This window comes from Shewanella sp. 0m-8 (genome assembly GCF_052977265.1).
Genome location: NZ_JBRIMB010000042.1, coordinates 1 through 40,962 on the forward strand (window position 1 = coordinate 1; position 40,962 = coordinate 40,962).

Below are 40,962 nucleotides of genomic sequence, written 5' to 3' on the forward strand. Positions count from 1 at the left end.
TATTATTGAGTTTGAAGACAGACTTGTGAAACATATTAACTAAAACTGCAGTTACACAGAATCTGTTACACCCTCGTCAATGGGTAAATATACAGTAATGCTTACCACATAAGATCGTCTGGAATAACATAATCTGCATACGGATCATCTTCTTCTACAATCTCTGTATTATCTTCTTGAGACCATAAGTAGCCAATCCAAGTAGGTACAAGAAGGTTCACTCGTTCAGCCAGCTTATGCGGTACTAAGTAACTCACCTCTTCGTGTCTGACAATACCTAAATGGCCGTTAAGCAATTCACTTTGCATTTTCTCATTTACATAAAGTGAGAAGATTTTATTTTCAAAAGTGAAGTTAAACTTAATTTCAGCATCTTTTGGCGGCTTAATAACACAATTTCTAAATTCTGTTACTAATCCACGTACTAAACCTTTCTCAGACGCTTCTGCAAAACGTTGCTCGTTCAGTTGCTTATCTTTATCAATCTGAGCTTGTTTTTTAGCTGCTATTTCTTGTTTCAGTGTATCAGAGCCATCGTCGACTTTAGCCTTTCTATCGCGACGCTTCTGAGTTTTAGTATCTCTAACTTTTTGCTTACTGACTAAGCCAGCTTTTAACAACTGCTCTTGAAATGGATTTGCCATAACTATAAATCTCTAATTTAACGATTACTCTTAATCGACTTATTCTTTTACATAATTGCGTTTAGCTAATTGCCCTATCTCGGCAATAGCCGCGCCCGCACCACCTAGAGACCATCCACCATCAACAGGTAAAACGGTACCCGTAATGTAGGACGCCATGTCAGATGCTAGAAATAGTGCCGCATTGGCAATATCATCACAACTGCCGTTACGTCTTAAAGGCACGCCTTTAGCAACATGAGCTTGTAACTCGGCGGTAGGGGCTAACCTATCAAAGCCTTCCGTTCCTGCAATCGGCCCAGGAACAATTGAGTTGATCCTAATGCCCTTGCAGCCCCACTCTATCGCCAATGTCTTGGTCAGCATATCGACCCCAGCTTTAGCCGCGCAAACATGCACCTGCATTGGCATGGGTACATAAGCTTGTGGTGCAGAGATCTGAATGATGGCGCCGCCCTGCTCTTTAATCAGTGCAAAGCCTTGCTTAAGCACCTGAAAGCTACCTAAAAGGTCTATGTCCATGACTGACTTAAAACCATTCTCTGACAGGTTCTCTGCCGATGATGGGAAGTTACCCGCAGCGCCACTGACTAAGACATCAATATGAACAAATGTATCAGCAATTACAGCAAAGCCCAGTTTCAATGCTTCGAGATCTCTTACGTCAAAACAAACACCGAAATGCTTTCCTTCTGGATTAGCGAGTTTTAATTGCTCAACAGCGGCATCGACTTTAGTTGCGCTGCGACTCGCCACTGCCACATTTGCACCGGCTTGAGAGAAGCGAATAGCGATACCTAAGTTTATGCCACTGGTACCGCCAACAACGACAACATTCTTTCCTTGATAGCTAAACATGGTCACTTCTCCTCATTAAGTTTATTTCAAACCAGTAAATAACAATTTGAAACTAACCTACAAGGCGAAAGCTAATTATGCAATCGTTTGATAGATTGCTTGCAATGCCTTAAGCGGATCTGCTGCTTTTGTAATTGGACGGCCAATCACTAAATAATCAGAACCTGCAGCAAGCGCTTCAGCGGGTGTCATCACTCGATGTTGATCGCCTTTGTCAGAACCCGCAGGGCGAATACCCGGTGTGATGAGTTTGAAGTCATCACCGAACGTAGCCTTTAATATGCTAGATTCCTGTGCTGAACAAACTACACCATCAAGACCAGCTTGTTTAGTCAACGCCGCTAAGCGTAAAACATGTTCTGAAGCCGGTACATTGATGCCAAGTAGCTTCAGCTCTTCATCGCTCATTGATGTTAATACCGTCACAGCGATTAACAAAGGCGCGTTATCACCGTAGGGTTCTAGTGCACGCTTAGCAGCTTGCATCATTGCGAGTCCACCTGATGCATGGATGTTCGTCATCCAAACGCCAAGCTCTGCAGCTGCAGTTACCGCTTTAGCGACTGTGTTTGGTATGTCGTGAAACTTAAGATCCAGGAACAAATCAAAGCCACGATTATGAATGTCAGTAACTAATTGTGGGCCAAACAGCGTAAACATCTCTTTGCCGACTTTCAGTCTGCACATGTCCGGGTCTAATTGATCGATAAGCTGCAAAGCATCATTTTTATTATCGTAGTCTAGGGCAACTAAAATAGGCTTGTCAGTCATTGTTTCTCCAATCGCTTTGCGGTGTAAGTTGTATTATTTTTTGTTGGTCAATCAGCAGCACTAACGGTTATTCACCGTCTAGGCCTCTAATCCTTTTTATACTCCCCCAATGCTTACATGAGGGGCAATGCCAATATAGCCTATGGGATGGGAAGCCACATTCTCTGCAGCGATATCCAGGTCTATATTTAATCTGTTGCTCTACTAACTGCTCAAGCATGGTCAAACTCTGTTTGGCTTGTCCTTCTTCAGCTTGCTGTAGATGCATTTTCATAAGGTGCTGAAAGCTTTTCATCGTCGGATGCCTAATCAGGCCTTCCATGATTAATTTTTCTGCGTCTTTGGGATGACCTTGCTCAATCATGTGCTGAGCAAGGGTTATGGTTATACTGGCACCAGCACCATTCTCTATTGCTTCTCTTAGAAGCTCTTGATAACCGCTGCTATCATTGGTCACTAAGTAGGCTTGTTTTGCGATTGCTAATGCATCAGGCAAAAAATCGATATCAGTGGTGAGCAATTTCTCTATGCTTTGCTTGCATGCCTTAAACTCTTCTTGCTTTAAGTATTGCTCCGCAAGTGCTAACAAGGCTCGTGCACATCGACTATCTTGCTTAATCGCTAGCTGAAGGTTCTTAAGTTTTAATGCGACATCTTCAGTCTCGTCGGCGAGTTCACAGTAAAAATGCGCAGTATCGTGTTTAAGGTCGTGCTGACGTTTACGCTTCAACTTCTTGATAATATCTATCGCTTTTTGCCAATCTTTGGTCACTTGATAGATAGCAATCAGTTGAGTTTCAGCTTCTTCACTATGATCGTCCTGATTAACGAGATTGATAAAGATCTCTTCTGCTCTGTCATAAAAACCTGCAGCGAGATAATCCTTACCCAGTTCCATCATGGCTAGATCTCGTTGCTCAGTGGTGAGGCTTGGTCTTGCGATAAGGTTTTGATGAATGCGGATCGAGCGATCTACTTCGCCTCGCTTTCTAAATAGCGAACCTAAGGAGAGATGGGTATCAATAGTGTCATCGTCTACATCAAGCATGCTGATAAACAAATCAACCGCTTTATCTGATTCGTTCGACAAAAGAAAGTTAAGCCCTGTGAAGTAGTCACGACTTAGCTGCTTTCTTTGATTTGTCTGTTTTTGCCTGACACTTCTGCGTCCCATATACCAACCATACCCGGCAGCTATAGGAAGAAGCAGAAAGAGGATCTCTAACATATTAAGCGTCTACTTCTTTGTCTGCGCTTGGATTAACAACCATGGTCTTAACTTTAGATTCAGTTGCTTGATTTAATTCTTGTTTCTCTTGAGCGTTGTGCAACTTTTTATTCGCACGACGTAGGGCTAATTTAAGACCCGCGATATGGTACATGGCAAATATCCAGCTCACTAGAAAGCCAGCTAAAAACACAAATGCAAGAACCACAGGTAATCTAAATTCACCTTGAGCAACAAAGTAACTAATTGTCACGACTTGTTCGTTACGAGCACCAAAAATAAGCGCTAAGAAAAAAAATGCAGCGACTAAAAAGGCAATGATAAATGACTTCACGTTAAGCTCCATGAACGCGTTGGTAAGCTTTGATTATCTAAGAAAATGAGTAAACTAGCTAGTTATACCTAAGTTTTAGGTATAAAAAAGCCTCCTAATGGAGGCTTTTAATACGATGTAAATTACGCGTTGATTGCATCAACACGTTCGCGCAGTTCTTTGCCTGGCTTAAAGTGCGGTACATACTTGCCTTCCAATTCGACTGAAGTACCAGTCTTTGGGTTACGGCCAGTGCGTGGTGCACGATAATGAAGTGAGAAACTACCAAATCCACGGATCTCTATACGATCTCCAGTTTCCAATGTATCAGCCATTTGCTCCAACATTTCTTTGATAGCGGCTTCCACTTCTTTCGCAGACAGCTGCGACTGCCTAGTGGCAAGTTTTTCGATTAGCTCGGACTTAGTCATCCTATATCCTCTATTATCAAGCCAAATACAGTCACCTTTTAGGGGTGCAAGCACCCCTGAACGTCAAGGCGATTATTTACGAGCTGCTTTGAACGCTTCAGCCATAGCGCTGCTCATTACAGCGTCATCTTGGCTGTTCAAGCTAGCCATTGCTTCTTTCTCTTCAGCTTCATCTTTCGCACGTATAGATAGGCTGATAGTGCGGTTCTTACGATCCACACCCATGAACTTAGACTCGACTTTGTCACCTACAGAGTAAACTGTTGATGCATCTTCGATACGCTCACGAGAGATATCTGAAACGCGAAGGTAACCTTCAACAGTCTCAGCTAGTTCAATTGTAACACCTTTTGCGTCAACTGCAGTAACAACACCATTTACTACAACACCTTTCTTCTTATCAGCAAGGTATGCGTTGAATGGATCGTCTTCAGTTTGCTTAACGCCTAAACTGATGCGCTCGCGCTCTGGGTCTACAGAAAGAACTACAGCGTGGATTTCATCGCCTTTCTTGTATTCAGAAACTGCATCTTCGCCAGTACCGTTCCAAGAAATGTCAGAAAGGTGAACTAGACCGTCGATGCCGCCGTCAAGACCGATGAAGATACCGAAGTCAGTGATTGACTTGATCTTACCAGAAACCTTGTCGCCTTTGTTGAAACGCTCAGCGAAATCATCCCATGGGTTAACTTTACATTGCTTAAGACCTAGAGAAATACGACGACGCTCTTCATCGATGTCAAGAACTAGAACTTCAACTTCATCACCTAGGTTAACAACCTTAGATGGGTGGATGTTCTTGTTAGTCCAATCCATTTCAGAAACGTGAACAAGACCTTCAACGCCTTCTTCAATTTCAACGAAACAACCGTAGTCAGTTAGGTTAGTTACGCGACCAGTCAAACGTGTGTTTTCTGGGTAGCGCTTGCTGATTTCTAACCATGGATCTTCGCCAAGTTGCTTAAGACCTAGTGATACGCGTGTACGCTCACGGTCATACTTAAGAACTTTAACGTTGATTTCGTCACCAACATTAACGATTTCAGATGGGTGCTTAACACGCTTCCAAGCCATATCAGTGATATGTAGAAGACCGTCAACACCACCAAGATCAACGAATGCACCGTAGTCAGTAAGGTTCTTAACGATACCCTTAACTGCTTGACCTTCTTGAAGGTTCTCAAGAAGAGCATCACGCTCTGCACTGCTTTCTGATTCGATAACTGCACGACGAGAAACAACAACGTTGTTACGCTTCTGGTCAAGCTTGATAACTTTGAATTCTAATTCTTTGTTTTCTAGGTGAGCTGTATCGCGAACTGGGCGAACGTCAACTAGAGAACCTGGTAGGAATGCACGGATACCGTTTAATTCAACAGTGAAACCGCCTTTAACCTTACCATTGATGATACCGATTACAGTTTCAGCATCTTCGTACGCTTTTTCTAGAACGATCCAAGCTTCGTGACGCTTAGCTTTCTCACGAGAAAGTTGAGTCTCACCGAAACCATCTTCTACAGAGTCAAGCGCTACGTCAACTTCGTCGCCAACTGCGATTTCTAGAGCGCCTTGAGCGTTCTTGAACTGTTCAGCTGGGATTGGGCTTTCAGACTTAAGACCTGCGTCAACAAGTACCATACCGTTTTCGATGGCTACAACTACACCACGTACGATAGAACCTGGACGGAACTCTAGAGTTTCAAGGGATTGTTCAAATAGATCAGCAAAAGATTCAGTCATGTTTAAGTTACTTTCTTTAATAAACCACGGACCATCCTGGACGTGGAGTCAGTATAATAATTCATCTCATCCATGTGACGAATAGTTAAGTACCCGCTTACGCTGGTACTTGGAGCTTTTGATGAATATGCGTTAGTGCTAAGTCCAACACATCTTCAATATTAATGTTAGTCGTATCGATAATCAGTGCGTCTTCGGCAGGTACCAAAGGAGCGACACTACGATTCATATCGCGGTCGTCACGCTCTTTTATCTCAGACAAAAGTTGATCGATATTAACATCGAAGCCCTTGTCCTGCAACTGATTATAGCGCCTTTGCGCCCTTTCTTCCGCCGTTGCTGTCAAATACAATTTAGCTGGCGTAGCTGGAAATACGATCGTTCCCATATCACGGCCGTCAGCAATCAAGCCTGGTGCTTCTGCAAATGCACGCTGACGACGCAATAGCGCTTCCCTAACTCGTGGGAATGCCGCAACTTTTGATGCCGCGTTAGAGCATTCTTGGCTGCGGATGGTTATTGATACATCCTCACCCTCTAAAACGACTTTAATCCCTTTAGCTTCATTACCCGTCACAAACTGCACATCTAAATGTGCGGCAAGTAAGGTTAACGACTCTTCATTATCTAGTTCTACGTTGTGATGAATAGCGGCTAAGGCTAATACACGGTAAATCGCACCACTATCGAGTAACTTGTAGCCTAATCGCTCAGCAAGTAACTGACTAATAGTACCTTTTCCCGCACCGCTTGGGCCGTCAACAGTGACAACAGGCGCCCTTTCTGACATAAAATCCTCCACAAGAAATTCCATCTTCCTTGATATAACCGAAAAATGAGCGCGCGCATTATAAACCATGTAAGTTTAGAAAGCGGCAAAAAATTCAAATATTCGGGAACTTGGTTCAGCAAATCTTCAGGTTAGCCAAGGTTAACCTGAAGCGTATTACTGCTTGTTGGGGTAACGCTTATCTAGCAAGCGCGTTAAATTGTTTGAAATAATCTGGGAATGTCTTAGAGGTACATTCAGGCTCATTAATGGTGATCCCGCAATCCGCAAACGCCATCATAGAGAAACACATCGCCATTCGGTGATCATTATAGGTATCAATTGCTGCAGTATTTAGCTTAGCGGGTGGCGTTACGCTGATATAGTCATGTCCTTCATCGACTATAGCACCGACCTTTCGCAGTTCAGTTGCCATTGCCGCTAAACGGTCGGTTTCTTTAATCCGCCAATTATAAATATTACGAATACGGGTTGTACCGGTCGCAAACAGTGCCGCCGTCGCAATTGTCATTGCTGCGTCTGGTATATGGTTCATATCAAGATCAACTGCTGTTAGCTTAGCTTGACGAGCAATAATATAATCATCGCCCCACTCTATCTCAGCCCCCATTTTTTCGAGTACGTCTGCAAACTTAACATCACCTTGAATGCTGAGCTTGCCTACACCTGTGACCTTAACTTTTCCACCTTGAATCGCACCGGCGGCAAGAAAATAAGAAGCCGATGACGCGTCACCTTCAACCAGTACTTTGCCTGGAGAGACATAACGTTGACCAGTCTTGATCTCAAATGAAGCGTAGTCGTTATTTGTAACCTTAACGCCAAACTGCTCCATTAAGGCTAAGGTAATATCGATATAAGGTTTTGAGACTAGCTCACCTTTAATTTGAATATTTACATCGTCTTGAGCTAGCGGTGCAACCATCAGCAGTGCGGTTAAAAACTGGCTGGACAGATCGCCAGCTATCTCAACATTGCCACCATTTAACCCCGTTGAGGTAATATGCAGTGGCGGAAAACCCTCATTTTTAAGGTAACTCACTTCGGCACCGAGTTGGCGCAGCGCATCGACCAGATCGCCAATAGGACGCTCTTCCATACGCGGCTCACCTGTTAACGTAAACTCACCTTGGCCTAATGTTAGTGCAGCACATAATGGGCGCATTGCTGTACCTGCGTTTCCTAAAAACAAGCTTTGCGGCTCACTCGCGTTTAAAGTACCGGCTAAGCCATCTAATTCACACACGGTATTGTTATTCGATAAACGATAGTTGACGCCGAGTTGCTTAAGTGAGGCCAACATATAACGAATATCGTCTGAGTCGAGTAAATTGGTGAGTGTCGTGGTTCCACTAGCGAGAGTCGCCAATAATAAAGCACGATTTGAAATGCTCTTTGAACCAGGAATATTAACCGTACCTGATACTTTTTTTATCGGCTCTAAACGTAATTGATTCATTGCGTACTTCTTATTATTACTGCAGGAGTCAAACTCGCCTGCGGGTTAACAGTAGATGTTCATGCAAGACAGCATTACTCCTAATTTGATAGGATTTAAGGTCATCACGACAAAATGACAGCCGTCTACGCGTTTGTTTGAACTTCGTAGATATAAAGTTACTCATTGCTGCGCAGGATTCAACACTTTTTTATAAAAATCATCCTTTACAAGACAAATTATACTCAAGTAGTAATAATTCACAGTTTCACTCGGCTTACAACAGCCAATTATTACCTATTAACTTTAAGTGGAATCATAATATTCCAACAACTTTCAGGATCAAAATATACCGCAATACTGTTCATCGCTAGGTTATATACGTTACTCTAAGTTAATAAAGATAATGATCAATAAAACAGCCAACAACAGAGAAGGTAAATGGAGCCATGTTCAACAAATTGACCGCTATGCCTGCCGATCCAATCCTTGGGTTACTGACTAAATATCGTGAAGATGACCATTGCCAAAAAGTAGACTTAGGTGTTGGAGTCTATAAAGATGAGTCGGGTCACACCCCAATTTTGTCTTGTGTTAAAAAAGCAGAAAAGTTTAGATTAGAGACAGAGTCAACTAAAGTTTACATCGGCCCTACAGGTTCAGGTGATTTCAACAGGTTAATTACTGAGCTCGCTTTTGGTTTAGATAACCCGGTTATTTTAGCCAACCGAGTTCGTACAGTGTCGACCCCTGGCGGTACTGGGGCACTTCGAGTTGCTGCTGATTTTATCAAGCGATGCAATCCAAATGCCATACTCTGGGTTAGCGATCCTACTTGGGCAAATCATACTGGCCTGTTTGAAGCGGCGGGGATCACAGTTAAAACCTATCCCTATTATAACTACGATACAAAGTCACTCAAGTTTGACGAGATGAAAGCCGCCTTGGCCAAGGTGAGCGAAGAAGATGTTGTGCTACTGCATGCATGCTGTCATAACCCAAGTGGTATGGACTTAAGTCCATCACAGTGGGATGAGATTATTTCACTCACCAGTCGACAAGGTTTCACTCCTCTTATCGATATGGCTTACCAGGGTTTTGGTGATGGTGTTGATGAAGATGCCTATGGCGTGCGTAAAATGGCTGCAGCGGTTAACAATATGATCCTGTGTAGTTCTTGCTCTAAGAATTTTGGCTTATACCGTGAACGAATTGGATCCTGCTCAATTATCGGCAGTGATGCAATACGCGCAGATATCGCATTTTCAGTGCTTTTGTACGTAGTACGTTGTATCTACTCAATGCCGCCAGCTCATGGCGCTGCTATTGTCGAAACCATTTTAGGTTCAGACACACTAAAACAAGAATGGTTAAACGAATTAACCGTAATGCGTGAGCGTATTAACGGTAACCGTGTAATGCTGGTTAATAAGCTTAAAGAGAAAGGCGTTCAACGTAACTTTGACTTTATCGCCAAGCAAAAAGGCATGTTCTCTTTTCTTGGGATAACCCCAACAGAGGTTGCTGAACTGCAAGAGCATTATAGCGTCTACATGGTAGACTCAAGCCGGATTAGTATTGCAGGCATTGGAACTGGGAATATTGATTACCTCGCAGAATCAATTGCGAAAGTGATTTCTTAGTATAGAGGTAAACGATTCGTTCAAGCTTGATTAAATTTAACGTGAACCTCATTAGAACAATAACTAAAAAGCCGATAATATCGCTATTATCGGCTTTTTTGATTTAGTTTTAAACGATGTCTAGCTATGTTTCGCAGCAAACGCTTTCATAAAGTTAACTAACGCATCTACACCGGCCAATGGCATAGCATTGTATAAACTAGCCCGCATACCACCAACGCTTCGATGACCTTTTAAGGCTACGAGGCCTGCAGCTTTTGCATCCTCTAGAAACTTCGAATCTAAATCAGCATTTGTCAGTTTAAAAGTGACATTCATGCGGCTTCGATTTTGTTTTGCAACGTCACAGACATAAAAACCTAATTCATCAATACACTGATATAGGCGCGCAGCCTTTTCAATATTGATCTGTTCCATCTGGGAAACACCACCAACACTTTTCAACCAGCTAAAGACTTCTGCGGCCAAATACCAAGCAAACGTCGGTGGCGTGTTGTACATGGAGTCATGTTTAACCGCTAAGCGATAATCCATAATTGACGATTGCGGCAAGCTCGATAAAGAAAGCATATCATCACGCACAATAACGATACTTAAGCCCGATGGACCAATGTTCTTTTGCGCGCCAGCATAAATTAGCCCGAACTGACTCACGTCGATTGTACGTGACAAAATATTAGATGACATATCAGCAATAACAGGCCAAGGACTGTTAATGCTTTCAAAAATTTCGATACCATCAACGGTCTCATTTGGACAGTAGTGTACATATCGGTAATCTTTATCAATTTGAGTCAGGTCAGGAAGCGAGATCTGTTTCTTTCCCTCTACAACACTGACAATGTCGATAACATCAACATTGTCTTCACCGGCTATTTTTTTTGCTTCTTCAACCGCCGCCTGAGACCAGCTACCATCGACTAAATAGAGTGCTTTTCCATTGTTGCCTAAAAAATTATTCACAACAGCCGAAAATTGGCCGCGACCACCACCATGCATAAACAACACGTGATAATTGGCCGGTATATCCATTAACTGACGTAAATCAGTGTCAGCTTGTTCAGTTAACGCGATAAATTCTTTACTTCGATGACTCACCTCCATAACGGAAACACCTTGGTCATTCCAGTTCAATAGCTCTTTCTGAGCCTTTTGCATTACAGGTGCGGGTAACATGGCAGGGCCTGCACAGAAGTTAAAAATCGCGCTCACAGTATTGTCCTTCTATTATTATCAGTAGAAATAGTGGAGTATTAGCATTCTTTTTAGCATTATATCCCAACGCTTTAGAAGCTAACATAAAAATAAAATCACTCTTAACGTTGATGTAAGCAAGTCACTATTTATAAATTTAATAACTGCTTTTGTTAGCATTATCGTTAAAATAATACCTAGGCTAGATGTGAGTAGCGAATTGTGAGTATTGATGACACCACTCACTTAGATACACCACTTACTCACACAACGAGTAGCCTAATATTTTGTACTTAACAATAACAGATAGCAATCAGCATAAACATGCATTGTTATTTGGTTAAGTTGCAACGAATATACTAAACAGACCGTTTTAACGGCATATTGGATCTGTCCATGTTTTTTAAATCGATGTTGGTTATCGGCACATTATCAATCGGTGCGACTTTTACTCTGCAGCATGCCTATGCCGCCCCCTCTCAATATACGACGCTTGCTGATAGCTTCAAACAACGTTTCCATCGAGAGTTAAAAGTCAATAAAGTGCCCGGCGGCGCTTTTGTCATCGTTGATGCTGACAAAGTGATCAAATTAAGCAGTTATGGCAAGCGCAGCAAAGGCAGCAACAAAAATGTTAATGCTAATACCGTGTTTAGACTCGCTTCTGTTTCTAAAACCTTTGCAGGCACGTTAGCGAGCATATTGGTTGAAGAAAATAAGTTAGACTGGCAACAACCTATAGTGAACTATTTACCCGAATTCACTTTAGCTAAACAGCAGATGGCTAAGCAAATTAATCTCGGCCACGTGATCGGCCACAGCACAGGCTTAATGCCCAATAGTTATGACAACCTAGTCGATAGTAACGTCAAGGTGGCTAAAATCATCAGCAAGTTTGATGAGCTAACCCCTATCTGTAAACCCGGCGTATGTTATGGCTACCAAAATGTCGCGTTCTCCTTTATCCAAACCGCAATTGAGCAGCAATCTGCATCCAGTTACTCAGACTTACTGCAACAACGCATTTTCTCGCCGTTAGCGATGGACACCGCATCGGTTGGCTTTAACGCTTTTCAACAAACCAGCAATCGCGCAGAGCCTCATATCAAAACAAAATATGGCTTTAAACAAGTAAAGGTAAAATCAAATTATTATCAACTGGCTCCCGCCGCAGGTGTTAATGCCAGTATTACTGATCTATCAAAATGGCTTATAGCAAATTTAGGCCAAAATCCTGAGGTGCTCAGTGAAACGGTATTGCTAGATGTAACCACCCCTGGGGTCAAGACCACCAAAGAGTTGCATCGTCGTGATTGGCGAGCGTATCTTAATAGCGCCCATTACGGCAAAGGCTGGCGCGTATATGAGTTTGACGGTCGACCACTTATTTATCATGCGGGCTGGGTTGCTGGTTATGTCGCTGAAGTTTCCTACTCTCCAGAGTTAAATATCGGTATGGCTATGTTATTAAATGGCGAGTCACGAGTTATTGCGAAATTAAGCTCTGAGTTTTGGCGTGATGCTTTTAAGCAAGCCGATAAAGCAGGTAATTGACGCCTCATTTAATACTATAAATAGAGCAATATAGAATACTCAAGGGATGTATATTGCAGAGCTTTGATTCTAAAAAGTCCCCCTGTATTTATGTTGATGCCGAAAACAAAAAAGGATGCCAATGGCATCCTTTTTTATTGAGATTAATAATCAAATTGATTGATATTAGTCTTCAGTTGTTGGCGTTTCATCGCTCTGCGCTGCTGCATCTGATACATCAGTAGTGCTTACATCAGCTTGACCTTCAGTTTCTGCAGTCGCTTCAGTGATGATTGGGTTTCCCTCTTCATCTAGCTCAACTTCAGGAACTTGAATTTCATCGATACGCTGTAGGCCCACGACTTTTTCATCTTCCGCTGTACGGATGATAGTAACGCCCTGGGTGTTACGGCCAATGGTCGATACACCTTCAGCAGGTGTTCTTACCAAGGTACCTTTGTTACTGATCAACATGATTTCATCATTGCCGCCAACTTGTACTGCACCCACTACGGCGCCGTTACGTTCGCTAACTTTAATTGAAACCACACCTTTAGTACCGCGGCTCTTCGCTGGGTACTCAGATAGATCAGTACGCTTACCGTAACCGTTTTCAGTTACCGTTAAGATTGCACCATCGCCTTTAGGTACGATTAGCGATACAACCGTTTGGCCATCTTCCAGCTTAATACCACGCACACCCGTTGCAGTACGTCCCATAGCACGTAGCGCAACAACCTCTTCGCCTGTTTCTGGATCAATCTTAACTTCACCAGTTTCAGAGCTACGAGCCTTCTCGTTAAAACGGACAACTTTACCTTCGTTAGAGAACAGCATGATATCGTCATTACCATCGGTAATATCAACACCAATCAGCTGATCGCCATCTTTTAGGTTAACCGCAATAATACCGTTTGCACGAGGATTGCTGTAAGCCGTTAGTGCAGTTTTCTTAACCGTACCGTGTGATGTTGCCATGATAATGTACTTATCTTCAGCATATTCACGTACAGGTAGAATTGCAGTAATACGCTCACCTTCAGCCAATGGCAATAGGTTAACGATTGGGCGACCACGAGCTGTACGGCTTGCCAATGGTAATTGATAGACTTTAAGCCAGTACATCTTACCAAAATCAGAGAAGCACAAGATGGTATCATGGGTGTTAGCAACCAATAGTTTCTCAACGAAATCTTCGTCTTTCACTTTAGTTGCAGCTTTACCTTTACCACCACGACGCTGGGCTTGGTAATCAGACAGTACTTGATATTTGGCATAACCTAAGTGAGAAAGCGTCACAACAACGTCTTCTTCATTGATTAGATCTTCAAGACTCATATCAACTTCGTTAGCGTTAATAACAGTACGTCGCTCATCACCAAAGTTTGTTAATACTTCTTCAAGCTCTTCTTTAATCACTTCCATCAAACGTTGTGGACTACCAAGAATAAATAGTAGTGCAGCAATAATTTCTAGAAGCTCTTCATATTCAGCAATGATCTTGTCATGTTCTAGACCGGTTAAACGGTGTAAACGTAGTTCAAGGATCGCTTGAGCTTGCTGCTCAGTCAGGTAGTACTGGTCGTCACGGATCCCGAACTCTGGTTCAAGCCATTCTGGACGAGCTGCGTCATCGCCTGCTTTTTCAAGCATGCCTTTAACATGTCCAAGCTCCCAGCCTTGTGCAACAAGTTTAACTTTTGCTTCAGCAGGCGTTGGAGAGGCTTTAATCAACGCAATAATTGGATCGATGTTAGCTAATGCAACTGCTAACGCTTCAAGGATGTGAGCGCGTTCGCGTGCTTTACGCAGTTCAAATACCGTACGACGCGTTACCACTTCACGACGGTGAAGAATAAAGCACTCTAGCATCTCTTTAAGGTTAAATAGTTTAGGCTGACCATTGGTCAGTGCAACCATGTTAATACCAAAAGAGCACTGCATTTGGGTCTGTGCATAAAGGTTATTTAGTACAACCTCACCCACTTCGCCACGCTTGATTTCGATAACAATACGCATACCGTCTTTATCAGACTCGTCGCGTAAGCCACTGATACCTTCAATTTTCTTATCTTTAACAAGCTCGGCAATTTTTTCAATTAAACGCGCTTTGTTAACTTGATAAGGAATTTCGTGAACAATAATACGCTCACGACTATTCTCTTCTTCAATATCTGCACGTGCACGCATCACTGCGCGGCCACGGCCTGTCTTATATGCATCGATAATGCCCTTGCGGCCATTAATGATTGCAGCCGTTGGGAAGTCAGGACCCGGAATGTAGTCCATCAGCTGTTCAATAGATAAGGCAGGATCTTCGATTAGCGCTAAGCAACCAGCAATCACTTCGCTTATGTTATGCGGAGGAATGTTCGTTGCCATACCAACAGCAATACCTGACGAACCGTTCACCAGCAGTGTTGGGATCCGTGTAGGTAAAACAGCAGGAATAAACTCGGTGCCATCGTAGTTTGGCACAAAGTCAACGGTCTCTTTCTCTAGATCGGCTAAAAGCTGATGTGCCACCTTGTCCATACGGATTTCGGTATAACGCATTGCTGCCGCCGCATCGCCGTCAACTGAACCGAAGTTACCTTGACCGTCAATAAGTGGATAGCGCATAGAGAAAGGCTGGGCCAAACGAACGATTGTGTCATATACCGCTGTATCACCATGTGGGTGATATTTACCGATTACATCACCTACGACACGGGCAGACTTTTTATAAGGCTTATTCCAGTCGTTTTTCAATTCGCTCATGGCGAATAATACGCGGCGATGTACCGGTTTTAAACCGTCACGAACGTCAGGCAGTGCACGGCCAACAATTACGCTCATAGCGTAATCTAAGTATGAATTTTTTAATTCGTCTTCAATATTAATTGGTGTTATAGATGAAGCCAGATCAGTCATAAACTGCTCGATCCCCTGAAATTTAGCGTGCTATTCCTATTTCCTAGAATAGCTATGCTTGAAAACGTGATTTGGCATTCTAACACAGTTATTTTATGGCGCTAGACCCAAATATCGATTCATTTTAAATAAGCCAAAAAAGCTAATTCACTTGATTAAAATCAAGACATAGGCGCATTAATTGTTCAGTTTGTTCAATAAGTAACAAACAGCTTCATAACTGCTTTGTTTCTTGGTGCTATTCATTATAATGTGGCCCAAAGACAGATTTTTCGCTCTGAGGTAATTTAAGTGCAAACACATAATAATGTTGATCCACAAGAGATCGCGAAGTTTGAGAAAATGGCCGCCACTTGGTGGGACCCTAACGGCGAATTTAAGCCACTGCATAACTTAAATCCACTTCGCCTTAACTATATTGACCAAACAGCAGGCGGCATTTTTGGTAAACAAATTCTCGATGTCGGCTGTGGCGGCGGAATTTTGTCTGAAAGCATGGCAAAAATTGGCGCTAACGTAACTGGCCTAGACATGGGTGATGAACCACTTGATGTCGCCAGACTTCACGCACTAGAAACAGGCGTCGAGATTAACTATGTAAAAAATACCGCTGAAGCACACAGAGACCAACACCGTGGTCATTATGATGTCGTCACTTGCATGGAAATGCTTGAGCATGTTCCTGACCCTAGCTCTGTTATTCAAGCTTGCGCCGATATGGTTAAACCAGGTGGTTTTGTGTTTTTCTCAACCATTAACCGCAACATCCGTGCCTATGTTGAAACCATTCTAGGTGCTGAATACCTATTAAAGATGTTGCCTGTTGGCACACATGATCATAATAAATTTATCAAACCATCAGAGTTAATTGGTTTGGCTGATAACGCCGAGCTATTTTGTACAGATGCTGTGGGTATTACCTATAACCCTATTACTGACATCTTCAGATACACCAAGAGCCTTGAAGTTAACTACATGATAGCTACGGTTAAAAATGACTAAAGCACAGGCACTTACTATTAAAGGTGTGCTATTTGATTTAGATGGCACACTCGCTGATACGGCACCAGAAATGATTGAGGCACTTAATATGGCTTTAGCCGCGAATGGTCACAGTCGTGTGCCATTTGAAGCCATTAGAGCGAGCGCCTCACATGGCAGTATCGCAATGATTAAAGCTGCCATCCCCGCCATTGATGACGCAAGCATTCCTTCATTACAGCAATCTCTTTTCGACAATTATGAGCTGATCAACGGAGATAATTGCGATTTATTTAAGGGGTTAGATAGGTTACTGGACACGCTTAGCCAGCTTTCAATCCCCTTTGGGGTCGTCACCAACAAGCCAGCGCGCTTTGCAAGGCCTCTACTAGATAAACTCGGTTTAACAGCAAAAATGCCTGCTGTGGTCAGCGGCGATACCACTCAACATTCAAAGCCCCATACAGCTCCTATGCTGTTAGCAGCACAGCAGCTTAGGGTTTTACCTGAGCATATTCTTTATTTAGGCGATGCTGAACGTGATCTTATCGCTGCTAAGGCGGCGAATATGATCTCAGGTTTAGCGGCCTGGGGGTATATCGGACCAGATGACGAACCGAGTCTTTGGCCTGCTGACTTAAGTTTTGAAAACGGTGACAGCTTAGCCGATTTTTTTTGCTATAAGCGCTAGCGTATTCACCCTTTATATGCTGCTTTAAAATCTTTGTTAATTAAGTTATTAAGCGTCATAAAAAAGTACTCAAATGATCGGTTAGGATCGCACAAGTTAGCAGCGATCTTATCGATCATTTTTATTTGCTCAAATATTACTCTTCACCGAGGAAATCAAATCAAAACAAGCTTTAAGGGTTAGCCATTACTAACAGGTTCAATTACCCCCAAGATATCCACAACTTGTCCAATAAATTCCCACTTGCAAAAATACCATAACCTCACTATCTTGTAGCTATTGAATCTCAAAACACCATATATTGTGTGTGAGTGACAATAACAGGCACTATTTAGTCGTTTGTGTCAACAAAAAGGAACTCTCCGTTTTTACGGTTAAAAACTGTTTGTTTACAGGGAAACGTAGGGTGAACCTGAACTGGTCACTTTCATAAATATAAAAATCAAGGTCTATCTTTAATGAATAGCAATATGACAGTCACAAAGCGTAGTGGCGAACGTGAGACTATCGATCTCGACAAAATCCATCGCGTTATTGAATGGGCGGCAAAGGGACTTAATAATGTCTCTGTATCAGAAGTAGAACTCCGTTCTCACCTGCAATTTTTCGACGGCATTGCAACTGAAGCCATCCATGAGACTATCATTAAAGCAGCAGCTGACTTAATTTCACCAGAAGCACCTGATTATCAGTTCCTTTCTGCACGTCTTGCTGTGTTCCATTTACGTAAGAAAGCCTTTGGCCAGTTTGAACCTCCTAAGCTTTATGACCACGTGGTCAATTTAGTTGAGCTCGGTAAGTACGATGCTCACATTCTTGAAGATTACTCTCAAGAAGAGATTGAAATTCTTGATACCTATATCGATCACTGGCGAGACATGAACTTCTCTTATGCCGCTGTAAAGCAGCTTGAGGGTAAGTATCTTGTACAAAACCGTGTTAGCCACGAAATTTATGAAAGTGCTCAGTTCCTGTATATCTTGGTTGCAGCTTGCCTATTCGCAAAGTATCCCAAAGAGACGCGCCTTAAGTACGTTAAAGACTTTTATGATGCAACTTCATTATTTAAAATTTCGCTACCTACACCTATCATGGCAGGTGTACGTACGCCAACTCGTCAGTTCAGTTCATGCGTTCTAATTGAATGTGGCGATAGCCTAGATTCAATTAACGCGACCTCATCGTCAATTGTTAAGTATGTATCTCAACGTGCTGGTATTGGTGTCAATGCAGGCCGTATTCGCGCACTAGGTAGCCCTATTCGCGGTGGTGAAGCTTTCCACACAGGTTGCTTACCATTTTATAAGTACTTCCAAACAGCGGTTAAGTCTTGTTCTCAAGGCGGCGTACGTGGTGGTGCAGCGACCCTATTCTATCCAATGTGGCATCTTGAAGTTGAATCACTATTGGTATTAAAGAATAACCGTGGTGTTGATGATAACCGTATTCGTCACTTAGACTACGGCGTTCAAATCAACAAGGTGATGTATCAGCGCCTAATTCAGGGCGGCATGATCAGCTTATTTAGCCCATCAGATGTGCCTGGAATGTACGATGCATTCTTTGAAGATCAAGAAGAGTTCGAACGTCTGTACCTTAAATATGAAGCTGATAGCAGCATTCGTAAAAAACAGATAAAAGCTGTAGAGCTGTTCTCATTAATGATGCAAGAGCGCGCTTCGACTGGCCGGATCTACATTCAAAACGTTGACCACTGCAATACTCATAGTCCATTTGACTCTAAGGTTGCGCCTGTACGTCAGTCTAACTTGTGTCTTGAAATTGCCTTGCCAACTAAACCGTTAAATAACATTAACGATCCAGACGGTGAGATTGCACTTTGTACACTATCAGCATTGAACTTAGGTGCTATTAAGAAGTTAGAGGAGCTTGAGCCACTAGCTGATCTTGCCGTGCGTGCACTCGATAACTTACTTGATTATCAAGACTACCCAATCATCTCTGCTGAAAAAGCATCGATGAACCGCCGCACACTGGGTATTGGCGTAATTAACTTCGCTAATTACCTAGCAAAAGAAGGCGTACGTTACTCAGACGGTTCTGCTAACGGCATTACCCACAAGACTTTTGAAGCGATTCAATTCTATTTATTGAAAGCCTCTATGAAGCTTGCTCAAGAACAAGGTGCTTGCCCCTCGTTCCATGAAACAACTTATGCTAAGGGTATTTTACCGATTGATACCTACAAGCGTGATCTAGATAAGATCTGCGACGAGCCATTACATCTAGACTGGGAAACATTACGTGAAGAGATCAAGACACACGGTCTACGTAACTCTACCCTGTCAGCGCTAATGCCATCAGAGACCTCTTCACAGATCTCTAACGCTACTAACGGTATTGAGCCACCACGCGGTTTAATTAGTGTTAAAGCGAGTAAAGATGGCCAGCTAAAGCAAGTTGTACCTGACTTTGAAAAATATCAGTATAGCTACGAGTTATTATGGCAAATGCCTAATAACGATGGTTATTTGCAGTTGGTAGGATTGATGCAGAAATTTGTCGATCAGTCTATTTCAGCTAACACTAACTACGACCCGACTCGATTTGAGGGTGGCAGAGTACCCATGAAGGTACTATTGAAAGACTTATTAACCGCTTACAAATATGGTGTGAAGACACTTTACTATCACAATACTCGTGATGGGGCTTCAGATAGTCATGACGATATCACTGCCATTGAGAAAGAAGATGACAGTTGCGCTGGCGGCGCATGTAAGATTTAACCCAAGAGTTAATCATTAGTATTAAACGTTAATTTAAGGGGGCTTAGCCCCCATTATCGGAAGATAGAAAAATGGCCTATTCAACATTTTGTCAAACTCCTAACAACGCAATGCTAGAGCCTATGTTTCTTGGGCAGTCAGTTAACGTAGCGCGTTATGATCAACAGAAATATGAAGTTTTTGAAAAGCTGATCGAAAAGCAGCTTTCGTTCTTCTGGCGTCCAGAAGAAGTCGATGTCAGCCGTGACAAAATCGACTACGCGGCACTACCAGAGCATGAAAAGCATATCTTCATCTCGAACCTTAAGTATCAAACACTACTTGATTCAATCCAAGGTCGTTCGCCAAACGTTGCCTTCTTGCCATTGGTATCACTACCTGAGCTAGAGACTTGGATTGAAACCTGGTCATTTTCTGAGACTATTCACTCGCGCTCTTACACTCATATTATTCGTAATATCGTTAACGATCCTTCAGTTGTGTTTGATGACATCGTTGAAAATGATGAGATTTTAAAGCGCGCAAGTGATATCGCTAACTACTACGATCACTTGATCAAGCTGAGCCAGGCTTATCATTTGTTGGGCGAAGGTAGTCACGAAATTGATGGTGAGATCATTGAAGTCACTAAACGTGAAATCAAAAAAGCCCTTTACCTATGTATGGTATCGGTCAACGTACTTGAAGCTATCCGTTTTTATGTCAGCTTTGCTTGCTCGTTCGCATTTGCAGAGCGTAAGGTCATGGAAGGTAATGCGAAAATCATTCGTCTTATCGCTCGTGACGAAGCCCTGCATCTAAACAGCACTCAGCATATCTTGAAGATCATGCACGCTGGTAAAGACGACCCTGAAATGGCTGAAATCGCTAAAGAGTGCGAGCAGACGGCTATCGATATCTTTATCAAAGCCGCTGAGCAAGAAAAAGAGTGGGCTAAATACCTATTCAAAGATGGTTCAATGATTGGGCTAAACGAACATATTCTGTGCCAGTATGTTGAATACATCACCAACGAGCGCATGAAAGCCGTTAATTTTGCATCGCCATATCCAGAGCAAACCAACCCTCTTCCATGGATGAAGAACTGGTTAGAAAGTGATTCAGTACAAGTAGCCCCACAAGAAGTAGAAGTCTCTTCTTATCTTGTTGGCCAAATCGATTCTTCTATCGATGATGATGAGTTCTCTGACTTTGACCTTTAAGTCACAAAACTTTAGTCAAGCTCGCTTTAAGAAGGCTCCGATTGTGAGCCTTCAAGGCATGCCTGTGTTGCTGTTTACTGAGCAACACATCAGCTTGCTTGAAGCATTAGAGCTAAAGAAAGTCAAAATCTTCTCTGAATGTCGCAGTGGCTTTTGTGGACAGTGTAAAACTAAAGTAAAAAGCGGTAAGGTTAGCTACTTTCGTGAACCACTTGTTACACTGGAACAAGATGAGTGTCTTCCTTGCTGCTGCATCCCAGAGGAAGATATCGATTTAGTACTCTCTGCCGAAGGGGCTGAAGTCGTTGTACGTGCACCAGCTCAACAATCCCCGACAACAAAAGCAATTTAATTACACTTTTTCACTTCGTCACAGCTTCCTTCATACCTTTTGGCTTTTAATATCTGCCTTAACAGCGCTACCAACACTGGTTGTTTGTAAATGTCAGCTTATAGTGCATTCTACTTTCAACATAAATGCTATATAACCACATGCTAGCGGCGATACAAATGCTAAACAATCAAGGTCAGCTGGGTTATTTTGTTAAATTGACTGGTATTATAGGCGCAAACAAATTTTAATCTGAAGGCGAGAATGCAGACAGTTAGTCCTACTAAGCTATTAAGCATACTAAGTAAAGTCACCATTATCGGTAATGCAAACGGAAAGTGGGAGATCCCATCGAGTGGAGCGACCTTCATTTTTAACGGTACAACACCTCAAGACAAACAAGATCCAATAACCAGTACGCTGATCAATATCTCTAACGGTCCATTTGTTGGCTCAAAGAGCCCCTTTGTTGTTTCAGGCCATTTTACTGATACTGAGCTGGCATTATTAACACAGCAGCTTATTGAAACAGCAGAGTCATTAGAAAAAGAGCTTCACTGCTGGCCATCAACAGGATTGGTGACCGCGGTACTAATGACAAAGCTCTCTTGCCAATTAACAGTTAAACGTATGTCGTTATTGCCAAGTCTTAAACGTCAATTGACCATGCAAAGTGAAGAACACTTAGCTTGTATGGTCCACAACTGGTTAGGGGAACGTCGTATTGCATTAGATTTACTTGCAAGTTTTGACTGGCCTGAATTGATGTTGCCCAAGCCGGAGCTATTGCCCGTTCAGGTCCTTAACGACGAGCAGCATAAGGAGCGCCACATAGCTCACTGCCCTTTTCTATTGCTCAAAAAAATACATAACCAGGCACAGTCTAAATCAAGTGTGGCAGATGAAAACTCGACGCCAGATAACCTCTGTTTACTGAACTACTTAGCAACAAGCCCCATCGAAACCTGGTTACACCATTCAAGCCAAGAAAAACTACTCGATTGTGAGCTCATGTTCTTCAACCAAACCCCAGAGCAAGCAAACTCTTTTTGGTATTTAGTTGATAATCAAGCATCTCAGTACTTAGATGCCATAAGGCACCGACTAGCATACTGTCAGCAAGTGCTCTTTACGGAGCAACAGCTGCTCTAGTACTTCTAAAAACCTAGTATTGAACATGAGCTTCACTAGATCACATCAAGCTTTAAAATAAAAAGACCAGTAGTAAGTACTACTGGTCTAATTGGGTGTTAGCGTTGTACTCAACTCTATTTTGCTAATTTAACCGAGTCCACATCAATTTGTGTGTAAGACCAACTGCTGTCAACCTCACCTTCAAGGACAACCTTAGTTTCAGGCGTCGCTTCAACGCCATTCCAGTCACGATCGTCAATCTCAACGATGACTTCCCCTGTATCATCCTTAAATTTGTAAGCTTCATCTCCCAAACTTGCCACGATATAACCCGTTAATATTACTGGAGTGTCATCCTTGGCGCCTAAAGCAACAGCGACTGTCTTCACGCTGACATTACTCGGGCCAATAAATCCGCCCTTTGGATCACTTGTTTGGGCTGCGAAAACACTTGATGATGCAAATATCAGTGCGCTCATTAGTAGTACTTTTTTCATGAAAGAATTCCCCTATGGTTCGGTAATTAACACTTTTATATTGAATTGCTTTAAGTCACGCAAACGAAGTCCATGATGAACTACCTTGCACTCAACCTTTTGCAAGTAAGTTGATTAGGTCTACTTAGTTGTGCTTCAAAATGACGAAATCGCGCACGCTAGTCTCAAAACTCGACTCAACTAGACTCAACTAGACTCAAGATCTGCGATTTATAGCCAAAACGATTTTAAACAAACCAGATCACTTTTCATTTGGCAACATTAGCCTATATCTATCGTTATCATTAGTAATCAATACTATAGTACATGTAACTTCTACTGCTGACTTTTATTCAATAGCATAGCTTGGAGGTCGTGAAGTAAGTGTGAATTCTGACTTTAAAATAGGACTAATTCACTGTTTTTATTTCATTTATAGCAAAATACAGCAGAAAAACATTTATGGCTGTAAACGGCGAGTTCTGGATTTTTAAACAACATATCAATCAGTTAATAACCAAAGATAAGGCGCCCCAAGACATGTGGTTGAAACTGTAATAAAAAACCTGCTAACGCATTAAGCGTAAGCAGGTTTTTTGATTAGCCATTGACTTAGGTATTACAGCGCAATAGCAAGCTCTGCGCCTTGACGAATAGCTCGCTTGGCATCCAGTTCTGCAGCAACATCTACACCACCAATAAGGTGTACGGGAATACCGGTGGACTTCATCTCATCGACGAGTTCAGTGTTTGACACTTGCCCTGCACATAAGATGACATTATCGACATCAAGCACCTCGTCTTGCCCATCAATTTTGATATGTAGACCTTGGTCGTCAAACTTCTCGTAACTGACACCGGTTTTCATCGACACCTCGTGCTGTTTAAGTACAGAGCGATGGATCCAACCAGTCGTTTTACCTAGCCCCTTGCCCATCTTGGTCGCTTTACGCTGCAGTAAATACACTTCTCTATGCTCAGTTTCAGGAACGGGCTCTGTCAAACCACCGGGCTCTTTATAGTCTTTATCTATGCCCCATTGTTTTAACCAACGGTTTAAATCGAGGGTTGAAGATTCTGACTCACACAAGTAATGCGCCATATCAAAGCCAATTCCACCCGCACCGATAAGTGCGACTTTCTGGCCAATCTGCACTTCACCATTGAGTACTTTCTGATAATCAACCACTTTAGGGCTATCAAAACCGGGTAACTCGATTGGTCTTGGCTTCACGCCTGAAGAAATAACAATTTCATCAAACTTCTCATCACGTACCACACTGGCATCGAGTCGAGTGTTTAAGCGTAATTCAACCTTATGCAGCTTAATCTGATTAAGGAAGTAACGAATGGTTTCATTAAACTCCTCTTTTCCAGGGATCTTACGTGCTAAGTTGAATTGACCACCGACTTCAGATTTAGCTTCAAACAGAACAACCTCGTGACCACGACTTGCTGCGTAGATAGAAAATGCCATTCCAGCAGGTCCTGCGCCCATCACTGCAATGCGTTTCTTATTTTGAGCGGGTGTAAAATTAAGCTCAGTTTCATAACAGGCTCTAGGGTTCACTAAACACGTTGCACGCTTAAGCGCAAAGGTATGATCAAGGCAAGCCTGATTACAGCCAATACAGGTATTGATAAGTTCAGGCGTATTCGCCGCCGCTTTGTTAACAAAGTCCGGATCGGCCAAGAAAGGGCGCGCCATTGATACCATGTCAGCCTGACCGGATGAAATAATATGCTCTGCAATTTCTGGTGTGTTAATACGGTTCGTCGCAATCAGTGGAATTGACATCTCTTTCATTAATCGCTCGGTTACCCAAGCAAATGCGCCGCGAGGCACACTGGTCGCAATTGTTGGAACTCTGGCTTCATGCCAACCTATCCCAGTATTAATAATGGTAACACCAGCTTGCTCTAACCACTTAGCAAGCTTGACCACCTCTTCCCAAGTTGAGCCATTATCGACAAGGTCCAACATCGATAATCTAAAGATAATAATAAAGTCAGCGCCAACTTTGGCGCGAATTTGTTTTACAATTTCTATTGGAAACTGTGCACGGTTTTCAAACGCCCCGCCCCACTTATCAGTACGTTTATTAGTACGAGAACTAATAAACTGATTTATCAAGTAACCTTCACTTCCCATCACTTCAACGCCGTCATAACCTGCTTTTTTAGCTAAGGCTGCGCTGGTTGCGTAATCTTTGATAGTGCCAGCAACCTGTCTTATCGACATCGCTGAGGGAGTGAAGGGGGTGATAGGTGATTTGATTTTACTCGGCGCACTAGAGAAAGGATGATAACCATAACGACCAGCATGCAATAACTGCATACAAATTTTGCCGCCAGCCTCATGGACAGCTTGAGTGACCTTAGTGTGTTTCTTTACTTGCCACGGAAAACTAAGCTGACAGGCATTTGGCGCTAAGCGGCCACGCAAGTTAGGCGAAATACCGCCGGTAACGATAAGGCCCACACCACCTAGTGCACGTTCTTTGTAAAACGCTGCCAGTTTCTCAAAGCCGCCCTTTTCTTCTTCTAAACCTGTATGCATTGAGCCCATCAATACACGGTTTTTTAACTGGGTAAAACCCAGATCTAAGGGTTCTAATAAATGCGGAAACGACATTCAAACATCCTTTTTAAACAAGTGATTTAATCCAGCATACCCTGTGTAAACAATAAGCTCAATAAGCCAAACAACAGATTCCTTTACAATTGAGTTTTCCTTTCCGATGAGATTTCAGTTAGCATTATGCTAACTAAGCTATATAGGAGTGGATAATGTCCACTAAACCCTCAATATTTAAAAGGATATTCCTACTTATATGGAATACCGTCAATGGATTAAGAAAGCTTTTTCTTAATCTTATATTCTTTGGCGTGATTGCTATTATCATCGTAAGCCTTAGTGCCGATGACGGTGTAAAAGTTGAAGATGGTACTGCACTGGTACTTAATCTATCTGGAGTAATCGTTGATCAAAAACGTCAAGTTGACCCGTTAGAAGCTGCCATGAAAAGTGGCAATGAGGCAGACGGAAGCGGCGAGATTTTATTGTCTGATGTACTGACCGTTATTGAAAACGCAACAACGGATACACGAATAAAACTGATGGTATTAGATCTGGCCATGTTACACGGCACCGGGATCAGTAAGCTTCAGTCTATTGGTAATGCCATAGAGTCTTTCAAAGCTGAGGGTAAAACCGTCGTTGCTAACGGTAATTGGTATGGTCAAAATCAATATTTTCTTGCCAGCTTTGCCGATAAAGTTTATCTCAACCCGCAAGGTAGTGTTGAAATTGAAGGCTTAGGCCGTTATCGCCTGTACTTTAAATCGGCGTTAGAAAAACTCAAGATCAACGCACATGTTTTTAGAGTCGGCACCTTCAAGTCAGCGGTTGAACCTTTTATCCGTGACGATATGTCAGATGCAGCTAAAGAAGCCAATTTGGTACTTTTAAACGATTTGTGGCAAAGCTACTCTGATACTGTTGCGGCGAATCGAGGCATTGATAGTCATGACTTGTCACTCAGTGCTGATGATTATCTTACCCAGCTCGATAAGGCAAACGGTAAATCGGCCGAAATGGCGCTGAACATGAAGTGGGTTGATGAGCTTAAAACTTATGATGAGTTTAGGTTATCCATGGTTGATGCCGTTGGTAAATCTGCAGACGGTGACTCTTATAAACATGTCGACTTCTATGATTATTTATCAGTCACGCAAACTCACCCAACTCTATCACTTAACGACAAAGTGGGTATTATTGTCGCGAAAGGAAATATTCTTAATGGCTCGCAACCTGCTGGTCAAATTGGCGGCAAGAGTACCTCTGAGCTGTTAAGAGAAGCCCGCTTTGATGATTCAGTTAAAGCCGTAGTACTGCGTGTTGATAGTCCTGGTGGTAGCGCTTTCGCTTCTGAAGAAATTAGACAAGAAGTGTTAGCGATAAAGGCTGCAAACAAACCAATTATTGTCAGCATGGGCAGTTATGCCGCATCAGGTGGTTATTGGATCTCTGCGAGCGCCGATTATATCTATGCAACCCCAACCACGTTAACAGGATCTATCGGGATTTTTGGTATGATCACGACATTCGAGGACTCATTGGCAAGCATTGGCGTTCACACCGATGGTGTGGGCACGTCCGAATGGGCAGGGTTTTCAGTAACCAAAGGTCTCTCTCCTCAAATTGAAGCCATTATTCAACGCCACATAGAACGGGGTTATCAAGACTTTATCTCTCTCGTGGCATCAGAGCGTGATATGAGCCTAGACTATGTAGACAGCATTGCTCAGGGCCGCGTGTGGACCGGACGAAAGGCATTAGAACTAGGCCTTGTAGATGGGTTGGGTGAGCTTCAAGATGCAGTAACAAAGGCAGCGCAAATGGCCAAACTTGAGCAGTATGACACCGAAATCATTGAAAAGGAGCTTTCTCCTCAAGAGCTGTTCATCCAAGAAATGCTTGCCTCAGCTTCGAGCTATATGCCACAAAGTTTTGCTCAATCAAGTTTGCTTGAATCCGTTTTAAAGCAGTGGTCAACTGTGATTGATGAATTTAAATCATTTGATGATCCAAACGGTGTTTACCTGTATTGCGATACCTGTAATAACTAAATACCGCTTAGCATGGGTATAGACCATAAATAAGCCCTGTAGATTCAGGGCTTATTCATTTTAAGCTTATCACTACCAACTTTTGTAACAGCTCTCATTACTGACATATAACCCCCACTTACCTCAGCTAATTGCCCTTATCCCCTGCATCTGTAACCACTTTGGGTATATAATCCCTGCATCGTGATTTAATCCAAAACTAAAAAACAAAATCAAATGACTAAACGATCTATCTATGTCGCCTATACAGGCGGTACCATTGGCATGCAAAAGACCGAACAAGGCTTTGCACCTGTTGCAGATTTTCTCACAGGCTGTGTCAAAGCTATGCCCGAGTTTTACCATGATGAAATGCCAGATTTTGTGATTAGTGAATACACACCATTAATTGATTCATCAAATATGGCGCCAACCGATTGGCAGATGATCGCTGATGATATTAAAGCCAATTATGATAAATATGATGGCTTTGTGATCCTCCATGGCACCGACACCATGGCGTTCACCGCTTCAGCCCTATCCTTTATGTTGCAAGGCCTACAAAAGCCTGTAATCGTTACGGGCTCGCAGATCCCCTTGGCGCAGCTTAGATCTGATGGTCAAACAAACCTGCTTAACGCACTGTATATTGCAGCCAACTATCCAGTAGCCGAAGTCTGTTTATTCTTTAACAACAAACTGTTTAGAGGTAATCGCACGACTAAAGCTCATGCCGATGGCTTTAATGCGTTTGCATCGCCTAACTTCCCACTTCTACTCGAAGCAGGCATTAAGATCCGCTGGCATGCAGGTAAGCGCGCTCAAATCGATAGCACTATACCATTACATGTGGCGAATATAAGTCCACAGCCCATTGGCGTTGTGACACTCTACCCAGGAATTAATACTGAAATCTTTGCCAATATTTTACAGCAACCGGTAAAGGCACTTATTCTACTTACTTTTGGTGTTGGTAATGCGCCTCAAACTCCTGCATTGCTTAAAACGCTAAAAGATGCACATGAGCGTGGCATAGTATTAGTTAACTTAACCCAATGTATGCAGGGTCGTGTGAATATGGACGGCTACGCTACGGGTAATGCTTTAGCTGAGGCAGGTGTCATTAGTGGCTATGATATGACGACTGAGGCGGCGCTGACTAAGTTGCACTATTTACTATCGACCGAGCTGTCACCAGAAGAAATTCGCACCGCAATGAAGATTTCTATCGCTGGCGAGTTAACCTCAGACTAGCAACGATGTATATAATAAAAAAGCCCCATAGCAGTGATGCTTGGGGCTCTTTTATGCACGAATGTTTAATTAAGCTCGGTTAATTAAAGCTCGTCTTGTTTAAACTCGGCAATCGACTCGCCTTTAAACTGCTTTTTAAGTTCAGACTTAGACAACTCATTAACCTGACCTTCACTGTTAATCGTGAAATGATCAGTTTGCTGTAGCCTTCTTGCTTGATAAAGCATAACAACTTGTTGTGTCGATGCCCGTTGCTCAGGCGTCAAAACGGTACCATCTTGCCATTTACCTAGCTCAACACCGCTAAGTAAGCGTTGATAGACCTCATCAGGCATCTCGTCGATGACTTTATTTATATCTGTCATACTTTCTTCCGTTTATGCAGTACGATTTGCACTCTAGTGATCAAGTAGCCCACAAAGCCCAGCGCAAATGCACCCAGTGCAATATTTGCTCTAAGTCCTTCCGCTGGCTCACCGCCCCAAAACCAAGTTACCACGCCACCGATAAATAAAGTTAACGCTAAAAAGCTTTGATTCATTAACTGATTTGAACGCTTAATATGACTGATGACTTTAAGACTTTCATTGTCAGCCGAAATCGCCGCCTGACAATGATTACACTTTTTAGCCATACTCGAAATACGTTTGTTACAGCTAGGACAGTTAACTAATGCCATTGGCTACCTCTTAGTTATTGCTATTACTTAAGCTTATCAACAACAGCGTTCATGGCAATCAAAGACGCTTCACCAAGATAAATACAACGCTCTGGTGACCAACCCGCCATCAGATCTGGCATGTTGGCATTATCTTTAAACGGCATTTCAAGTGTATTTGAAAGGCAACCAAAGGTATGCGCAACCCAATTTGATGCAACGGTTAAGTTTGCTTGACCTGGCTCATCTTTGTCATAGCCAAATTCATTTTGAAAATCAGGACTTGCCATCAATAAAGCATCAACGAACGCTTGCTGACGTTCAGCATCTTGATTTGTAAATGCTGGTACGCCTTCACAACCTGCTAAGAATACATATGGCAGTCCTTCATCGCCATGCACATCATAGAAAAGGTCAACGCCAGTCTCTTTCATCTTATTGACCACGTATAACACTTCAGGGCTTTTCTCTAGTGAAGGGGTTTTCCACTCTCGGTTTAAGTTGGTACCCACAGCGTTAGTACGTAGATGTCCACGTGCACTTCCATCTGGGTTCATGTTGGGTACTATGTAGAAGTTGGCTTTATCTAAAAGTGCTTTCGCAGTAGGGCAGTCGCTATCAAGCAAGTTATTCATCAAGCCTTCGACTAGCCATTCAGCCATGGTCTCACCAGGGTGTTGACGTGCAGTGATCCAAATATTAGCTTTATCTTCATCTCCATCACCGATCTTAACGAGCGTCATGTCGCGACCATCAAGAGTTAAACCCAAATGCTCAAGGCTGACTTGTGGATGAACTTGTACAGCAGCGAGCAGATCTTGATGGCGTTCATAACTATAAGGGGCAAAGTACGCAATTTGAATTGCGTCACAATCAAGATCAACTTGAATACTCAATTGACCGTCTTGGTATTGAGTAGGCAGTCTAAACCAGGTTTGTCTGTCATAGGTCGCAACAGCTTGGTAATCTTCCCAGCCTTTTGTATATGAAGCTTTGCCGGCATTAACGATGTTAAGGGTGTATTGATTACCAACGACCCCTTCAAGTTTAAAGTTAAACCACTGAAAAAATTCACCACCTTCATCAGGGCGGATCGCTAATTGAACATCATCTTTGTTATCTAGATTGATAACTTCAATATTGCCACTATCAAAATTCGCTGTAATGCGCATAACACTTCCTTTTTCTTTTAGCTTTACGTTATGACTCGGCTTATTAGCCTGATGCCAATCTTTGCGCTATAGAATAAACCAAAATGTGATAAGGAACAGCTTAAACCCAATAAAAACCGCCAAATATCACGGCCTAGGTGAACTAACGCCGAACTTAAACCCAAATACAGAGCTTTACCAGCCCCCGGAAATTCCATACAATCGCAGCAATTCTTGAAACAATAGGGAACAGCTCCCCTTTGTCGTCCCGCATTCGTTAAAGAACGGAGAAACTAATGACCCAAGCTAGACATTGTGAACTACTTATTCTGGGTTCTGGCCCAGCAGGCTACACAGCTGCAGTTTATGCCGCTCGCGCAAATTTAAAGCCAGTATTGATCACAGGTATTCAACAAGGTGGCCAATTAACTACCACGACTGAAGTTGAAAACTGGCCAGGCGATGCTGAAGATCTTACAGGTCCAGCACTTATGGAACGTATGCAAAAGCATGCTGAGAAGTTTGAAACCGAAATTATCTTTGATCACATTAATGAAGTTAATTTAAACGTGCGCCCTTTCCAGCTTAAAGGCGATAATGGCGAATTCACTTGTGACTCGCTAATTATCTCTACTGGCGCATCAGCCATGTATTTAGGCCTAGAGTCTGAAGAAGCCTTTAAAGGCCGCGGTGTGTCAGCTTGTGCGACCTGTGACGGTTTCTTCTACCGTAACCAAAAAGTAGCCGTTATTGGTGGTGGTAATACCGCTGTTGAAGAAGCACTTTACTTAAGTAACATTGCATCTGAAGTTCACCTTATTCACCGCCGTGATACATTCCGCAGTGAAAAAATCTTAACTAAGCGCCTTATGGATAAAGTTGAGAACGGTAATATCGTACTTCACTTAGACAACACGCTTGAAGAAGTCGTTGGCGATCAGATGGGCGTTACAGGCCTAAAAATGAAGAGCACTAAAGACGGAGCAATCACAGATCTAGACGTTGCTGGTGTATTTGTTGCCATTGGTCATAAGCCAAATACTTCTATGTTTGAAGGCCAATTAGAGATGAACAACGGCTATATCAAAGTAGAAAGCGGCTTAAACGGCAATGCAACTCAAACGAGCATTAAAGGCGTGTTTGCGGCTGGAGATGTAATGGATCAACATTACCGCCAAGCCATTACCTCTGCAGGCACCGGTTGTATGGCTGCCTTAGATGCAGAGCGTTACTTAGACGCACTTTAATAACCTGATAAAAAGCCCGCGCTTTATCAGAAAATATAAGCCAACTGCATCAGTTGGCTTTTTTATTGGATTAATTCGTATAGACTGCCTATCTTTTTTTACTTATAGATACGTAATGACAGGCTACAAACTTTCACAAGCTTTAATCTTTAAAAACAATTCAATGTACTAGTGATTGAGCTATTAGCGCTAAAGCAACTACTTCAGCCAGTAGCATTGGCATAAGTATAGTTTTATGCTTTATTTATGGTCATTCGAATACGCTATAAGCAAATAATTAGTCACGCGCTATACGCTTAGAATACAAAACAACCTCAACATCATCGCCTGCATCAGGGTGTTCTAGCTTACCCTCATAGCTCATACCAAGCTTTGTCATAATGTTAATTGAAGCTAGATTTCTATCGTCGGCAATAGCTGAGAACCTTTCGATATTCAATTGCGTCTCGGCTAGATGCTTAACGACGGTGTTAGCGCTTTCTGTTGCAATACCCTTTCCCCATGTACTTTGCTTAAAACGCCAGCCAATCTCAAGATCATTAAAATAAGGCTTATCGGTAAAATAATACATGGGTCTAATTAAAATCCACCCAGCGAACGTCGGCGGTATAGTCAGCAGCGGTTTGGATCCCTTGTCTGTTGTAGGTTTTGCAAACACTTTCCATAAGCCCCAGCCTTTATCTAAGTTTGAAAACTTTGCAAATCGGGGAATAAATACATTTTCTATTTCTTCACGAGTCACTATTCGCCCACCGTTAATGTATTTCATCACGAGTGGGTCTTGATCTAACTCAAATAGCAGATCAACGTCATCTAATGACATGGGTGAGATTATGAGTCGGGCCGTTGTCAAGGTTGTCATTAGCTGGAAAATCCTTTTTAGTTTGTTTGCAGACTTATGATTAGATAACTAGGGTTTACTAATCCGTAGAGTGTATTAGAGAATACCTTAATAAATGACGGGCATAAAAAAGGGAGCCTTAAGGCTCCCTTTTTCAAAAGATTCTAAACTAATTACTTAGCTAAAGCGTCTTTTGCTTTTTCAACTAAAGTTGCAAATACAACTTTATCGAAAACAGCGATGTCAGCCAGGATCTTACGGTCGATTTCGATTGATGCTTTTTTCAAACCATTAATGAAACGGCTGTAAGACAGACCATTTTGACGAGATGCCGCATTGATACGTGCAATCCATAGTTGACGGAATTGACGTTTCTTCTGACGACGGTCACGGTAAGCATATTGACCAGCTTTAGTTACTGCTTGAACAGCAACACGGTAAGTACGGCTACGAGCGCCATAATAACCTTTAGCTAATTTAAGTACTTTCTTGTGACGAGCACGAGCGGTTACACCACGCTTAACTCTAGGCATTGTTCATTGCTCCTTTAATTAAGCGTATGGTAGTTGACGTGCGATTGCTGGCACATCAGACTTAGCTACTTGACATTTTGCACGTAAGTGACGTTTACGCTTAGTGCTCTTCTTTGTCAAAATATGACGTAAATGGGCTTGCTTGCGCTTAAAACCGTTAGCGGTCTTCTTAAAACGCTTTTGTACACCCTTGTCTGTTTTCATTTTAGGCATTGCTAAAACTCCGCATTGGGACAATTAATAAAACGCAAGGCGAACAGGAAACCTTAATAGGCCCCTGTTACTTTTATGGTTGCCTTACTATTTCTTTTTCGGCGCGAGAACCATAACAGCTTGGCGACCTTCCATTTTCGGGAAAGACTCCACTACTGCTATAACTTCCAAGTCAGCTTTGATACGGTTCAAAAGATCCATACCTAGGCTTTGGTGAGCCATCTCACGACCACGGAAACGCAGCGTTACTTTCGCTTTGTCGCCGTCTTCTAGAAAACGAGTCAGGTTGCGTAGTTTTACCTGGTAATCGTTTTCGTCTGTACCGGGACGGAATTTAATTTCCTTCACCTGTACAATTTTCTGCTTCTTCTTTTGTTCTTTTTGAGCTTTTGCTTTGTCAAAAAGGAACTTACCGTAGTCCATAACACGACAAACTGGCGGCTCAGCATTAGGACTGATCTCTACTAAATCAACACCGGCTTCATCAGCAACTTCTTGTGCTTCTTTAATTGTTAAGATGCCTAACTGCTCACCATCTAAACCGTTTAGACGGACTTCAGATACACCAACGATGAGCTCGTTAATTCTGTTCGGGGCCGCCTGGCGCCCTGCTGTTTTTTTGATCTTTATGACCTAATCCTCCAACAAATTGAGACTACGGAGCGAAATCTGGTTTTTGAGCTTAGTAGCAAATTCTTCGATTTGCATCTTACCTAAGTCAACGCCTTCACGGGTACGCACCGCTACTTCATTATTTTCCATTTCCTGGTCACCAACGACCAGTAAATAAGGCACACGCCTTAAAGTATGTTCACGTATTTTAAAGCCTATCTTCTCATTCCTCAAGTCTTTAGTTGCACGAATTCCATGTTCTTTGAATAAATTAACGACATTGTCGACATAATCGGACTGTTTATCGGTAATATTCATTACAACAACTTGAACTGGCGATAACCAAGCTGGGAACTTGCCTGCATACTCTTCAATTAGAATACCCAAGAAGCGCTCTAATGAACCTAAAATCGCACGGTGGATCATAACAGGGGTTTGACGGCTGTTATCTTCAGCAACATAAGTTGCACCCAAACGACCAGGTAATGCGTAATCGAGCTGCACTGTACCACATTGCCACGCTCTGTCTAGACAATCATGCAATGTAAATTCAATCTTAGGACCGTAAAACGCGCCCTCGCCCGGTAAAATTTCAAATTCGATATCATTTGCAGTTAGTGCTTGTTTAAGCGCTTCTTCTGCACGATCCCACATATCGTCATCACCAATGCGCTTTTCAGGGCGAGTCGACAACTTAACAACGATATTACTAAATCCGAATGTTTCGTATGTGTCGTAAACCATTTTGATACATGCGCTTACTTCTTGCTGTACTTGTTCTTCAGTACAGAAGATATGTGCATCATCTTGAGTAAAGCCACGAACGCGCATCAGGCCATGTAATGAACCTGATGGCTCATTACGGTGACAACAACCAAACTCAGCCATACGTAATGGCAAGTCACGATATGACTTAAGGCCTTGGTTAAAGATCTGAACGTGACCAGGGCAGTTCATTGGCTTAATCGCATATTCACGGTTTTCAGAGCTAGTAGTGAACATAGCCTCTGAGTACTTGTCCCAGTGACCACTGCGTTCCCACAACACTCTGTCCATCATTAATGGACCTTTAACTTCTTGGTAAGTGTACTGACCTAGCTTTTGACGAATAAACTTCTCAAGCTCTAAGAACAGACTCCAACCATCGTTATGCCAAAACACCATACCAGGCGCTTCTTCTTGCATATGGTAAAGATCAAGCTGCTTACCAATTTTACGATGATCTCGCTTAGCCGCTTCTTCAAGACGGTTAAGGTGCACTTTAAGTGCTTTCTTATCCGCCCAAGCTGTTCCGTATACACGCTGCAACATCTTGTTGTCAGAGTTACCACGCCAATATGCACCCGCCACACTCATTAACTTAAAATTCTGACAGAACTTCATGTTTGGTACGTGTGGGCCACGACACATGTCGATATATTCTTGGTGGTGATAAAGCGCAGGCGTTGAATCTTTCGGGATGTTCTCATCCAAAATCGCCATCTTATAAACTTCACCACGTGATTCAAAAGTATCACGCGCTTCTTGCCAGCTAACAACACGCTTATCAACAGCGTAATTAGTTTTAGCAAGTTCAGCCATGCGCTTTTCTAACGCATCGATATCTTCCTGAGTCAACTTATGATCTAAGTCGATGTCATAGTAGAAACCATTATCGATAACAGGGCCAATAGCCATTTTGGTTTCAGGGAACAATTGCTTGATTGCATGACCGAGCAAGTGAGCACATGAGTGACGAAGAATTTCAACACCCTCTTCATCTTTAGCCGTGATGATTGACAGATCTGAATCTGTGTCAATCATGTCACACGCGTCTTTTAATTCACCGTTCACGCGGCCAGCGATACACGCTTTAGCAAGACCAGGACCAATATCAGCAGCAACATCTAAAGTAGAAACAGGGTTAGCAAACTCGCGTTTGCTTCCGTCAGGAAGTGTAATAACAGGCATGATTTTTCCTTTTCCAGTGGTGACCCCTACGTAGGGCCACTTGGTTTTAAAATTAAGTATGTGTTTACGCAACTGGGACTAGACCTTACTGGAGTCTGTGTTTTCCAGCGCGCAAGCTGCTAATTCTAAGTGATAGCCACTGTATGATGCAAGTTTTCAATCACATTAGTTTTTCTTATTAAATGAGCAAAATATTTAAAGTTAAGTGTAATAAAACTAGAGGGTTACCGTAACAATTCATTCACGTTCGCCCGTTAGCATACGCACAACTTAATAAGGAGCTAGTGATGATTAATACTTTGATGTTTGCAGCCGTGCTTTTTCAAGCAGATATAAACCAACCCAATAACGTTGCGGTAAACTCTATTGATAAACAGGCTGTTGCCGTACAACTTGAAATCGAGCTCAACAAAGCACTGTTATTGATGAGTAAAACGCTCATTACCGATAGTTTGTATCAAAATGACCAAATGAGACAAAAAGCGTTAGTTGACATCAACACTCTCGATGGTACAAAACTGACAAATAGAGAACAAAATTATGACCGATATTAATTTAGCTTTGTTACCTTGGCATGTGCATCCCGTTGGCTTTTATTGAGTTTATTACTAAGACTCGTCTTCTATTACCCATTTACTGTGGCTATCATGTCACGATAGAGGCTAATAGCTAACGCTCGTTAAGTTATAGCCATCTCATTATTCAGCAATGGATGGATTAAATATGACCACTTGGGCATTAGTCACAGGCGCTTCAAAACGGATTGGATGCACTATCGCTACTCATCTTCATGATGAAGGCCATAATATTGTCATTCACTATGGGCAATCAGCAAAACAAGCCCAAGCTCTATGCACTCAACTAAACACTAAGCGCGCCGACTCTGCGATTATCATGCAGGCCGACTTAGCTCAAGCTGATGCTGTCAATAAACTAGTCTTACAAATTAAATCGTCTCAACTGCCTTTGTCAGTTTTAATCAATAATGCTTCTAGTTTTATCCCCACACCCACTGGCGAGGCGACCTTTGCACAAGCACAACAATTGCTTGCGACAAACCTTATTACCCCCTATTTATTAGCCGAAGCACTGAATCCCATATTAAGTAAGAATAACGGCTGCATAATTAACCTACTCGATATCCATGGCCGGCGCCCATTAAAAGATCATGGACTATACTCTATATCAAAGGCTGCACTTGAGATGGCAACGTTATCACTGGCGCAAGAATTGGCACCCGATGTACGCGTAAATGGTGTCTCACCTGGTGCAATTTTATGGCCAGAACAATCAGATACTCAGTCACAACAAGCAGTGTTAAGTGCAATCCCGTTAGCAAAGCTTGGCCAACCAGAGGATATCGCCAAGCTTATTTCTCACTTAGTCAGTTCGTCTTATATCTCAGGCCAAGTCATTGCTGTAGATGGAGGACGAAGCGCAGTAGGTTTTATGGGAGCGTAAACATGAGATTCATCAACAAAACGATTAGTTGTCCCCATTGCGGGCATCACCAACACATTAATATAGACGCAACGTGTGGTGACCAAGATTACTATGAAGATTGCCGGGTGTGCTGTAACCCCATCCATATGCGTCTGCACCTGGATGAAGCCCAGCATAAAATTGAGTTTTTTATTGATTCAGACGACGAGCAGATCTACTAAACCAGCAAGCTTATGGCAGTAGATGGCCATATCACAGGGTATTAGTCTAGATCTGCTAGCGCTTTTCAAGAGTCAACAACGCATCAGTAACGAGTCAAGTTATTGGTTTTCAAAACGCTTAGCGAGTACTCGTTCAACGGTATCGACTATCGCTTGGGTTTGGCTATCTATTTCGATGTTAATTTTATCACCTTTAACATAGCCATCTAAGTTGGTTAGCTTTAATGTTTCTGGAATTAGATGCAGCATAAAGCTCGTGTCTTTCACTTCACCCACCGTTAAACTACAGCCGTTAACACCAACGAAACCCTTATAAAGAATGTAGTTCATCCACTTAGGTTCAACCTTCAAACAAATATCGTAATGCTCATCCGTTGCACTAACAAATTCGACCTCGGCTTGAGTGTGCACGTGGCCCGATAATATGTGCCCGCCAATCTCACTACCGAAGGTTAATGAACGCTCGATGTTAACCTGTGATCCGACTCTCAGTTTTGATAGGTTAGTTAGCTTAAGGGTCTCTTCCATTACATCGAAAAACACCCTATCATCATCTATTCTTGTGACTGTTAAACAAACACCGTTATTTGCGACACTTGCCCCTAGTGAAAGTCCCTCGCGCAAATCCGGCCCAATTGCGATTTGTAGCGTGCTTAAGCCTAATTTCTTATCTATCGCCAACACTTCGCATGTTGCTTGAACTATACCTGTAAACATTTTATCTCTCGTTAGTATTAAGGGCTGTATTCATGAACCATTCTGGCTTTCAAGCCAAACGTTTAATCCAGTTAGCACTACCGGTGCTAATTGCTCAAGTAACACAAACCATGATGGGCTTTATTGACACCGTCATGGCGGGTCGCGTTAGTGCCGTAGATATGGCCGCGGTTGCCATTGCAGCAAGTCTTTGGTTACCCGCTTTACTGTTTGTACAAGGCTTATTAATGGCCTTTACACCCGTATTTGCTCACCATCACGGTGCCGACAATCAAAAGGCAATTCAACCATTGGCTTACCAAGCTGCTTATATTGCCATAATTGGCAGTGTGGGTGTGGTGCTTATCCTCTCATTTGCAGAGAATATTTTCACCATGATGGAGCTTGAACCCGAAATGGCAAGGCTCGGTATTGGCTATTTAAATGGCTTTATGTGGGGCGTTCCGGCATTTGTGCTTTATCAAGTATTAAGAGGTTGTAGCGAAGGGATCTCTTATACTTTACCCACTATGGTCATAGGTTTTGTCGGTTTAGCGGTAAACATCCCTGCTAACTACATTTTTATCTATGGCCACTTTGGTGTGCCAGCAATGGGCGGCGCTGGCTGTGGTGTTGCCACTGCATTAGTATTCTGGGCAATGCTTATCGCCATGATCATCTACATGCAGTTCCATGATAAGTTTAAAGAACTGGCTCCGTTCAAATCTTTTCACTTACCAGACTTCAAAGTCATGTTTGAAATGACAAAACATGGCTTCCCAATCGCTATGGCGCTGTTTTTTGAAGTGAGTTTATTTGCAATCATCGCCCTTTTACTTGCACCATTGGGCGCAACAGTCGTTGCAGGACACCAAATAGCACTTAACTTCTCATCGATTGTGTTTATGTTACCGCTTTCTCTCGGTATCGCGGTATCAATTCGTGTCGGCTATTACCTAGGTCAAGATAAACCAGAAATTGCAGCGCTAGTGACCAAACTCGCACTCATTATCTCGTTTTCTTTAGCAGCCTGTACCGCAATCATTACCGTGTTATTTAGACATGAAATTGCCCTACTCTATAATGATAACCCTGAGGTCGTTGCACTAGCTGGTAGCTTAATGTTCTATGCCGCCATCTATCAGTTATCAGACTCAGTTCAGGTCGTTACCGCAGGTGCATTACGTGGCTATAAAGATACTCGCAGCGCGTTTTATATCACCTTAGTTTCGTACTGGGGTGTGGGTATGACTTTAGGTTATACCTTAGCACGTACCGATATCATCGTACCGCATATGGGTGCCCAAGGTTTCTGGATAGGCCTTATTGCAGGTCTTACAAGTGCAGCGATAATGTTTGCCGCACGCTTAAGGTACATTCAAAAATTGGGCGTTGTGCACTCAGCAATTTAATCGGAAGGACAACAATATCAGCCTAATAGCTAAGTATTAAGTTCCAGCACTGGTTATCCATAACAATGAAACAGGCTAACGCTATTGCAGTTAGCCTGTTTTTTTATGGGCAAGTTTTATCAGGTAAAACATGCTTATAAGCACCTAGGCGTTATAAGCCATAGAATATGCATCAAACCTATGCTAATTAACACTGCATTGACTGCACTGCAGTCTAATACGGCCACTCTTCAGCTTATCGCTTTTATTGAGGAAGTTACTCTAATTCCTATCAATATAGGGAAAGTGATTTGATCAGAGTATTTTTGGCAAACTAATGCAAGACGAATAAATCGATTCCTGAAGTACGGTGACGCAGATACAGAGACCGAGGATGGTAGAACCGATCAGCTATTAATGACCGGCCAGTAAAGCGAACATATCTTTATACTGATAGGCACCAACAAAAGAAAACGTGCAGGTATATAAATTGGCTCACGCGTGTAAAAGAAGACGGAATTACAAATTTCAGACACAAAAAAACCAGCTTTCGCTGGCCTACATATCACGTCATTCTTCAATAAAAGAATTGGTTGCGGGAGCTGGATTACTATTCACAAAAGCGTGGCAACGACCTTCGCCCTAGCTTTTATAAAAAGTTGAGCCCGACGAGCAAGTAAACTGCACCATCCAAATTCATAACCTTATAAAGAACGGTAAATCGCAGGTACAAAAAAACCAGCTTTCGCTGGCCTACATATCACGTCATTCTTCAATAAAAGAATTGGTTGCGGGAGCTGGATTTGAACCAACGACCTTCGGGTTATGAGCCCGACGAGCTACCATACTGCTCCATCCCGCGTCCATATTGACGCTAATAACTGTTTTAATTCTGTTACAAAAGAATTGGTTGCGGGAGCTGGATTTGAACCAACGACCTTCGGGTTATGAGCCCGACGAGCTACCATACTGCTCCATCCCGCGTCCATGTTGACGCTAATAACTATTTTAATTCTGTTATAAAAGAATTGGTTGCGGGAGCTGGATTTGAACCAACGACCTTCGGGTTATGAGCCCGACGAG

37 protein-coding genes and 2 tRNA genes are annotated in these 40,962 nt (G+C 42.6%); 15 read left to right on the plus strand and 24 right to left on the minus strand.

Going from position 1 to position 40,962, the window contains the following annotated elements; all coding sequences use genetic code 11:
- Positions 1–101: 101 nt before the first annotated feature.
- The 9 genes from ACVBIO_RS16620 to aroA all read right to left on the minus strand — a co-directional run bounded on the left by ACVBIO_RS16620 (position 102) and on the right by aroA (position 8,234).
- On the minus strand, positions 102–644 hold the full coding sequence (locus ACVBIO_RS16620; RefSeq protein ID WP_447159327.1) for a DUF2058 domain-containing protein: 543 nt from the start codon (positions 642–644) through the stop codon (positions 102–104).
- Positions 645–683: 39 nt separating this feature from the next.
- Positions 684–1,502 carry an SDR family oxidoreductase gene (locus ACVBIO_RS16625; RefSeq protein WP_447164532.1) on the minus strand — a complete coding sequence of 273 codons (819 nt, stop codon included), beginning with the start codon at positions 1,500–1,502 and terminating at the stop codon, positions 684–686.
- Between the two features lie 75 nt (positions 1,503–1,577).
- On the minus strand, positions 1,578–2,273 hold the full coding sequence (pyrF, locus tag ACVBIO_RS16630) for an orotidine-5'-phosphate decarboxylase (RefSeq protein ID WP_447159329.1): 696 nt from the start codon (positions 2,271–2,273) through the stop codon (positions 1,578–1,580).
- A 67-nt stretch (positions 2,274–2,340) separates the two neighbouring features.
- Positions 2,341–3,501: a lipopolysaccharide assembly protein LapB gene (gene lapB, locus ACVBIO_RS16635; RefSeq protein ID WP_447159330.1), complete on the minus strand. Its 1,161-nt coding sequence runs from the start codon at positions 3,499–3,501 to the stop codon at positions 2,341–2,343.
- A gap of 1 nt (position 3,502) precedes the next feature.
- Complete coding sequence (locus tag ACVBIO_RS16640) at positions 3,503–3,835, minus strand: LapA family protein (protein ID WP_447159331.1); 333 nt, start codon at positions 3,833–3,835, stop codon at positions 3,503–3,505.
- A gap of 122 nt (positions 3,836–3,957) precedes the next feature.
- Positions 3,958–4,245 (minus strand): integration host factor subunit beta, encoded by a 288-nt coding sequence (gene ihfB, locus ACVBIO_RS16645; RefSeq protein WP_447159332.1) that lies wholly within the window; start codon positions 4,243–4,245, stop codon positions 3,958–3,960.
- A gap of 72 nt (positions 4,246–4,317) precedes the next feature.
- The gene (gene rpsA / locus ACVBIO_RS16650) at positions 4,318–5,985 is read right to left on the minus strand and encodes a 30S ribosomal protein S1 (protein WP_447159333.1); all 1,668 of its coding nucleotides are present in this window, start codon (positions 5,983–5,985) and stop codon (positions 4,318–4,320) included.
- Positions 5,986–6,082: 97 nt separating this feature from the next.
- Complete coding sequence (gene cmk / locus ACVBIO_RS16655) at positions 6,083–6,775, minus strand: (d)CMP kinase (RefSeq protein WP_447159334.1); 693 nt, start codon at positions 6,773–6,775, stop codon at positions 6,083–6,085.
- A gap of 178 nt (positions 6,776–6,953) precedes the next feature.
- On the minus strand, positions 6,954–8,234 hold the full coding sequence (gene aroA, locus ACVBIO_RS16660) for a 3-phosphoshikimate 1-carboxyvinyltransferase (protein WP_447173040.1): 1,281 nt from the start codon (positions 8,232–8,234) through the stop codon (positions 6,954–6,956).
- Between the two features lie 428 nt (positions 8,235–8,662).
- On the opposite strand from aroA, the gene ACVBIO_RS16665 reads away from it, so the two are divergent.
- Positions 8,663–9,856 carry an amino acid aminotransferase gene (locus ACVBIO_RS16665; protein ID WP_447159336.1) on the plus strand — a complete coding sequence of 398 codons (1,194 nt, stop codon included), beginning with the start codon at positions 8,663–8,665 and terminating at the stop codon, positions 9,854–9,856.
- A gap of 120 nt (positions 9,857–9,976) precedes the next feature.
- On the opposite strand, the gene serC is transcribed toward ACVBIO_RS16665, so the two are convergent.
- Positions 9,977–11,068 (minus strand): 3-phosphoserine/phosphohydroxythreonine transaminase, encoded by a 1,092-nt coding sequence (gene serC / locus ACVBIO_RS16670; RefSeq protein ID WP_447164533.1) that lies wholly within the window; start codon positions 11,066–11,068, stop codon positions 9,977–9,979.
- A gap of 378 nt (positions 11,069–11,446) precedes the next feature.
- Between serC and ACVBIO_RS16675 the strand changes: the two genes are divergently transcribed.
- Positions 11,447–12,604 carry a serine hydrolase domain-containing protein gene (locus tag ACVBIO_RS16675; RefSeq protein WP_447173041.1) on the plus strand — a complete coding sequence of 386 codons (1,158 nt, stop codon included), beginning with the start codon at positions 11,447–11,449 and terminating at the stop codon, positions 12,602–12,604.
- Positions 12,605–12,769: 165 nt separating this feature from the next.
- Here ACVBIO_RS16675 and gyrA read toward each other — a convergent pair whose 3' ends face one another.
- Positions 12,770–15,496 carry a DNA gyrase subunit A gene (gene gyrA, locus ACVBIO_RS16680; protein ID WP_447164535.1) on the minus strand — a complete coding sequence of 909 codons (2,727 nt, stop codon included), beginning with the start codon at positions 15,494–15,496 and terminating at the stop codon, positions 12,770–12,772.
- Positions 15,497–15,787: 291 nt separating this feature from the next.
- Here gyrA and ubiG point away from each other — a divergent pair, with 291 nt between their 5' ends.
- From ubiG to ACVBIO_RS16710, 6 genes are all read left to right on the plus strand, one after another.
- Positions 15,788–16,498, plus strand: coding sequence for a bifunctional 2-polyprenyl-6-hydroxyphenol methylase/3-demethylubiquinol 3-O-methyltransferase UbiG (ubiG, locus tag ACVBIO_RS16685; RefSeq protein WP_447159340.1), 711 nt, complete (start codon positions 15,788–15,790; stop codon positions 16,496–16,498).
- On the plus strand, positions 16,491–17,168 hold the full coding sequence (locus ACVBIO_RS16690) for an HAD family hydrolase (RefSeq protein WP_447159341.1): 678 nt from the start codon (positions 16,491–16,493) through the stop codon (positions 17,166–17,168). The genes ubiG and ACVBIO_RS16690 overlap by 8 nt, the downstream gene beginning before the upstream one ends.
- A gap of 458 nt (positions 17,169–17,626) precedes the next feature.
- Positions 17,627–19,915 (plus strand): class 1a ribonucleoside-diphosphate reductase subunit alpha, encoded by a 2,289-nt coding sequence (nrdA, locus tag ACVBIO_RS16695; RefSeq protein ID WP_447159342.1) that lies wholly within the window; start codon positions 17,627–17,629, stop codon positions 19,913–19,915.
- Positions 19,916–19,986: 71 nt separating this feature from the next.
- The gene (gene nrdB / locus ACVBIO_RS16700) at positions 19,987–21,117 is read left to right on the plus strand and encodes a class Ia ribonucleoside-diphosphate reductase subunit beta (protein WP_447159343.1); all 1,131 of its coding nucleotides are present in this window, start codon (positions 19,987–19,989) and stop codon (positions 21,115–21,117) included.
- Entirely contained in the window at positions 21,086–21,469 is a 384-nt protein-coding gene (gene yfaE / locus ACVBIO_RS16705; protein ID WP_447159344.1) for a class I ribonucleotide reductase maintenance protein YfaE, read from the plus strand. The genes nrdB and yfaE overlap by 32 nt, the downstream gene beginning before the upstream one ends.
- 243 nt (positions 21,470–21,712) lie before the next feature.
- Positions 21,713–22,600: a hypothetical protein gene (locus ACVBIO_RS16710; RefSeq protein WP_447173042.1), complete on the plus strand. Its 888-nt coding sequence runs from the start codon at positions 21,713–21,715 to the stop codon at positions 22,598–22,600.
- Positions 22,601–22,716: 116 nt separating this feature from the next.
- Here the strand turns inward: ACVBIO_RS16710 and ACVBIO_RS16715 are convergent, their stop codons facing one another.
- Together ACVBIO_RS16715 and ACVBIO_RS16720 are read right to left on the minus strand one after the other, a co-directional pair.
- Positions 22,717–23,079 (minus strand): NirD/YgiW/YdeI family stress tolerance protein, encoded by a 363-nt coding sequence (locus ACVBIO_RS16715; RefSeq protein ID WP_447164536.1) that lies wholly within the window; start codon positions 23,077–23,079, stop codon positions 22,717–22,719.
- Between the two features lie 598 nt (positions 23,080–23,677).
- Positions 23,678–25,693 (minus strand): oxidoreductase, encoded by a 2,016-nt coding sequence (locus ACVBIO_RS16720; RefSeq protein ID WP_447159347.1) that lies wholly within the window; start codon positions 25,691–25,693, stop codon positions 23,678–23,680.
- Positions 25,694–25,848: 155 nt separating this feature from the next.
- On the opposite strand from ACVBIO_RS16720, the gene sppA reads away from it, so the two are divergent.
- Positions 25,849–27,690 (plus strand): signal peptide peptidase SppA, encoded by a 1,842-nt coding sequence (gene sppA, locus ACVBIO_RS16725; RefSeq protein WP_447173043.1) that lies wholly within the window; start codon positions 25,849–25,851, stop codon positions 27,688–27,690.
- Between the two features lie 216 nt (positions 27,691–27,906).
- Complete coding sequence (gene ansA, locus ACVBIO_RS16730; RefSeq protein ID WP_447159349.1) at positions 27,907–28,923, plus strand: asparaginase; 1,017 nt, start codon at positions 27,907–27,909, stop codon at positions 28,921–28,923.
- Between the two features lie 83 nt (positions 28,924–29,006).
- Here the strand turns inward: ansA and ACVBIO_RS16735 are convergent, their stop codons facing one another.
- Genes ACVBIO_RS16735 through ACVBIO_RS16745 form a run of 3 tightly spaced genes read right to left on the minus strand, consistent with a single transcriptional unit; the run spans position 29,007 to position 30,753 of the window.
- Positions 29,007–29,288: a YeaC family protein gene (locus tag ACVBIO_RS16735; RefSeq protein ID WP_447159350.1), complete on the minus strand. Its 282-nt coding sequence runs from the start codon at positions 29,286–29,288 to the stop codon at positions 29,007–29,009.
- Complete coding sequence (locus ACVBIO_RS16740; RefSeq protein WP_442529584.1) at positions 29,285–29,602, minus strand: zinc ribbon domain-containing protein; 318 nt, start codon at positions 29,600–29,602, stop codon at positions 29,285–29,287. The genes ACVBIO_RS16735 and ACVBIO_RS16740 overlap by 4 nt, the downstream gene beginning before the upstream one ends.
- Before the next feature lie 23 nt (positions 29,603–29,625).
- On the minus strand, positions 29,626–30,753 hold the full coding sequence (locus ACVBIO_RS16745) for a M14 family metallopeptidase (protein WP_447170055.1): 1,128 nt from the start codon (positions 30,751–30,753) through the stop codon (positions 29,626–29,628).
- Between the two features lie 275 nt (positions 30,754–31,028).
- Between ACVBIO_RS16745 and trxB the strand changes: the two genes are divergently transcribed.
- Positions 31,029–31,979: a thioredoxin-disulfide reductase gene (gene trxB, locus ACVBIO_RS16750; protein WP_447159352.1), complete on the plus strand. Its 951-nt coding sequence runs from the start codon at positions 31,029–31,031 to the stop codon at positions 31,977–31,979.
- 277 nt (positions 31,980–32,256) lie between these two features.
- On the opposite strand, the gene ACVBIO_RS16755 is transcribed toward trxB, so the two are convergent.
- The 5 genes from ACVBIO_RS16755 to thrS all read right to left on the minus strand — a co-directional run bounded on the left by ACVBIO_RS16755 (position 32,257) and on the right by thrS (position 36,128).
- Positions 32,257–32,841, minus strand: a complete 585-nt coding sequence (locus ACVBIO_RS16755; protein WP_447173044.1) for a GNAT family N-acetyltransferase — start codon at positions 32,839–32,841, stop codon at positions 32,257–32,259.
- Positions 32,842–32,993: 152 nt separating this feature from the next.
- Entirely contained in the window at positions 32,994–33,353 is a 360-nt protein-coding gene (gene rplT / locus ACVBIO_RS16760; RefSeq protein ID WP_012155496.1) for a 50S ribosomal protein L20, read from the minus strand.
- An 18-nt stretch (positions 33,354–33,371) separates the two neighbouring features.
- Complete coding sequence (gene rpmI, locus ACVBIO_RS16765) at positions 33,372–33,566, minus strand: 50S ribosomal protein L35 (protein ID WP_012155497.1); 195 nt, start codon at positions 33,564–33,566, stop codon at positions 33,372–33,374.
- Between the two features lie 87 nt (positions 33,567–33,653).
- Positions 33,654–34,196 carry a translation initiation factor IF-3 gene (gene infC / locus ACVBIO_RS16770; RefSeq protein WP_220764059.1) on the minus strand — a complete coding sequence of 181 codons (543 nt, stop codon included), beginning with the start codon at positions 34,194–34,196 and terminating at the stop codon, positions 33,654–33,656.
- 3 nt (positions 34,197–34,199) lie between these two features.
- Positions 34,200–36,128 (minus strand): threonine--tRNA ligase, encoded by a 1,929-nt coding sequence (thrS, locus tag ACVBIO_RS16775; RefSeq protein WP_447159354.1) that lies wholly within the window; start codon positions 36,126–36,128, stop codon positions 34,200–34,202.
- Positions 36,129–36,415: 287 nt separating this feature from the next.
- On the opposite strand from thrS, the gene ACVBIO_RS16780 reads away from it, so the two are divergent.
- From ACVBIO_RS16780 to ACVBIO_RS16790, 3 genes are all read left to right on the plus strand, one after another.
- On the plus strand, positions 36,416–36,682 hold the full coding sequence (locus tag ACVBIO_RS16780; RefSeq protein ID WP_447159355.1) for a hypothetical protein: 267 nt from the start codon (positions 36,416–36,418) through the stop codon (positions 36,680–36,682).
- 169 nt (positions 36,683–36,851) lie between these two features.
- Positions 36,852–37,589 carry a pteridine reductase gene (locus ACVBIO_RS16785; RefSeq protein ID WP_447164540.1) on the plus strand — a complete coding sequence of 246 codons (738 nt, stop codon included), beginning with the start codon at positions 36,852–36,854 and terminating at the stop codon, positions 37,587–37,589.
- A gap of 2 nt (positions 37,590–37,591) precedes the next feature.
- Positions 37,592–37,792: a CPXCG motif-containing cysteine-rich protein gene (locus ACVBIO_RS16790; RefSeq protein ID WP_447159357.1), complete on the plus strand. Its 201-nt coding sequence runs from the start codon at positions 37,592–37,594 to the stop codon at positions 37,790–37,792.
- A 99-nt stretch (positions 37,793–37,891) separates the two neighbouring features.
- Here the strand turns inward: ACVBIO_RS16790 and ACVBIO_RS16795 are convergent, their stop codons facing one another.
- Entirely contained in the window at positions 37,892–38,509 is a 618-nt protein-coding gene (locus tag ACVBIO_RS16795) for a riboflavin synthase subunit alpha (protein ID WP_447159358.1), read from the minus strand.
- Positions 38,510–38,541: 32 nt separating this feature from the next.
- On the opposite strand from ACVBIO_RS16795, the gene ACVBIO_RS16800 reads away from it, so the two are divergent.
- On the plus strand, positions 38,542–39,900 hold the full coding sequence (locus ACVBIO_RS16800; protein ID WP_447159359.1) for an MATE family efflux transporter: 1,359 nt from the start codon (positions 38,542–38,544) through the stop codon (positions 39,898–39,900).
- A 764-nt stretch (positions 39,901–40,664) separates the two neighbouring features.
- On the opposite strand, the gene ACVBIO_RS16805 is transcribed toward ACVBIO_RS16800, so the two are convergent.
- Positions 40,665–40,741, minus strand: a tRNA-Met gene (locus ACVBIO_RS16805).
- A 45-nt stretch (positions 40,742–40,786) separates the two neighbouring features.
- Positions 40,787–40,863 (minus strand) — tRNA-Met (locus ACVBIO_RS16810).
- Positions 40,864–40,962: the final 99 nt, after the last annotated feature.

Excerpts from the sequence above, each read along its gene's own strand:
- ACVBIO_RS16785 (WP_447164540.1), top strand. The coding sequence starts at position 36,852 with ATGACCACTTGGGCATTAGTCACAGGCGCTTCAAAACGGATTGGATGC.
- lapB (WP_447159330.1), bottom strand. The coding sequence starts at position 3,501 with ATGTTAGAGATCCTCTTTCTGCTTCTTCCTATAGCTGCCGGGTATGGT.
- rpsA (WP_447159333.1), bottom strand. The coding sequence starts at position 5,985 with ATGACTGAATCTTTTGCTGATCTATTTGAACAATCCCTTGAAACTCTA.
- aroA (WP_447173040.1), bottom strand. The coding sequence starts at position 8,234 with ATGAATCAATTACGTTTAGAGCCGATAAAAAAAGTATCAGGTACGGTT.
- nrdB (WP_447159343.1), top strand. The coding sequence starts at position 19,987 with ATGGCCTATTCAACATTTTGTCAAACTCCTAACAACGCAATGCTAGAG.
- ACVBIO_RS16715 (WP_447164536.1), bottom strand. The coding sequence starts at position 23,079 with ATGAAAAAAGTACTACTAATGAGCGCACTGATATTTGCATCATCAAGT.
- trxB (WP_447159352.1), top strand. The coding sequence starts at position 31,029 with ATGACCCAAGCTAGACATTGTGAACTACTTATTCTGGGTTCTGGCCCA.
- cmk (WP_447159334.1), bottom strand. The coding sequence starts at position 6,775 with ATGTCAGAAAGGGCGCCTGTTGTCACTGTTGACGGCCCAAGCGGTGCG.
- ACVBIO_RS16745 (WP_447170055.1), bottom strand. The coding sequence starts at position 30,753 with ATGCGCATTACAGCGAATTTTGATAGTGGCAATATTGAAGTTATCAAT.
- ACVBIO_RS16720 (WP_447159347.1), bottom strand. The coding sequence starts at position 25,693 with ATGTCGTTTCCGCATTTATTAGAACCCTTAGATCTGGGTTTTACCCAG.
- ACVBIO_RS16735 (WP_447159350.1), bottom strand. The coding sequence starts at position 29,288 with ATGACAGATATAAATAAAGTCATCGACGAGATGCCTGATGAGGTCTAT.
- ACVBIO_RS16675 (WP_447173041.1), top strand. The coding sequence starts at position 11,447 with ATGTTTTTTAAATCGATGTTGGTTATCGGCACATTATCAATCGGTGCG.
- pyrF (WP_447159329.1), bottom strand. The coding sequence starts at position 2,273 with ATGACTGACAAGCCTATTTTAGTTGCCCTAGACTACGATAATAAAAAT.
- nrdA (WP_447159342.1), top strand. The coding sequence starts at position 17,627 with ATGAATAGCAATATGACAGTCACAAAGCGTAGTGGCGAACGTGAGACT.
- rplT (WP_012155496.1), bottom strand. The coding sequence starts at position 33,353 with ATGCCTAGAGTTAAGCGTGGTGTAACCGCTCGTGCTCGTCACAAGAAA.
- ACVBIO_RS16800 (WP_447159359.1), top strand. The coding sequence starts at position 38,542 with ATGAACCATTCTGGCTTTCAAGCCAAACGTTTAATCCAGTTAGCACTA.
- thrS (WP_447159354.1), bottom strand. The coding sequence starts at position 36,128 with ATGCCTGTTATTACACTTCCTGACGGAAGCAAACGCGAGTTTGCTAAC.
- ACVBIO_RS16620 (WP_447159327.1), bottom strand. The coding sequence starts at position 644 with ATGGCAAATCCATTTCAAGAGCAGTTGTTAAAAGCTGGCTTAGTCAGT.
- gyrA (WP_447164535.1), bottom strand. The coding sequence starts at position 15,496 with ATGACTGATCTGGCTTCATCTATAACACCAATTAATATTGAAGACGAA.
- ACVBIO_RS16790 (WP_447159357.1), top strand. The coding sequence starts at position 37,592 with ATGAGATTCATCAACAAAACGATTAGTTGTCCCCATTGCGGGCATCAC.
- yfaE (WP_447159344.1), top strand. The coding sequence starts at position 21,086 with ATGATGATGAGTTCTCTGACTTTGACCTTTAAGTCACAAAACTTTAGT.
- ACVBIO_RS16690 (WP_447159341.1), top strand. The coding sequence starts at position 16,491 with ATGACTAAAGCACAGGCACTTACTATTAAAGGTGTGCTATTTGATTTA.
- ACVBIO_RS16755 (WP_447173044.1), bottom strand. The coding sequence starts at position 32,841 with ATGACAACCTTGACAACGGCCCGACTCATAATCTCACCCATGTCATTA.
- sppA (WP_447173043.1), top strand. The coding sequence starts at position 25,849 with ATGTCCACTAAACCCTCAATATTTAAAAGGATATTCCTACTTATATGG.
- ACVBIO_RS16795 (WP_447159358.1), bottom strand. The coding sequence starts at position 38,509 with ATGTTTACAGGTATAGTTCAAGCAACATGCGAAGTGTTGGCGATAGAT.
- rpmI (WP_012155497.1), bottom strand. The coding sequence starts at position 33,566 with ATGCCTAAAATGAAAACAGACAAGGGTGTACAAAAGCGTTTTAAGAAG.
- ACVBIO_RS16625 (WP_447164532.1), bottom strand. The coding sequence starts at position 1,502 with ATGTTTAGCTATCAAGGAAAGAATGTTGTCGTTGTTGGCGGTACCAGT.
- ACVBIO_RS16710 (WP_447173042.1), top strand. The coding sequence starts at position 21,713 with ATGCAGACAGTTAGTCCTACTAAGCTATTAAGCATACTAAGTAAAGTC.
- ACVBIO_RS16740 (WP_442529584.1), bottom strand. The coding sequence starts at position 29,602 with ATGGCATTAGTTAACTGTCCTAGCTGTAACAAACGTATTTCGAGTATG.
- ACVBIO_RS16665 (WP_447159336.1), top strand. The coding sequence starts at position 8,663 with ATGTTCAACAAATTGACCGCTATGCCTGCCGATCCAATCCTTGGGTTA.
- ACVBIO_RS16780 (WP_447159355.1), top strand. The coding sequence starts at position 36,416 with ATGATTAATACTTTGATGTTTGCAGCCGTGCTTTTTCAAGCAGATATA.
- ansA (WP_447159349.1), top strand. The coding sequence starts at position 27,907 with ATGACTAAACGATCTATCTATGTCGCCTATACAGGCGGTACCATTGGC.
- ihfB (WP_447159332.1), bottom strand. The coding sequence starts at position 4,245 with ATGACTAAGTCCGAGCTAATCGAAAAACTTGCCACTAGGCAGTCGCAG.